We start from the raw sequence: 56,489 nt of genomic DNA, 5'->3' as shown, positions 1-56,489 counted from the left end.
CGACATGGACGCCGGCACCGCCATAGACCTCGGGCGGATACTCCTTGGTGAGCAGATCGACACGCATGTCAGGCTCCTTCTCATGGGCTCGAACGGTTTCTCATGGGCAGAGTCAGATCATCGGACAGCGCCTGGGCCGCGCTGCGGTCCGAGGGACGAAGTCCGGCGTGATGGGTGCCACTTCTGGACTATCCTCGCACCATGTCGTCCAAAAAGGTTCTCGCCATCGTTCTCGCCGGCGGCGAGGGGAAGCGGCTGATGCCGCTGACCCTTGATCGGGCCAAGCCCGCGGTGCCGTTCGGCGGCATCTACCGCCTCATCGATTTCGCCCTGTCGAATATTGCCAACTCCGGCTATCTGCGCGTCGTGGTGCTCACGCAGTACAAGTCGCACTCCCTCGACAAGCACATCGCCCAGACCTGGCGGATGAGCTCGCTGCTGGGCAATTACGTCGCACCGGTCCCGGCGCAGCAGCGCATGGGCAAGCACTGGTTCCGCGGCAGCGCCGACGCGATCGCCCAGTCCCTGAACCTGATCTACGACGAGAAGCCCGACTACGTGGTGGTGGTCGGCGCCGACAACATCTACCGCATGGACTTCTCGCAGATGCTGGACGCCCACATCGAATCCGGGAAGTCCTGCACCGTCGCAGCGATCCGGCAGCCGATCGAGATGTCCGACCAGTTCGGGGTGATCGAGACCGATTCGTCGGATCCCACCACCATCAAGGCGTTCGTCGAGAAGCCGACCGAGACCGAGGGGCTGGCCGACGATCCCAGCTCGATCCTCGCCTCGATGGGCAACTACATCTTCAATGCCGACGCGCTGGTCGAGTCGGTGACCCGGGATGCCGAGGACGAGACCTCCAAGCACGACATGGGCGGGGACATCGTGCCCTCCTTCGTGGCTAAGAATGACGCGGCCGTCTACGACTTCATCCGCAACGACGTGCCCGGTTCCACCGACCGGGACCGTGACTACTGGCGGGACGTCGGCACGCTCGATGCGTTCTACGACGCGCACATGGATCTGATCTCGATCCATCCCGTCTTCAACCTCTACAACTCCGAATGGCCCACTTTCACCGGCCACCGCAACGAGCCGCCGGCGAAGTTCGTCCATGCCGGGCCGGGCCGCGTCGGCTCCGCCGTGGACTCGGTGATTTCCCCCGGAGTGGTCGTCTCGGGTGCGCAGGTCTCCAGCTCGGTCCTGTCCCCCGGCGTACGGGTGAACTCGTGGTCCAACGTCTCCGACTCGGTGCTGATGGACGGTGTGATCGTGGGTCGCCACTGCCAGATCCATCGCGCGATCATCGACAAGGGAGTCGTGGTGCCCCCGCGCACCCAGATCGGTCTGGATGCCGCGAAGGATCGTGCGCGCGGCTGGGTGGTCACGGAGTCGGGCATCACGGTGCTCGGCAAGGGCACGGTCATCACCCCGTGACCACTGCGGCGACCGAACCCACCGCCCGCACGGCGACCGGGCTGCTGGTCTCCGACGTCGACTCGACCTTCCTCACCCAAGAGGTGATCGAGCTCGTCGCGGAGCATGCCGGGGTGCGGGACCGGGTTGAGGAGATCACCACGGCTGCGATGCGCGGCGAGCTCGATTTCGCGCAGTCCCTGCGCGCCCGGGTGGCGCTGCTCGAGGGGCTCGATGAATCGGTGCTCGCAGCGGTCCGGGGCGTGCTGGTCCCCACCCCGGGCGCGCTCGAGCTGGTGCGGCGCGCGAAGGCGGCCGGCTGGGTGACAGCACTGGTCTCCGGCGGATTCCACGAGGTCATCGATGAGCTCGCCGCGGAGATCGGCATCGATCATGTACGCGCCAACCGTTTCGAGATCACGGATGGCCGTTTCACCGGAAGGGTGTCCGGACCGATCATCGACGGCGCCGCCAAGCGCCGTGCCCTCGAGGAGTTCGCCGCGCAGCATCGGGTGCCCACCTCGCGGATCATCGCCCTGGGCGACGGGGCCAATGACCGGGAGATGCTGGCCGCGGCCGGCACCGGAATCGCCTTCCGGGCCAAGCCCGCGCTGCGCGAGATCGCCGACGTGGAGATCGACGGGGAGTCGCTGCTGGACGCCTGGCCCCACCTCGAGAGCGCTGCGAGCACCGTCACCGATCGGTGACCCCAGGCAGCTGACCCACAACAACTGACGGACCATCGTCACCCGGCCGCAGGGCCTGGGTGACGAGGGTCCGTCATGCTGATCTGCTCCGTCGGGTCGACGGAGAGCCGTGCGTCAGGGCTCTTCCGGTCAGGGACGGACGATCGTGTGCAGGGTCAACGACTCCTCCTGCAGCTCGTCCCAGCTGCTCGCCACGCCGGAGAGCACGGCCAGCCCGCCGGTCGGCATGCCGATGCGGGCCTGGGCGACTGCGCCGGGATCGGAATCATCGTCGGCCAGCAGCGCGCTGAGGGTAGAGATCGTCGGCTCATGGCCGATGACCAGCGTGACCGGGTGCTGGTCTCCGATGCCGTGCACCAGTGCGAGGAGCTCGGCAGCCCCACCGGTGTAGATCTCCTCGTGGAAGGAGACCTTGCCGTCGAAGCCGGGCATCATCGAGGCCGCCGCCTCCCAGGTCTGGGTGGTCCGCAGCGAATCGGAGACCAGCACCCGGGAGACCTGCACGCTCTGCGCGGCAAGGTACTCCCCGACGAGGCGGGCCTGAGCCTCCCCCTTCTCGGCCAGGGCGCGAGCGTGATCCGGCTGGCCGGATCCGCTCTCCGCCTTGCCATGACGCATCAGGAGCAGCAGACGACTGTCGGGGTCGGAAGATGACATGGAGATGCGTTCACGCCTTACGGGATCGGTGGTGCAGGTTCGGGCTCAGTGTCCCATGCCGAGGCCGCCGTCGACGGGGATCACGGCCCCCGAGATGTACGCCGCATCGTCACTCGCTAGGAACGTGACCGCCTTCGCCACTTCCGACGGATCCGCGAAACGGCCCGCCGGGATCGCCTTGCGGTAGGAGGCCTGGAGATCCTCGGAGAGCGCCTGCGTCATCTCGGTGTCGATGTAGCCGGGCGCGACCACGTTCGCGGTGATCCCGCGGGAGCCGAGCTCACGGGTGAGCGCGCGAGCGATCCCGATCAGCCCCGACTTCGACGCGGCGTAGTTCACCTGGCCCGGCGAGCCGTAGAGGCCCACCACCGAGCTGATCAGCACGATGCGCCCCTTCTTCTTCCGCATCATCGACTTGATGACCCGCTTGACGGTGCGGAAGGCACCGGTGAGGTTGGTGTCGATGACGGATTCGAACGACTCGTCGCCCATCCGCAGCAGCAGCTGATCGTCGGTGATCCCTGCGTTGGCCACCAGCACCTCGATCGGGCCATGGGCCTGCTCGACCGTCTGGATGGCCGCATCCAGGCTCTCCCCGTCGGTGACGTCAGCGGCGACGGTCAGCGCGCCGTCCGGCCCGCCCTGCCCAGATCTGCTGGTCACAGCAACCTTGTCCCCGCGACGGAGGAACTCCTCGGCGATCGCGCGACCGATCCCCCGGTTCCCTCCGGTGATCAGGACACTGCGCGGCTCGGTGGTGGCGTCGGACATTCAGACTCCTGGGTGAGAGGTGGGCGGGGCGGATGCCCTCATAAAGGACGATGTCATGCGGTGAGGGAAACGCCTCGGCATGTGCTCGTGCTCTACGATACGGGGCGAGAGAGTGTCGGGATCCATGGGGGGTACCCGTCCACGAACATCGCCCCGGAAGGTGCTGCCCGATGGCATATCGATTCAATCCTCCGCCGAACTGGCCGATCGACGATGCCAACTGGAGCCCGCCTCCCGGCTGGCAGCCGGATCCCTCGTGGGGCCCCGCTCCCGACGGCTGGAACTTCTGGACCGCGTCCGAGCAGGCCCCGGCCCCGCAGGCGACCTCCGAACAGGCTGGTGCGGCCGACGACGACGATGCCACTCGCGTCGCATCAACCAGTGAGCAGGGACCGACCGCTCCCGCACCTGACGCCGACGACGCCACCCGGGTGGCCTCCACCGGCGAGCAGACGCCTGCCGCCGAGCAGGCTCCCGTCGTTGAGCAGGCTCCCGACGTTGAACAGGCAGCCGGCGATCAGCAGGCATCCGCCGGGCAGTACGGGTCGCTGAACCCCTACGGGCAGGCTCCCGCCGCCCAGGATGCGCCCGTGCAGGGTGCGCCCGAGCAGGATGTCGACCAGTCCGCTGGCGGCGGCTCCATGCCGCTGGCCGACGACCAGAGCAGCTCAGCCCCGGCGGAGTCCGTCGGTCGCCACGCTGCGGAGCCCGCCGCCGCCGCGGAGCCCGTTGCCGCTCCGGAGCCCGCCGTCGCAGCCGAGCCGGCTGGGACCGCTGAGGAGTCCGGCCTTGCCGCCGCGCCGCAAGATGCGTCCGCAACGGCCGTCCATGATGACGCCACCCATGTCGCGGACTCCGGGCAGCGCGACAGCGCCGCTCCCGATGCCGCCGGTTCCCACGCAACGCAGGCGGAAGGCGCCGCTGAGACTGCCGAATATGGGGGCCCCGATCTCGAGGCCGACCTCGCACAGCAGGCACCCTACGAGTCCGCGCCGTACGAGTCCGCAGAGCCCGTCGCCGCCGATGACAGCAACCACTCCGGTGAGGGCTCTCAGGGCGCCGGCTACGGCATGGCGGCCGGTGCCGCAGCCGCCGGCGGGGCTGCTGGCGCGGCAGCCGCGTCCGGCCAGCAGGATCCCTCCGGTCAGGGCTACGGGCAGGCATCCCCCAGCCAGGGCTACGGCCAGCAGCCCGCGGACCAGGGCTATGGCCAGGGTTCGCCCGCTCAGGGCTACGGCGACGGCTCCTCCGCTCCCGCCTATGGCCAGGCATCACCTGCCCAGGGCTATGGCCAGCCCTCGCCGGCCCAGGGCTACGGTCAGGCCTCGCCCGCCGCGGGCTACGGCCAGGGTTCCGCACCGGACTACCCGGGACAGGGCTCCGCCTCGGACTATCCCGCACCGGGCTACGGCCAGAACTCCCCCGGAATCGACACCGGGTCCGGCTGGACCGCGTCGACCGGCGCCGGTGAACCGCCGAAGAAGGGCATCATCCAGCGCTTCTGGTGGATCGGCTGCCTGATCGCGATCGTGCTCGTGCTCGCGCTGATCGCCATCGGCGGCATCTTCCTGTTCAGCCGCTCGGGCGGCACGGAGGCCGGTGGTGGCGGTTCTACCACCACTCAGGAGGAGGATCCGACGACGGACGAACCCACCGACGAGGAGACCACCGAGGAAGAGCCGACCGAGGAGGAGACCACCGAGGACGAGATCCCGATCCCGACCGATCTCAACACGATCGACCCGGCCGCCGAGGCTGAGGCGATCAACATCGTGGGACCCGATGGCACGGGCACCATGGCGGTCCACATGGTCTACACCCCCGGCGCGGAGCTGGAGCGAAGCTACGGAGGTGCCGTCGAAGACGCGCAGCAGGGCGACTACGTCGTGCTCACCGCCAAGATGACGGTGACCGAGGGCGAGCTGTCCATGAACCCGTTCCGGTTCGATATCCAGACCCCCTACGGCGGCGCCGTGGAGCCGGCCACCGCGAGCTTCGGCCTCAAGGGCTCCGGGACCGACGGCCCGAACGAACACCAGGCAGGAGAGGAATACACGCTCACGCTCCTCTTCGACGTGAAGCGTGCCGGTGGCAACAAGCTGGTCTTCGACTCCCGTGCCGACCAGTACTCCTGGGACGTCCCTGCGTGACCCAGCGCCAGCGCTTCAACCCGCCGCCCCACTGGCCGGAGCCTCCGCATGACGGATGGATCCCGCCGGCGGACTTCCGACCCCAGTACTCCTGGGGTCCGGTGCCGGCGGGTTGGAGGCTCTGGCTGAAGGACCAGCCCTCAGGGCAGGGCGAGGCACCGTTGCAGGACTCCGAGGATGTCCCTGCCAGCGGTGCCCGCCCGCGGTCTCGGGTGGACCAGTACCCGGTCGCCGTGCTGAACCCCGGGATGTGGACGGAGAACCACCTGCAGTCCGAGGACTATGGGTTCCCTCCGGCGAAGCCCCGCAAGCAGCGGCCGCGGCTGCGGCTCGGGGTGACGATCTCGGTCACCGCTCTGGGATTCGTGGTCGCTGCGCTCACCGCAGTCATGTTCGTGCTGCTGGTCGACTTCGCGATCGAAGACCTGCCCGGGATGATGGCGGAGGCCGCGGGGCACCTGCAGGCCGTCGCCCCGGTGACCGAGGCGGGTGCCGCGGCACCGGTCGCCGAATGACCGACAGCACCGCCCGTCGACGCATCCTCTTCAGCCGAGAGACCCTGCTGGGGCTGGTGGCTGTGCTGCTCCTGGCGGCGCTCTGCGTGCTGCTGGGCATGTGGCAGTACGGACGCTACGAGAACCGCCGTGACGAGGCGGCCGTGGTCCGCACCAACTACGAATCCGCACCGGTCTCCCTGGACCAGGTGCTCCCTGATCCGCAGTCGCCGCTGAGCACCGCAGACGTCTGGACCCCGGTGACCCTGCACGGCAGCTACTGCACCGAAGGCGACTGCGTGCTCTATGTGCGCAATCGCCAGCTCTCGGGCCAGGTCGGGTATTGGCAGCTGGTTCCGTTCCAGGCCGACGACGGCACGAGTCTGCTGGTCGTTCGGGGCTGGGTGCCGCAGCAGGCGGATTCCTCCGACCCGGCGCAGCTCGCTCCTGCACCCGAAGGAGAGCTCACCGTCACGGTGCGCCTGCGGCCCGCCGAGCCCGTACTGGACCGGGAGCCGCCCCCGGGCCAGACCCATTCGGTCAACCCCGAGCAGTCCGCCGGGCTGATGGGACTGGAGGATGGGGGCCTCGTCTCCCAGGCGTATGGAGAGCTGGCCGCAGAAGATCCGGCAGCAGAACGGCCGACGGCGCTCCCCTACCCCGACACCTCCCTGGGCCCGCACCTGTCCTACGCCGTCCAGTGGTGGGTCTTCGCGCTGTTCTTCCCGGCCGCTCTGATCTACCGCACGCGCCGGCTCTTCCAGGATCTCGCAGCGGACGAGGAGGAGCGGGACGCCGTCGGCTCCGAGCACTCCGACGCCGCGCCCGCAGCTTCCCGGACCACCCTGGACCATGACGACGAGACGGGGCGAGGCGAAGCGGCATCTGCGGCCACGCCGCGCCCCTCCCGACAGCCCACCGATCACCGTCCCCGCCGTGCGGTCCGCGCTCGGCGCCGGGGCCAGGACGAGGAGGAAGAAGATGCCCTCATCGATCAGCAGACGCCCTGAGCGTAGCAGCGACCCGAGGTCCAGGTTCCTGCCGGGCCCGAGGCCGCGACGCATCGCCCACCGCGGCCTCGCCCTCGACGGGGCCGAGAACACGATGCGTGCCTTCGAGGACGCCCTGGCGGCCGGTGCCGGCATGCTCGAGACAGACACCCGCGCCACCCGCGACGGGCTGGCGCTGGCCTTCCATGATGAGGACCTGCTCCGCGTCGCCGGTGACGAGCGCCGGATCGATCAGCTCAGCGCCCATGAGGCCGGTACGGTGCGGCTCGCCGGAGACGAGCCGCTGGCGATGCTCGAGGATGTGCTGGGCACCTTCCGCGACGTCCCGCTCAACGTGGACATCAAGGACGCCGCGGCGATCGGGCCCGCGGTCGCCGCAATTGCGCGCACCCGCAGCGCCGACCGGGTCTGCGTGGCGGGCTTCGACGGCGACGTGGTCCGCAAGGCCGTCGCCACGATCCACGCAGCCACCGGGACAACCCCGGTGCGCAGCCCCGCCCGCGGCGTGATCGGGAGCTTCCTCGCAGCCCGTGCGGTGGAGGCCCCCGCCCCCGTCATCCGCCGGATCCTCGCTCCCTACGGCGCGCTGCAGGTCCCTCCCACCTATCAGGGGATCCCGGTGGTCACCACGGCGAATGTCGCTGCTGCCCACCGCGCCGGGTGCGAGGTGCACGTGTGGACGATCGATGACCCCAGGACCATGCGGGAAATGCTGGTCATGGGCGTGGATGGTATTATCACCAATCGGGTCGATCTGCTCTCCGAGCTGCTCTCGAATAGTCCCAGCAGCATCTGAGACGCGAGGACCCCACCCGGGTCTGGGAACAGATCCGGCTCCGTGCGCGTTGGCACCTTCGAGTGCCACCACACCACCTTCGAGTGCCACCACACCACAGACCTCTCCGGACGGCACACCGTCCGGCCGCCATCCCCGGCAGGAAGCGAGAACCGCATGAACAGCCGCAGCCTCCGAGGCACCCGACTGGGCTCCCTCTCCATGGAGACCGACGAGGGCGTCCTCGCCGCACCGCGCCAGGAGTCCGTCTACGACTGCCCCAACGGCCACACCATCGTCCTCCCCTTCTCGGTCGAGGCCGACGTGCCCGCCGTGTGGGAGTGCCGCTGCGGCGCCTCCGCGCTGCTCCGTGACCATGAGCGTCCCGAGGTGAAGCCGGGCAAGCCCGTGCGCACCCACTGGGACATGCTGCTCGAGCGTCGCAGCGAAGAGGACCTCCAGGTCCTCCTCGACCAGCGCCTCGCGCTGCTGCGCGCCGGGAAGCTTCACCAGCGCCGCAACCTCTGAGACATCCGCACTGCTCACCTGAGCAGAGCGACGAGGGGGCATCCACCATGCGGTGGGTGCCCCCTCGTCATGTCCCCCGCGCTCGTCGTGTCCCCCGAGCGCGTCGTGGTCCCCGAGCTCGTCATGGTCTCCGAGAGCCAGCGCACGATGGGTGGTGTGTGGCTCCACCCCTCTGAAGTTGTAGCTCCATCCCCTCTGAAGGTGCGGCTCCATCCCCTCTGAACTGTCGCCCACGAAGCCCCCAGGCGACAGTTCAGAGGGGATGGGCGACGCGAGAGCGACAGCTCAGAGAGGACGGGCGATGCGAGAGCGACCACCCAGACCGGATGGGCGGCCCGAGAGCGACAGTTCAGAGGGGATGGGTGACGCGAGCGGGCTCGCGCACGAGACATCGAGCGCTCTGGCCCTGGATGTCCTGGCCCTGGAGTGGCACGGAGCGGTGGGGAGGCTCAGTCTTGGGTGATGATGGGCGGCGTGCTGCCGTCACCGCGTGACGGGCCCGACGAGCGGCTGTCGAGGATGATCTCGCCGTCGATGACGCCGGTGCCGGAGCGGCGGTAGAGCACCTTGCGCGCCCCCTCGGAGCCGCTGCTCAGCCCCATCGCCTTGACCGAGCGGCGCTGCACCGGGGTGAGCAGCAGGACCAACCCGATCAGATCGGTGAGGATTCCTGGGAAGAAGAAGAACAGCGCGGAGAGCAGCGTGAACGCCGGGCGGGAAAGATGCTCCTGCACGTCTCCGCGACCGCGCACAGCGCGAACTAGAGAGCGCAGGCGCACGAAGGACTGCTGACCGGCGGCGACCAGCAACGCGATGCCGACGACCCAGCCCACGGCGATCGCGAGCACGGACCACCAGAGGCTGGTGTTGATCCCGATCAGGACCAGGATGGTGAGCTCCACGAGCCCCAGCAGGACGACCCCCAGCGGGATCAGGACCCCCCAGCGCGAAGTCGAGCCGGAGCGTGAGGTCGAGCCGGAGCGCGGGTTCTGCGCGCCGTCGGCGGCTGAAGCGCGTGCGGACGCCCCCGAAGTGCTGCGCTGCTGTGCGGCCATGAAGGCTCCCTTCCTGCGGTGGCGAACCAGTTCAGCCTAACTCAGGGCCTTGCGAACCGCCTGGGCACGACGTGACAGTCCCCAGACAGTGACCTTCACGAGCGCTTCCCGCACGATTCCCGAGGACATCTTGCTGGCCCCCTCGGTGCGCTCGTCGAAGTCGATCGGCACCTCGGCGATCACCGCCCCCAGGTCGCGGGCACGTCGGGTCATGTCCACCTGGAAGCAGTAGCCCTGGGAGGCGACGTCCTCGGCGATCACTCGCTCGAGCAGTTCAGCGCGGAACACCCGGAAGCCGGCGGTCGCGTCCGAGACACCGAGTCCCATCAGGGCCCGCACGTAGACGTTCGCGCCCCGGGAGAGCACCTGGCGGCGCAGCGGCCAGTCATGCACCGCCCCGCCGGGGATCCAGCGGGAGCCGATCGCGAGGTCGGCGCCGCGTCGCACCGCCTCAAGCAGCCCGGGCAGCTGCTCGGGTCGGTGCGAGGCATCGGCGTCCATCTCCCCCAGCTGCTGGTAGCCGCGTTTGATCCCCCAGGCGAAGCCGGCGAGATAGGCGGGTCCCAGACCCTGCTTGCCGGCCCGGTGCAGCACGTGCACCGCCGGATCCTGGGCTGCCATCTGCTCAGCCCACGCACCGGTGCCATCCGGGGAGGAGTCGTCGACCACGAGGACATCCGCCTCGGGCACAGCGGCGCGCAGACGGGCCAGAGTGCCCGGCAGCGCCTCTCGCTCATCGTAGGTGGGGATGACGATGAGGGTCGGCGGCAGCGGGGCATTGGAGGGATGCATGGTCACTGTCCTCGGCGGGTGCGGGATGGTGCGGTACCGGCAGAACCGCTGCGGGCAGAGCCGCCGCGGGCAGAGGCACTGCGGGTAGAGCCGGTGCTGGCGGTCGCGGAGCGGGCGAGGGCGCGACGGTCGGTGGTCAGCGCGGACAACAGCCCCACCAGTCCCAGGGCGGAGATCACGACTGCGATCCACGGACCTGCCGCGACCGCCGGGGTGATGCCGGTGCGGAGGGGAACGTCGGCCAGCAGCGAGCCTCGGTCCCAATGACCGACCAGGTCGATCTGGCGACCTTCCGGGCTGAAGATCGCAGAATCTCCCACGGTGGAGATGTGGACGACGCTGCGGCCGGACATCACCGCCATCACCTTCGCCTGGGCGAGCTGCTGGATCGCCTCATGGGAGTCTCCGAACAGCGCGTTGTTGGACTGCACGACGATGACCTCGGCGCCTCCATCGACCACATCATGGACGAGGGAGTCGTAGGCGATCTCGAAGCAGATCAGGATCCCCACTTTCCCCTCTCCCTGATCGAGGGCGCCCAGATCCATCACTCCGACGTCCTGCCCCGGGATCATGTCCAGGGAGACCAGGTCGACCTTGTCGGTGAGCTGGCGGAACAGCCCGCGCATCGGGATGAACTCGCCGAACGGCACCGGATGACGCTTGGAGTACTGGTAGGGCGTGGTCGCCTCGGGGGTGAACAGCACCGACTGGTTCAGCCTCTCGGTCTCGCCCACCCGCGTCTGGGTGCCGATCAGGATCGGGGCACCGGCGTCCTCGGCCGCGGAGGTCAGCTGGTCCGCGAGCACCGGATCCTGCCGCGGATCCCAGCCGGTGGAATCCTCGGGCCAGACGATCAGGCCCAGCTGGGTGCCGTCGGCCGCCGTCTGCTCGATGATCTCCCGGGTCACGGCGAGGTGGTTCTCGAAGACGTCATCGGGCATGGTGAAGGAGATCGGATCGATCTCGCCCATCGAGCCCTGGATGGCGGCGATCGTCATGGACGGCCGGTCCACCGGTGCGCGGTTGTGCGGATAGGGGACCACCACGGTCACCAGCACGAGGGACACCGCGATCGCGCAGGGCCATACGCCGGAGAAGCCGATCAGCCCGCGGCGGCGCCTGCCCAGCAGCGCGAGCACGCCGAACAGCAGCAGCTGTCCCAGCAGGGCGGTCACCAGCGAGAGCCCGGCCATCCCGATCCAGGGACCGAGGTTCAGCAGCGGGGACTCGGCCAGTGCGAAGGCACTGGCACCCCAGGACAGGCCACCCCAGGGGGCGGTGCTGCGCAGCGTCTCGACTCCCACCCAGAGCGCCGCGACGATCAGTGCGCTGGAGATGCACAGGCCTCGACGCACCATCACGGTCCGAGCGACCAGGCCGAAGAGCACGATGTAGAGGGCCTCGAACACGCCCAGTGCGATCCAGGGCATCGTACCGGCGTAGGTACTCGCCCAATGCGTCAGCGGGACGAAGAACGCGAGCCCCCAGACCAGTGAGACGAACATCGCGAGCCGTGAGGAGCGGACGAGCAGGCCCGCCCCGAGCAGGGCGATCGCCACCGGCAGCAGCATCCACATGCCGTAGGGAGGAAAGGCCAGCAGTGCGCAGAAGCCGCCGAAGCCGCCGCACAGCACAGCAACCGGCCAGGGTGTGGGTGTGAACTCGTCACGAGACTTACGGCTGCGCTCGCGCGACGGTCTCGACCGTGTGGTCGCCGTCATCCGCCGTCCTGACCGAGCCGGTCGTGGAGGATGTGTCCGTCCACCACCGTGCGCAGGGCGCGCGGGGTCCCCTGGTCCAGGTCGGGCAGGAGCGGGGTGCGGGAGCGCGGGTCGGTGGACCAGCTGTCCACCCGCTGGGCATGGGAGCGGACAGTGAGGTCCCACGGCTCCCACACCACGAAGGTCGCCGGGATCCCCGTCTGCAGGGACCCGGGGTGGCGGTTCCCGGCCACCCGCTGCCCGCCACGGGAGGCGGCGAGGAAGGCCGCGCGGTCGCTGATGCGCTGCTCGGCGGGGCTGGTACGGGCGGCGCCGCGCACCCAGTCCCAGGGATCGGCCGCCGCCGGCTCGCCCGCGGAGGCGAAGGCGAGCGGGGTGCCCTCAGCGAGCAGGTCGAGATAGTCGGCGCTCTCGCTGACCGGGGCGACGATGCGCACTCCCTCTCGGATCCCGGTGGGGCCGGGCAGCCGCAGCACGATGCCGAGCGCGGCCGCTGCGGCATCATCCGCAGGATCAGGGGCAGAGCCGTCGGCGGTCGCGGCGGCGTCCACGAAGCCCGGAGTGATCAGGCAGCCGGTCGCATCGACCTGCTGAACATCGCCGTGGAGCACGCGCGCGGTGTCCTCCGGGCCGGTCCACGCGATGAGCCCGTCCGCGACCAGCATCGCGGAGGCCTCCGGATCGCCGGCGCTGTACAGCACGATCCCGGTGTAGAGCATCGGGGCGGCGGCCTGCCCGGTCGCGGGGGTCTGATGACGGTCGTTCTCGCTCACGGGGCCAAGCTTCTCCCGTCCGCCTGGGAAAAAGCTCATCGGTCGATCTCCTGGGCCACCAGACCTCGTCGCACGGCCCTGATCGACTCGCGTGCGATGTGTCCGAGCTCGGGGTCCGCAGTGAGCTGATCGAGCAGGTCGATCACCTGGCGGCAGTGCCGCACGAAGTCCCCGGGCGGCAGATCGTTGCCCTCGAGCGCTGCGGCCAGGTGCAGACCCTGCGCCCAGCGGTGCACGATCGCAGAGATCGCGGGATCGGGGGCACTGGTGGGCGTGATGCCATATCGGCTCTCAGCGGCCTGCAGGCGCGCGGCGACCCGGGCGGAGGCCTCGAGCGCGGCACCCACGGCGGGCTCGGGGATCAGCTCCGGGGCACGATCGTCGCGGCGAGACTCATGCACCGCGGCGGAGACCACCGCGGCCAGCCCGGCGGCGGAGAGTCCCGACCAGGCGCCGTGCTCCAGGCACTCGGCGATCAACAGGTCCCGGTCGCTGAACAGCCGTCGCAGCCGCAGGCCGCTCGCCGTCGGTCGCAGTTCCGGGGTGGGGGTCGGTCGCAGCTCCGCGGAGCCAGCATCCGTCACCGCGTCGGGGATGCCGACGGCGGACGAGGTGCTGACCCGTTCGAGATAGCCGAGCTCGATGAGCAGGCCGGTGAGCAGGTCGAACTGACGGGCCAGGGAACTGGTGCGCCCCCGGATCCTGCGCTGCACTCCCTCGAGCTCCGCGCGGCTCTTCCGCCAGCGGCCCACCCAGCGCAGATGCGACTCCAGGTCCGGACACTCGCCGCACGGATGCGCGCTCAGCTGTTCGCGCAGGCCGAGCAGCTGCTCATCGGTGGCGACGGTCGAGGGGGTGCGGCCGGTGCGGCGCCGCACCTCGCGGCGATCGGCGTCGTCCTGTCCGGCCAGTCGCTGGCGCAGCGCGGCCGCGGTGTCCTTGCGCACCTTCCCACTGCCCAGGGCATCCTGCCGCGGGAGGCGGAGGCTGTCGATCACGGCGGGCGGGGAGGGGACATCGCCCGGGCGCAGGCTGCGACGTCGGCCCTCGGTGTCCAGCAGGTCCACCTGTGGGCCGCCGAGTACCGCGCGGTCCACGTCCAGCACCACCGCGTACCCCCGGCGCTTCCCGCCGGGAAGCGCGATCACCTCACCACGGCGGAGGTCACCGAGGACCGAGCGGGTCCGGTCCCGGTCCGCAGCAGCGCGAGCCTGGGCGAGGGTCTTCTCGCGCTCGGAGACGGCTTCCTGGAGCTGCGCGTACTCGAGGAGATCGCCGCGGTCGCAGGTCACCGCCTCCTGGTAGGACGTCACCGTGTCCTCGAGCTCCCGGGCGCGGCGGGCGAGCCCCACCACGGAACGGTCTGCCTGGAACTGCGCGAAGCTGGTCTCGAGGGTCTCCCGGGCACGTGCCAGATCGAAACGGTCCAGGAGGTTCACGGCCATGTTCGGGGTGGGTCGGAACGCCGAGCGCAGCGGGTAGGTGCGCTTCGAGGCGAGGGAGGCCACGGCGGGGGCATCGAACCGGGGCCCCGCGACGACCACAGCATGGCCCTCGGTGTCGATACCGCGGCGGCCTGCGCGTCCCGTGAGCTGAGTGAACTCTCCCGGTGTGAGGTCCGCGTGCTCGACACCGTTGAACTTCACGAGCTTCTCGAGCACCACCGACCGGGCTGGCATGTTGATGCCCAGCGCGAGGGTCTCGGTGGCGAAGACGACCTTGATCAGCCCCCGGGCGAAGAGCTGCTCGACCACCGTCTTCAGCAGCGGCAGCATCCCGGCGTGGTGGGCGGCAAAGCCGTCGAGCACCGCGCGGCGGAAGGAGGCGATGCCGAGGACCTCCTCGTCCTCGGCGCCGATCCCGGCAAGCTGCTCGTCGAGCACTGCGCGGATCTCACGTCGCTCCCGGTCATCGGTGAGGTGCAGGCGCGCCCGTGCACACTGCTGCACGGCGCCCTCGCACCCGGCGCGGGAGAAGATGAACACGATCGCGGGCAGCAATTCTGCCTGGTCCAGCAGGGCTACGACCTCGGGACGCCGCATCGTGCGCTGCGGCAGTCCGGGGGCCTGACCGCCGTGGCTCCTACTGTCGCTGCTCCTGCTGTCACCGCTCCGGTTGCCGCCGTAGCCGCTGCCGTCGTAGGCGCCGGGGCCACGCCCCCTGCGCTTGTGGGGAGGGCGGTGCTGTCCGGAGCCGCGGGGCCGGTGGCGCCCGCCGGTGCCCTTCCTCCCCCGGTAGTCCTTGCCGCGCGCGCCGCCGGTCCGCTCGTCGACGGGAAGGGAGAACGAGGTGATGCGTTCGATCTCGGGGTTCACCTGACGGTCGCTGCGGGCGCCCGGACCCTGTGACACCACAGCTTCCCCGTCGGCATCGACGAAGAGGTCCAGGAGTTCATCGCCCACGATCACGTGCTGCCACAGCGGCACCGGGCGAGTCTCGGAGACGATGATCTCGGTGCTCCCGCGGACCTCCTGCAGCCAGGCACCGAACTCTTCCGCATTGGAGACCGTCGCCGAGAGCGAGACCAGCTGCACCGAGCGGTCGAGGTGGATGATGACCTCTTCCCACACCGGCCCGCGCAGGCGATCGGCGAGATAGTGCACCTCGTCCATCACCACGAACCCCAGTCCCTGCAGGAGGTCGGAGTCCGCGTACAGCATGTTGCGCAGCACCTCGGTGGTCATCACGACCACCTCGGCATCGGGGCGGATCGAGGTGTCGCCGGTCAGCAGACCCACACGTTCGGCGCCCAGCCAGTCCACCAGCTCGCCGAACTTCTGATTGGACAGCGCCTTGATCGGCGCGGTGTAGAAGACCTTGTGGCCCCGGGCCAGTGCGAGATGCACCGCGAACTCCCCCACCACGGTCTTGCCGGCGCCGGTGGGGGCGGCGACCAGGACCGAGCTGCCGCCCTCGAGCGCCCGCCCGCCCGCCAGCTGGAACTCGTCGAGATCGAAGGGGTAGCGGGCGGTGAAGGCGGTGAGCTCGCGGGAGGACTGCTCCTGCTGCTGCTCCTGCTTCCACTGGGCGTAGCGCTCGGAGGGAGAGGTCACTGGGCTCCCTCGCTGCCGTCGGCGGTCTCCGCCGCGGCGGGCAGCTCGGCGAGCAGCCGCACCGCTCCGGGCAGCACCCGTGCTGTCAGCGGCAGCAGCGAGCGGGGCTCGCCATCCGCGTAGGCGCGCAGTGCCCGGCCGTGGCGCAGGCCGACGGTCACCTCGCGCACGGGCTGGATCTTCACCGCGTCCAGGGTGGTGTGCGTGCCCCGGTAGACGCGCGGGAAGAAGCGCAGCAGCTGGCTGCGGCCCAGCCCGGCGACGGTGACCAGCTCGAGCATGCCGTCATCGATCCGCGACTCGGGGACGATCTTCATCCCGCCGCCGAAGATCCCGGAGCTGCACAGGGTCAGGATCGTGGCGTCCAGCTCGATCCGCTCGCCCCCGTCGATCTCGAGCCAGTAGGGCAGGGGGGTGAAGGCGGGCAGCTCGCGCATCAGGGCCGTCGTATAGCGGACCGTGTGGCGGGCCCGAGAGCTGTTGGCACGTGCGTTGACCAGGGCATCGAAGCCCAGGTTCACGTTGCCCAGGGCGAGCGAGCGATGCGGCAGCGCATGCTCGCCGGCGGCGATGATCTCGATCGCGTCGATCGTCACCACCGGGCGCGACAGGGCGTGGAGGAGGGCCCGGGTGGACTCCTCCGGATCGTTGATCGTCAGCCCGAGGGCGCGCGCGAAGTCATTGCCGCTGCCGGCAGGGACGATCCCGAGCCGCACCGGGGAGCCGGCCACGATCTCGGCGCCGAGCGAGACGGTGCCGTCACCGCCGACGACCACCAATGCGGTCAGGGAGTCGCGGATCTCCTCGGCGCGGGCCCGGGCGAGGTGGGCGGAGGTGGCGGAGAGGTCCACCACGGAGATCCCGGCCAGCCGCAGCAGATGGCCGACCTGGCGGCCGACCCGGTGAGCGGCTCCCTGTGCAGCGGTGGGATTCGCGAGCAGACCCACACGGAGCCTGCTCACCGCCCGTCCCCGTCGGCGTCGTCCAGGCGGGACGGGCCGTCGATCTTCTCCACCTCGTCGTCGATGCTGCTGGCCTGGTCATCGTCGAGGTCCTCGTCACCGGACCTGCGCGCCTTGCGCCGATCGTGGATCAGCGAGATGACGATCGCACCGAAGAAGAGGCTGGCGATCGCTGCGGACATCGCGATCAGCGTGATCGGCTCCGGGGTGGGGACCATGACGGCGGTGAAGGCGAAGCTCAGGAAGATGATCCAGCGCCACGCCTTGAGCATCGCCTTGCCGCTGACCAGCCCCATGAAGTTCAGCAGGACCATCACCACCGGCATCACGAAGGCGATGCCGAAGGCGAGCATGGTCTTGATCAGCAGCGCGAGGTACTGGTCGTAGGGGATGATCTGCGAGACCGAGCCCTCGGTGGGCGTGAAGCTCATCAGCACCGGCACCAGCTGGCTGACGGCCCAGTAACCGGCCACGCAGCCGACGAAGAACAGCGGGATCGCGCTGCCGAAGAAGCCGATGGCGTACTTGCGCTCGTTCTTGTGCAGGCCCGGCATCACGAACAGCCAGATCTGGGCGATGATCATCGGTGAGGACAGGATCAGGCCGATGTACGCGGCCATCTGCAGCTTGACGTTCAGGCCCTGGCCCACGCCCTGGAAGTTGATCAGCGACTGGAGCTCGGAGTCCTCGCTGGCTGCCTCGATCGGCGCCTTGACGGCGTCGAAGACCCACGGGAACAGGAACCAGCCCACGATGGAGAGCAGCAGGACGGTGATCGCGCTGATCATCAGCCTGTTGCGCAGCTCGACGAGATGCTCGCCGAGCGACATCCGTCCTTCGGGGTCCCTGCGTGACTTATTCGCGGGCTCCGATTCGGTCTGCTCGCGTCCCTGCGTATCACTCGCCACGGATCTGCTTCCTCCCAGCGCTCCGGGTCCGGACGGTCTCCCACCCGGGCCCGCTGTCGACGGCGCGCTCTGCGCCGAGATGCTCAGTCGCGACGGTAGGAATCGTCGTCGTCGTGGGCGCGGATCGGCTCGCGGCCGCGGTCCGCGTCATCGCGAGGGTTGTACTCGCGGTCGTCGTGGGAACGGCTGTCGCGGTCCTCACGCGGGCGCGTGGAGCGGGCCGGACGATCGTCCTCCTCGTCCTCGTCGGCGGGCTTCTCCTCGCCGCGGAGCTCCTCGACCTCACTCTTGAAGATGCGCATCGACTTGCCCATGTTGCGGGCGAGACCCGGGAGCTTGTTGGCCCCGAACAGAAGGATCACCAGCACGATCAGCAGGACGATCGCCCAGGGGTTGCGGAAGAAGTTCATGGAAGTCCCTTTCAACAGCGCCACGAGACGGCGCGGGCGCACCTATCATCCCACAGCGGACTGGGCGCCGGACGGGTCGCCACGGTGGCGACTCGGCCCACCGCACGGCGGGTCGTCCCAGCGTAACGGCTCCTACGAGGTGTGACGTACCGCGCCATCTCTTGCAACGGTCACGATCGTGTCTCTGAGATCACACGGCGAGAGCACCTCGGCCGCACCGGCGGATTCCAGCACCGCATCCACCAGCGGCGCCAGCAGCGGCGAGTCCAGCCGGGCGAAGGCCTCGCCGTCCCCGCCGTCCCGCATCTCGGCGGCCCCGAACGACTCGGCGATCCAATGCCCGGCAGGTTCGAGCCGGAGCCAGACCTCCCCCTCGACGCGCCCGGCCAGGGCCTGCTGCTCCCCCGCGTCGGCGCGGCTAATGGCGGTGCCGGCGGGCAGGATCTCGACCACGCGGTCCAGGCGGAACCGGCGCTGGGCCCCGGCGAGCTCGCAGTCGGCGAGCAGGTAGGAGCGCACGCCATCGCTCTCGATGCGCAGCGGCCGGATCCTGCGCACGCTGGTGCCGGGCCGGTCGGAGGAGGAATAGCGGATCACGAGCTGTCCGTCCTCCGCGCCGGGCTGCGCGCGCAGCGCGCCATGCACAGCGGCGAGGACCGTCTCCGCGCGGTCCGCGGTGCGGGCGGCCATCTCGTCGGCGGTGATCGCGTCGGCCAGGTCGGATCGAGTGGGCACCTGCGCGGAGTCGTCGGGGCTGCCGGTCACACCGGCCAGCAGCTTCGCTCGTGCCGCGGCCACTGTCTGCTCGGCCTGGCCTGCGACGGGCTCGAGAGCTGCCAGCCCTGCTAGCAGCGCGGTGATCTCCACTGCGCTGAGGCTCAGGGCACGACGGAGCGGCTCGGCGTTGCGCACCCGCACCGTTCCGTGCTCCCACTCCGCCTCGATCAGGTCCTCCCAGCCGTCACCCATATCGCCGCAGACGAACAGCACCTGCAGATCTGTCACCAGCTGCTTCTCAGTGATGTCGAGGGCTTCGGCCAGCTCCGCCAGATCAGCCTCGCCACGGCTGAGCACATAGGACGCGGCGGAGATCAGCCGTGAGAGGTGGTCGCCGCTCTGCGGGGTGAGCCGGATCCTGGGCGTCGGGCGGCCGGTCGCCTCCTGGAGCTCCGAGAGCTGCGGCTCCTGCGCATGCAGGTCCGCGATCGAGCTCAGCACCTGGGCGAGCTCCTCCCGCCAGGGCTGCGGCTCGAGCAGCTCGACCCAGCGGATATCGCCCAGCAGCAGGCGACGAGCGGCGGGACGCGGGAGGCTCGGCAGCGTGAGGCGCTCAGCCTCGAGCGGCGCCCCCGCCCGGTCGCGCAGCGACAGTGCCTTGTACGGTGCTGCGCGCAGCACCGCGGAATCCCGGTCGTCACTGTCGAGCATGCGCCCGAGGACTCCGGAGAGATCCGTGTCCTCGGGCCGGGGCTGCTGAGCCGCAGCGAGGTCAGCCGGGAAGGATTCGATGCGCGAGGCACGGAAGAGGCGTGGCGCAGAACGATCCAGGTCCCAGCCGTAGATGTACCAGTGGCCCTCGTGCACCCCGACGACCCAGGGCTCGACCCGGCGCTCCGCCGGGGCTCCGTGGGTGGCGCGATAGGTGAAGCGGACGGACCTGCCGCCCACGACCGAGTCCAGCAGCGGCGAGAGCACGGGCAGCGACTCGACCGCACCGCGCGGGGTGCGTCGCAGCAGATCGGGGTCGGCGTCATGCCCGAGGCTCAGCAGCTTGGAGCGGACCCGGCGGGCCGCTCCGCCGGCTGCTGCCGCATCCCAGGCACGGCTCGCCGCGAGCAGCACCGTGTACTCCTCCGTGGTGAGATCCAGCACCGCTCCGGAGCGTGCCGTCTCGATCCGGTAGTACACCGTGTTCTCGTCGAGCACATCGCGCTCGGTCGCCAGGGGCAGGCCGAGCTCGAGGATGGCGGCCTTGTCGCGCTCGAACATCCGCTCCGCGGCCTGGTCGGAGACCGCATTCGCGTAATCGGGGATGACGGAGAAGAGCTTGGCGCGATCGATCCGTCGCCGTGAGCCGATCGTCATGATGACGTTGAGGAGTCTCTCCACATTCTTCGAAGCCACCCGGTCAGACTATCCGTCCGGACCGGCCGAATGGGCCGCTTCCGCGCCGCGGCTCTAGGCTGTGCTCATGCTGCGATGGGAACGGGGAACCGTGAAGGACGCACTGAGCTCCTGGCACGGTGTGGATCGGTTCGAGATCGAGCTCGATGACGATGCGGGGACGATCACCGCGATCGCCTTCCGAGAGCTGACCGGTCAGCCCCAGCTGGGCGAACGGGTGCTGCTGAACACCAATGCCCTGCGCCGCGAGCTGGGCACCGGCGGGGACGCCATGGTGGTGGCCCGCCTCGATGTGCTTCCCGAGGCGACGGAGACCAGCGGCCACATGGTCAAGGCCAGGTACACCCCGATGCAGACCATGGTCGACGCGCTCGACGATCCCGACGGGGAGCACTACGAGACGGTCCGCGCCGCGAAGAGCATCGACGGGATGCCGGTGGTGGTCGCGGATCTCCACTCCTCGCTGCCCGCCATCATTGCGGGCATCCGGGCCGAGCGGCGCACCGCGAAGATCGCCTACGTGCACACCGACGCCGCCGCGCTGCCGGCGGCCTACTCCCGCATCGCGGCCCGGCTGCGGGAAGCGGATCTGTTGGCCTCGGTGATCAGCGCCGGGCAGTCCTTCGGCGGCGACCTCGAAGCAGTGACCGTGCACTCGGCGCTGCTCGGGGCGAAGCACGTGGTCGGCGCCGACGTCGCGATCGTGATCCAGGGGCCCGGCAATCTGGGCACCGGAACCGGCTGGGGATTCTCCGGAGTGCAGGCGGCCGAGGCGGTCCATGCCGCCTCGGTGCTCGGCGGCCGCCCCGTCGCGACGCTGCGGGTCTCCGGTGCCGATGAGCGCAAGCGACATCGGGGCCTGTCCCATCATTCTTCGACCACCTATGGCCGTGCGCTGCTCGCCCCTGTCCACCTGCCCGTGCTCCCCCGCAACGACAGCCGGTACAACGCATTTCATGAGTCTGTACGGAAACAGGTGAAAACCACGATCCTCAAGCCGGCGGAGAAGCGCGGAGTGCGGCACCAGCTCACCGAGGTCGATGCCAAGGGCCTGCGGGATGCGCTGGAGGACATGCCGGTGCGGATGACCACGATGGGTCGCACTCTGGCGGAGGATCCCTGGGCGTTCCAGTACGCGGCGCTCGCGGGACGCTGCGCCGCGTCCCTCGCGCCGCGGGCCTGACGCCGGTCCCTGAGCCCCCAGCCCGACGACCGAGCTCAGGCCCTGAGAGCCTCGTTGCGAGGACCGATCTCAGGCCCCGAGAGCCTCGTGACGACGATCGAGCTCAGTCGCCGACCGCTTCGCCCCGTTCCTGCACCAGCCCCAGCAGCAGATGCGCAGCGGCGATCGCCCGATCGCCGTCGTAGCGCTGTATCGCGTGCAGGGCGAGGGTCGAGCCGTCGGCCAGGTCCAGGTGCGCCCAGGGGTCGCCCATCGGGAAGCTGATCCCGATCACCTCGGCCCACTCCAGGGTGCGGGTGCTCATCAGGTTGCGCACGACCAGCACCTCGGGGCGGGCGGTGACCGTCACCGAGGCCTCGAGATGGCAGAAGATGAAGACCAGCACGCCGACGGCGACCAGTCCGAGCCGTCCACCCCATTGGAAGCTGGTGATCATCACCGCGCCGCCGATCATCCCCGCCATCACGATGGTGGCGCTGAGGTAGGCGGCCACCCGTACCGCCCGGGGACGCAGCACGATCGAGGCACGGCTCTCCCCCGGCTGCTGATCCGCTGCGGGGGTGCTCATCGGCGTCTCAGATGCGGCAGGCCTGGATCGCGGTGACCAGGATCGCGCGGGCCCCGGCGTCGTAGAGGTCATCCATCATGCGGTGGGCGGAGCGGGTGTCCACCATCGCGCGCACCGCGGACCACTCCCCGCCGTGCAGCGGGGAGACCGTCGGAGACTGCAGGCCGGGGGTGATCTCGACGGCGCGCTCGAGCAGGGCCGTGGGGATGTCGTAGTCGAGCATCACGTACTCGCGCGCCACCAGCACCCCGCGGATGCGTCGCGCGAGGACCTCGAGGGAGTGGGTGCCGTCCTCGTCGAGCTCGAGCCCGGGGCGGGAGAAGAGGACCGCTTCGCTGGTCATGATCGCCTCGCCGAAGGGCTCGAGGCCCGCCTGGCGGAGCGTGCTGCCGGTCTCGACGACATCGGCGATCACATCCGCGACCCCGAGCCGGATCGAGGATTCGACGGCCCCGTCGAGGTGCACCACCTCGGCGGTGACGCCGCGCTCGGCGAGGTAGTCCTCGACGAGGTTCTCGTAGCTGGTGGCGATGCGGGCGCCCTGCAGCTCCGAGGCGTCGCGGCGGGTTCCCGCTGGCGCGGCGAAGCGGAAGGTCGACCGCGCGAAGCCCAGCGGCAGGATCTCATCGGCCGGGGTGCGGGAGTCCAGCAGCATGTCCTGGCCGGTGATGCCGACGTCCACCGTGCCGGAGCCCACGTACACCGCGATGTCCCGCGGGCGCAGGTGGAACAGCTCGACGCCGTTCTCCTCGTCGACCACGACGAGCTCCTTGGCCGTGCCGCGGCGCCGGTAGCCGGCCTCCTGGAGCAGATCGGCGGCGGGATCGGACAGGGCGCCCTTGTTGGGGACGGCGATGCGGAGCACGGATCCTCCTCGGCCGCCGCGGCGGCCACGAGTGGGGGTGGGACGGAGAGGAACAGGATGGAGGCGGCGAGACGCTGCAAGCCCGGAGGATGCGGAGGCAACGGCGGAAGAGCCGGAGACCGCGGGACCGGGTGCGAACCTTCGACCGCAGACCGGCGCGGGTCGGAGCTGGTGGGTCAGAGCTGTCGGTAGACGTCTTCGAGCGAGATGCCCTTGGCGATCATCATCACCTGCACGTGATAGAGCAGCTGGCTGATCTCCATGGCGGCGTCCTCATCGGTCTCGTGCTCGCAGGCCATCCACACCTCGGCGGCCTCTTCGACGATCTTCTTGCCGATCTGATGGACCCCGCCATCGAGTTCGCGGACGGTGCCCGACCCCTCAGGTCGGGTACGGGCCTTCTCAGTCAGCTCGGCGAACAGTGCCTCGAAATCCTTCACGCCGACAGGATACGCGTTCCGGCAGGTGGCCCGTTCAGAGGACCACCTGCTGGAAGGCGAGTCACTCCTTGCGCACCGTGGGATCGAGATGGGCGGTCTCCACCGTCACCCGCGTCTCCTCCACCTGGCGGCGGCTGCGCACACCCCACCAGACGAAGAACCCCGTCAGGGTGAAGGCTCCGTAGAAGAGATACATGAATGCGCTCGCGTAGTACCCGGCATCGAGCAGCAGCGGGACGCCGACGATGTCGACCGCGACCCAGATCAGCCAGAACTCGACCCAGCCCTTGGCCATCCCGAAGGTCGCCAGCAGGCTGCCCATGAAGATCCAGGCGTCAGCCCAGACCGGCTCATAGGAGCCGAGCATCCGGAACAGGGGGGTCAGCGCTGCGGTGCCGCCCACTAGCGCGACCAGCAGCAGGACGCGAGTCCCCCAGGAGGCCCACTCGGGCTCCACTGCGGTGCCGCCGTCGTGCTTCGCCTGCCGCCACCGCTGCCAGCCGTAGATGCTGGTGGCGATGAACATCACCTGGCGTCCGGCCTGCCCCAGCAGGTCCACGGAGTTCGGGTTGCCGAACACCGAGCCCATGAACACCGTCAGCAGCAGCACATTGCCGACGATGCCGATGGGCCAGGCCCATACCTTCCGTCGCATGCCGCCGAGGGCGCTGAGCAGTCCGAAGACGTTGCCGAGCACCTCTCGCAGGAGTAGGAACTGTCCGCCCGCGAAATCGATTCGCGCGTCGAAGAGCCACTGCAGAAAATCCATGTCGGTCCTTTCGCCGTCGGATGCAGTGGCTCCGGGGGAAAAGGGTTCCGGCATGGCGCCAGCGCGCGCCGAGGGCGCCCTGGGACATGCAGGACGTGCGCCTCTCATCCAGGCTGTACTGTCGGCGCCGGAATTTCACCGGCTCCACCGCCGAAGCGGGTCGCGGACTATCACCGCCGGCTCGGAATTTCACCGACCCCGGAGCACGTCACTGGTCGTGACCAGATCATCCTAGACCGTCGGCCCCGCCACCGGAGAGCGCATGAACGCAGGTGACGGGGCGGGGGACACGGTGGAGGCGACCGCGCTGATCAGCAGGAGGCGCAGCCGCAGGTCAGTGGGCGGCGTGGCGCAGGTCAGGGGGCGGCGCAGCCGCAGGTCAGTGGGCGGCGTGGCCCCGGGCAAGTTCGCGCAGGGCAGAGATCTCAGCGGCCGCATCCTGGGCCCGATAGATCGCAGACCCCGCCACGAAGACGTTCGCCCCGGCCTCCGCGCAGCGCTCGATGGTCTCCCGGCTGACCCCGCCGTCGACCTGGATCGACACCTCGAGGTTGGCCCCGCTGATCGCCGCGCGCGCCCGACGGATCTTGGGGAGCATGGTGTCCAGGAAGCTCTGGCCGCCGAAGCCGGGCTCGACGGTCATGATCAGCAGCATGTCGAACTCGCCGATGATGTCGAGGATCGGCTCGACCGCGGAAGCAGGTCGAAGGCCGACGCCGACCTGCACGTTCTTCCTGCGCAGGTCACGGGCGAGCTTGACCGGGGCCCGGGCGGCCTCCAGGTGGAAGGTGACGGACGCGGCACCGGCCTCCGCATAGGCGGGAGCCTCGGTGTCGGCGTCGGCGATCATCAGGTGCGCATCGACCGGGATCGTGCTGCGCTCGACGATCTGCTCGACCATCGAGGGACCGAAGGTCAGGTTCGGCACGAAATGGTTGTCCATCACATCGACGTGGACGCTGTCGGCGCTGGAGATCTTGTCGAGCTCGCTGCCGATGCTCATGAAGTCGGCGTTGAGGATGCTGGGGTGGATGTAGTGGCCGTCGGTCGAGTACGGGGTGATCATGCCGTCGGGAGTCCTTCCTCGGTGGGGGCGGGCTGCTTGCGCAGCAGGTGGATGTACATCGCATCGGTGCCGTGGACGTGGGGCCACAGCTGGACCGCGGGGCCCTCGCCCAGCTCGACGTCCTGCCGGACTGCGGGGAGCATCCCGGCGCGCACCGCGTCGCGCGCGTCGAGCTGCTCGATGTCGTCGCGCCGCTTGAGCACGTCGGCGACGATCAGGCGGGTCTCGGCCAGGTGCGGGGAGCAGGTCACATAGGCCACCACTCCCCCGGGCGCGGCGGCGTCCAGGGCCGAGGTGAGCAGCCCGCGCTGGATCCCGCCCAGCTGGCCGATGTCGGCGGGGGTGCGGCGCCAGCGGGCTTCGGGGCGGCGCCGCAGGGCACCGAGCCCGGAGCAGGGGACGTCGGCGAGGACGCGGGAGAAGCGGCCGGGCAGCTCGCTGCCGATGGTGGTGCCGTCGGCGGTGCGGGTGGTGATCTCGCAGCCGGCCTCCTGCAAGGTGGCCACGGCCCGGTTGACGAGCTCGGTGCGATGCTCCTGGAGCTCGACCGCCAGCAGGTCCGCGTCGTGGCCGACGGTCAGTCCGCCCAGCAGCGCGGCCTTGCCGCCGGGGCCTGCGCAGAGGTCCAGCCAGTGGTGGTCCTCGGCGAGGACCAGGTCGTCGGCGCCGAGTGCGAGGGCGAGGGCCGCGAGCTGGCTGCCCTCGTCCTGCACGGCGACGCGGCCCTCCTTGACCGGGTCCATGCCGCCGGGGTCGCCGGAGGGCCAGGAGGCCGCGAAGATGCTCAGCCGGCCCTGGCTCGCGCCGTGGTCGATCAGCTCGTCGAGGTCGGTGAGGCCCGGTCGCATCACCAGCGAGACCGACGGTGCCGCGTTCTGGGCGGCCAGCAGTTCATCGATCTCGTCGCGGGAACGGCCGTGGCCGGCCAGGGCGTCGCTCAGGGCGCGGACCACCCAGCGCGGGTGGGAGTGCACCACGGCGAGGTGCCCGGTGGGATCCTGCTCGCGGTCGGGGGCGACCTCGAGCAGCCACTGCGGGAGGTCCTTCTCCCCGACGCGGCGCAGCACGGCGTTGGCGAAGCTCGCCGCACCGGCGCCGACCACGGAACGGGCCAGGGCCACGGTCTCGGAGGTCGCCGCGTGTGGGGCGACGCTCATGTCCAGCAGCTGGTAGGCGCCGAGCCGGATGACGTCCAGCAGCGGCGGGTCGATCTTGGCCAGTGGGCGATCCACGCAGGCGGTGATGACCGCGTCGAGCCGTCCCTGTGCGCGCAGGGAGCCGTAGAACAGCTCGGTGGTGAAGGCGGCGTCGCGGCCGGAGACGTGGTGGCTGCGCAGCAGCCGGGGCAGCACCAGGTTCGCGTAGGAGTCCTCCTCGCGCACCATCCGCAGCCCTTCGAAGGCGACCTGGCGGGAGGGGGTGGAGCGGCGTGCCCGCTCGGCCGGCCGTGACTCGGAATAGCCGCGGCGGGGGCCTCCCTGCCCGCGCGAGCCGGAGCGGGAACGGCCGTGCTGGTCGCGCTGGTCTCGCTGCGGGTTCTCGTCGCGTCGGCCGCGGTCCTGATTGCTGCGTCGGTCCTGGTTCATGCGGTGACTCCGTCCTGCGACTGGCTGGTGAATCGGGCATCGGGGGCGAGGCCCGCACCGCGGGCCCAGTCCGCGGCCCGCATCGGCCGCTTGCCGGCCGGGGCGAGGGTCGCCAGGGCGATCACCCCGGTGCCGGTGCCCACAAGCATCTGGCGCTTGGTGGCCGCGATCTGTCCGGGTGGCAGCGGAGGGTGCTCCGGGGCGCGTTCGACGCCCAGGATCTTCGTGCGGGCGCCGTCCAGCAACGTCCATGCGCCGGGCTGCGGGCTCATCCCCCGGATGTGGGCCTCGACTCGTTCGGCGGGGACCGTCCAGTCGATCTCGGCTTCGGCGGTGGTGAGCTTCGCGGCGTGGGTGGCCAGTGCATGGTCCTGGGGTGTGAGCACCGCGGTGCCGGCCTCGAGCGCGTCCAGTGCGCTCAGCAGCACGGGGGCGCCGTCGATCGCCATCCGCTCCAGCAGCTCGCCGGAGGTCTCGAACTCACCGATCAGGGTGGGTGCCGTGGCGATCAGATCCCCCGTGTCCAGTCCCTTCTCGAGGCGGAACACGCTCATGCCGGTCTCCTGCCGGCCGGAGAGCACCGCGCGCTGGGCGGGCGCCGCGCCGCGCCAGGACGGCAACAATGAGAAGTGGAGGTTCACCCACCCGTGGCGGGGGATGTCGAGAGCGGCCTGCGGGACCAGGTTCCCGTAGGCGACCACGGGCGCGGCGTCAGGGGCGAGCTCGCGGATCTGCTGCTGGACCGTCTCGTCGCGCAGCGTGGTCGGCTCGAGCACTGGGACGCCCGCCTCGAGGGCGAGGGTCTTCACCGGTGAGGGGGTGAGCCTGCGGCCGCGACCGGAGGGTGCGTCGGGTCGGGTGAGCACCCCGACGACCTCATGGTGCGAGTCGAGCAGGGTGCGCAGGGAAGGAAGTGCGGCCTCTGGGGTGCCGGCGAAGAGCAGTCGCATGATGGGTCGAGTCTACGGTGGCACCGCTGATGGCTGTCGCGAGAGCTCTCCGGGGGCGTCAGTAGACGAGCCCGAACACCCATACCGCCAGGCCCATCGTGGTGGCGGTCACCAGCACGATCCCGATCAGGTTCAGCCACAGCCCGGCCTTGGCCATCTGCGGGATCGTGACATAACCGGAGCCGTAGGCGATCGCGTTCGGGGGCGTCGCGACAGGGAGCATGAAGGCGCAGGTCGCGGCGATCGCGACGGGGATCGCGAGCAGCATCGGGTCGATCCCGGTGCCGACGGCCACGGCCGTGGCGAGCGGCAGGAAGGTCGCGGCGGTGGCAGTGTTCGAGGTCAGCTCGGTCAGGAAGAGGACGCCGGCGGCGACGACCGCCACGATCAGCACCACGGGCAGTCCGCCGACGCCCTCGGTGACCTCGCCGATCCATTCGGTCAGGCCTGAGGAGCTGAACTGTGCGGACAGGGCGAGGCCGCCGCCGAACAGCAGCAGCACGCCCCAGGGCAGCTTCGCGGCGGATTCCCAGTCGAGCAGCCTCACGCCCCGTGCCGCACCGGCTGGCAGGAGGAACAGCACCAGTCCCACCACCATCGCGATGCCGGCGTCCGAGATCCACGGATCCTCCCGGCCGAGCGCATCGGAGAGCAGCGGGATGAACACCCACGAGAGTGCGGCCAGCACGAAGACTGCCAGCACCCTGGTCTCCCCCGCGGAGATGCGGCCGAGCTTGCTGCGTTCCTGACGGATCAGCTCGGTGCCGCCGGGGATCTCGGTGATCTCGGGCTTGTACAGGACTTTCGTCAGCAGCAGCCAGGCGATGACCATGAAGACGATCGCGAGCGGCCCGCCCACCATCATCCAGCGTCCGAAGCCGATCGTGACCCCGAATTCCTGGCTCATGTGCGCCGCGAGCAGGGCGTTGGGAGGGGTGCCGATGATCGTGGCCAGGGAGCCGATGGAGGCGGCGTAGGCGATGCCGAGCATCATCGCGGTGCCGAACTTCGAGGTGACGGGGGCGACCTCGCCGTCACGTGAGCCGCCCTCGGGATCGGGATCCACTCCTTCGCCGGGTTCCTCCCCCTTCGCGACGGCGTCCTCGAGCCGCAGCTTGTTCACGAGCATCAGCACCGACAGGCCGATGGGCAGCATCATCACCGCGGTCGCGGTGTTGGAGACCCACATGGAGATGAATCCGGTGGCGACCATGAAGCCGAGGATCAGCAGCGAGGGGCTGGTGCCGATCGTCCCGACGATCGCGAGGGCGATGCGCTTGTGCAGGTTCCAGCGCTGCATGCCGAGCGCCAGCATGAACCCGCCCATGAACAGGAAGATGACGTTGTTGCCGTAGGACGCGCCGACGTCGTCGACGCCGACCTCGCTGTTGAGCACCGGGAAGACGACCAGCGGGACCAGAGCGGTGGCGGGGATCGGCAGCGCCTCGGTCATCCACCACGCGGCCATCAGCACCGCGGTCGCGGCGGTGAGCTTCGCACCGTGGGGAACGTCGGCGGGCATCAGGAAGTAGATGAGCACTGCGACGAGGAGGCCGAGGACCAGGCCGAGGCGACGCACCCGCAGGCTGCGGGCGCTGGCGGCGGGGGCCCGTTCCCCCTCGGAGAGGTCGGGCCGGTCCTCCTCCGCGGTGGCGGTCGAGTCCTGATCAGGGGCGGAGGTCATCGTCGTCCTTCCGTCTCGGCAATCCAGTGACGCCGATCACCCTACGGCGAGCGTGTTCTCCGCCGGGGAGGAACACTCAGAACACGTCAGGCGGATCCAGTCGCACGCGCAGGGAGCCCCGGGCCTTGCGGGCACTCCGGGCGGCGATGCCGGCACGCAGGGCGAGGGCGAGCTCACGGGAGCGGCCCGGCTCGATGCGCACCACCGCGCGGGCCCGGCCGGCGGCGTCGGGTCCCTCGAGATCGACCGGGCCGAAGACATCGGTGCCGTCCGGGAGCTCGACGGTCTCGAGGAATCCACGGCACGCCTCCCGGTCGCCCACGATCTCGGCGACCCGACGGAAGGGAGGCAGGTCCAGCTCGTGACGGTCCTCGAGCACCCGGTCCAGGAAGAACGAGGAGCGGTGGGCGACCAGGTCGCGGATCGCGGGGAGGGTGGAGGTGCCGACGATCAGCACCTCTCCCCCGTCGTCGGCGCAGCGCACCAGTGCGATGGCGCCCCGCCAGCGCCGCACCGCCTCGACGTCCGCATCGAAGGCGGCGCGGCCCAGCAGTGCGTCCGCATCCAGCAGCAGGCAGGCGGCGTACCGGGACCGGGGGGCCGGCTCCGCCCCGGGGGTGGCGACGATGATCGCGTGGTCCGGGACGGCATCGTCCGCGAGCGCTCCGTGCGCGCCGCCCGCCACCTTCAACGTCGCCTCGGGGAAGGCACGGTGCAGCTCCTCTGCGGTGCGGGTCGAGCCGATGACCATGGCCCGCACTTGGGTGCGGTCGCATTCGGGACAGCGGTAGCCGTCCTCCCGACGGCCGCAGACGCGGCAGTGCAGGGGTCCGCCGCGACCGCTCTGGGACAGCGGCGCCGAGCAGTGCGGGCACTGGGCGCGGGTGCGGCAGAAGGTGCACGCGATCGCCGGGGCATAGCCGGAACGCGGCACCTGCACCAGCACCGAGCCCCGCTCCAGCCCGCGCCGGATCACGCGCATCGCTTCCTGCGGCAGGCGAGAACGGCCGGAGGGGCCTTCACGTTCCCGCAAGTACTCATCCATCGCCACGATCCGCGGGCGGACGGCCGTGACCGGGCCGGGCAGCGGCTCCAGGCGCGCGAGATAGCTGAGATCCGCGAGCGCCCGCAGGGTCACGGACTCGCTCGGGCTGAGGAACAGCAGCGCGCAGCGCTCCTCGGCGGAGCGGCACTGGAGCACGGTGCGGGTGTGGGGATACGGGGCCCGCGGCTCCTCGAGCAGATCGTCCGCCTCATCCCAGCAGATCACCAGAGCGAGATCCTGCACCGGGGCGAACGCCGCGGAGCGGTTCCCGAGCACCACCCTGGTGGCGCCCCGCAGGATGCGCCGGAAGGTGCGGTAGCGCTTCTCCGGTCCTTCGGTGCCGGCGAGGATCTCGTGCTCGATGCCGCGCTCGGTGAGCACCCGGGAGAGCCGTGCGACATCTCGCTGATCGGGGGCGATCACAAGCGCCCCCTTGGCCGGATCGAGGTCCCCGATCGCGTCGGCGGCGACGTCGGTCCAGCTGTCGACGGCATCGAGGGTGAGGCTCGCACGGGGCACCGGACCCTCGGGACTGCCTGACCGGGCGAGCAGCGCGGCCAGTCCCGGATAGCGATCACCGGGTCGGGGGCGGGACGGGTGCTCGAGCTCTGCGGGGTGCGCAGTGAGGGGCTCGGTGGGGACGGGCTCCGTCGCGACAGGCTCTGCCGCCGCGAGCGCTTCGCGCTCCTTGTCCTCGGCGGCGCGATCGGCCTTCTCGGCGCGGGCATGGCGCGGCGGCAGGGCCAGGCGCAGCACGTCGCCGACGGTTCCGGCGCTGCGCTCGGCGACCTCTTCGCAGACGCGCATCAGCGCGGGCGGGACCACCACGTCCTCGGAGACCAGGCGGTGCAGCGGGGCCAGTGCCCGATCGGTGGTCGGCGCGGGGTGGCGGCCGAGCACGATCCCCTCGGTGTCCTTGCCGGAGAACCGCACCCGCACTCGCATGCCCGGCCCGGCGGCGGCTGTCGCCGGGGTGACGGCGTACTCGAAGGGCCGGTCCAGGTGGGGAAGCACTCCGACCAGGCGCACGCTGGCCACCGGGAGGTCGTCGACCACATCGAAACCTGCGGCGGTGCGCAACCCGGAAGCCCGGGCCGCGACGGGGCGGCCCGGGTCGCTCGGCACCGCGGCCGGCGGGGAGGGATCGGGAACAGGAAAGGCGGGGGCCGCGAAGAGGAACTCCTGGCCGTCGGCCGGATCTCCCGCGCGCTCCCCCGCCGCTCCCTCGGCGGTGCTGCTCAGCGCTTGTGCACCGCCACCAGGTCGCAGACGAAGATGAGCGACTCGCCGGGAGCGATCACCGGCGGGGCGCCGTGGTCGCCGTATCCGAGAGCTGCGGGGATGTCGAGGCGGCGGCGGCCGCCGACCTTCATGCCCTGGACGCCCTGGTCCCAGCCGGAGATGACCTGACCCACGCCGAGCTGGAAGCGTAGCGGCTCGCCGCGGTCCCAGGAGGCGTCGAACTGCTCGCCGGTGGAGTGGGAGACGCCCACGTAGTGCACGTCGACGACGTCGCCGCGGCCGGCTTCCTCGCCGTCACCGACGATCTCGTCGACGCTGAGCAGCTCGGTGGGCGCGGGGCCCTCGGGGAACTCGACCTCGGGCTTGGTGCGATCGGTCATGCGGATTCCTCCTGTGGTGATGGATGGTCAGGAATGGTCAGAATGGTCGGGACGAGCGCGCAGGTCAAGCGTTGGTGTGGGCGGCGTCGAGGATGTCGACCACGAAGATCAGGGTCTGGCCGGCGACCGGTGACTGAGAGCCCTCCGGGTATGCCTGGTCCGGCGGGATCACCAGCATCACCTGCGAGCCGACCTTCAGGTCCAGGAGGTTCTCGTCCCAGCCCTGGATCACCTGACCCTGGCCCTGTGCGAAGGCGAAGGGAGCCCTGCGGTCCCAGGAGGAGTCGAACTGCTCACCGGTGTCCCAGGACCAGCCGGTGTAGTGCATGGTGAGGTAGTCGCCGGCGCGGGTGGTGTCCCCGGTGCCTTGGATGAGCAGCTCTCGCACTGTCTCCGCGGGAGCTTCGCCCTCCGGCGGTGCATCAATCGAAGGCGCACCGTTGCCGTCGAGTCTCACCGAAGGGTATGTGCCTGAGGGAGTTCCAGCAGTGCCCTCGGCGCGCAGCGGGGAGACGACGCGGTCGACGTCGGCGACCTGGAGCAGCGAGTACGCCTGGCCGTCCCTCCCCTGCTGCCAGCCGGCCATCACGAAGCGCGAGCCGACGGGGACGGTGGTGAGGAAGGAGAAGGCGACCTCGCCCGCCCCTTCGGGGGTGACCTGCATTCCCCCGGCGGGCGCGCCCTGCCACCAGGACGAGAGCGTCTCACCGGTGCTGGCGTCGACGAAGTGGCTGCGCCAGATGACCGTGTCCCCCTCGGCGATCATCGCGCCGTCCCCGGCGGTGACGATCTTCGCATCGGCGGCAGTGATCTCGAGCGGGGCATCGAACTCGACGGTGGGCTCGGCGCCCAGGTCGTCGCTGACGGTGACTCCGGCCAGGACGTCGCCGCCGCCGTCGGAGCCACCACCGTCGGACCCACCGGTGGAGCCCTCGTCGGTGCAGGCGGCGAGCCCGATGGCGGCGGTCGCGGCGAGGGCGGTGGTGAGCAGCGTGCGGCGGCGGATCAAGTCAGGACCTTTCGGATCGGCGGCCCCGCGGGCGGGGGCAGGCACCAGGGTACGGGCAGGCGGATGACAGCGAGCTGGGGTGTGGTCCAGCGCTCAGGCGAAGGGAGCCGGATCGGGGCCTCTGCCCGTGCCCAGCTCGCGGATCTGGGCGAGCAGATCGTCGACCGCGGGCAGCGTGGTGGCGAAGGGGTCCAGGACCTGCACCGGCATCGAGCCGGGGCGGGTGAGCCGCATCGTGGTCCAGTCCACCACGTGGTCCACGCCGTGCTGCTGGGCGGTGGTGACCACCTGCCCGCGCAGGTGTGCGCGGGTGGTGGTGGGGGCGGTGGTCCTGGCCGCTTCGATCCGCTCCTCGGGCAGCGTCGACGGGGCCAGGCCTCGGCGCTGCATGGTGTGGAAGATCCCGTGGGCCGGGTCGATGTCGTGATAGGCGAGGTCGAGCCGTTCGATCGCGGGGTCCCCGAGATCGATCCCGCGACGCTCCGTGACCTGCTGGAACAGTCGCTCCTTGATCGCCCAGTCCAGGTGCGTGGCGGCCCAGCTCCGGTCTCCCGTGCGGACCGCGTCGATCCCCTTCTGCCAGGTCTCGAGCACCTGCTGCTCGCTCTCGTCGGCGAACTGCGTGACGTGGTCGAGCCAGCGCTGCTGCACCTCGATCGCGGTCGTGGTCCCGCCGTGCGCGAGCGGGATCGGCGCCGCGCCGCTGAGGTCCCGGGCGACAGCGCGGATCGCGGTGATGTCGTCGTGGAGGCTGAGCTCGGGCAGGGCGCGCCCGGATTCGATCGCCCGCAGCACCAGATCGGTGGTGGCGAAGCGGAGGTGGGTGGAGACCTCGCTCATCGTGGAGTCGCCGACGATGACATGCAGGCGCCGGAACCGCGTGGGATCGCCGTGGGGCTCATCGCGGGTGTTGATGATGGGGCGGGTGCGGGTGGTGGCCGAGGAGACGGCCTCCCACATGTGATCGCTGCGGCGCGAGAAGACGAACTGCGCTGGCTCCGGTGCCGTGTCGGCGGCGGCAGGCGCGGCGCCCCCGGGCTGCGGGCGCACCACTCCCCCGGCCCCGGTGATGATCTGGCGGGTGACCAGGAACGGGAGCAGGTAGCGGGGCAGGCGGGTGAACTCGCCGCGGCGGTCCACCAGGAAGTTCTCGTGCGAGCCGAAGGCGTTGCCGGCGGAATCGACGTTGTTCTTCAGCAGGTGGATGCGGGCGTCCTGGCCGTCAGCGGCGAGGCGCTCATTGGCCTGGGCGGTGAGGTCCGCGAAGATCCGCTCACCGGCGCGGTCCTGGGCGACCAGCTCCCACCAGTCGTCGCATTCGGCGGTGGCGTACTCCGGGTGCGAGCCGACGTCCAGGTACAGGCGTGCGGCGTTGCTGAGGAACACGTTCGAGGAGCGGCCCATGGCCACCACCGGGCGGAACAGCTCACGCGCGGCGGCCTCGGGCTCGAGCGCCCGAGAGCCGTCGGCTCGCACGCACACCAGCCCGAATTCGGTCTCCAGACCTCCGACTCGACGCTTCATCGGGTCACTGGCCGCCCTTCTGGACGAAGGCGCGCACGAAGGTCTCGGCGTTGGACTCGAGCACCGAGTCGATCTCGTCGAGCAGATCATCGGCCGCCTGCGTCGAGGCGAAGGTCTGGCCGCCGGTCACGATCTCGGAGCCGTCGCCGGGCTCCTCGGGGCCGTTGCCGGGCGCATTCAGGGACTGCTGGGACATGGGTGCTCCTTCTCAGTCGGTGACGGCTCGGCGCAGGGCGTCGAGGATCGTCGCGGTGTCATCGGTGGGGTTCACGCCGTGCAGCGCGCACCAGGCGGCGGAGCCCAGGCGCGGATCGGCCAGGCGCAGCCGGTGGCCGCCCTCGGGATCGGCCAGGGTGATCGCATCCCAGCCGGCGGAGGGTACGTTCCCGCGGTGCGCGGTGATCAGCCCGCCACGCAGGTGGGCGCGGGTGCTGGTGGGGGCGATGCGCATCGCGGCGTCGACCTCGTCCTGGCTCACCAGCGCGGGCACTGCGCCGGCGGCACGGAGCTTGCCGAACAACCCCCGGCCCGGGCGCAGATCGGAGTACTGCAGGTCGATCATGACCAGCCGTGCATCGTCCCACTCCAGGCCGTGCCGTGCGCGGTAGCGCTCCAGCAGCTGGAGCTTGGCGACCCACTCCACCCGTTCGGCGGCGAGCATCGGACCCTGCTCGAGCAGCGTGAGGATCTCGCTCCAGGAGCGCAGCAGCGTGGTCGTCTCCTCGTCCGAGGGGTCGGCGACCGCGGCCAGGGCGTCGAGGTGGGCGCGCTGGATCTGCAGCGCGGTGAGCTCACGGCCGTCAGCCAGCGGCACCGTGGTGCGCAGCGACGGGTCATGGCTGATGGCGCGCACCGCTGCCACCGGATCCGCGAGGCGGAGGTCCGGCAGGATCGCGGTCCCGGTGCGATGCTCGGCCTCGAGCGCGGCGAGCACCAGAGAGGTGGAGCCGAGCTTGAGGAAGGTGGACTCCTCGAGCAGGTTTGCGTCCCCGATGATCACGTGCAGGCGCCGGAAGCGGGTGGGGTCGGAGTGCGGTTCGTCGCGGGTGTTGACGATGGGCCGGTTCAGGGTGGTCTCGAGACCCACCTCGGCCTCCATGAAGTCGGCCCGGGAGGAGAGCTGGTAGCCGGGTTCCTGGCCGCGGGTGCCCCGCCCCACGCGTCCGGCGCCGACGATCACCTGGCGGGTCGCCAGGAAGGGGAGCATCGCGGCGACCACGCGCTCGAAGGGGACGGCACGGTCCACCAGGTAGTTCTCGTGGGTGCCATAGGAGGCGCCCTTGCCGTCGGTGTTGTTCTTGTAGAGCGCGACCTCGGGGATGCCGTCGGCCGCGGCCAGGAGCGCCATGGCGCGGCGGGCGATCTCCTCGCCGGCCCGATCGGCGACCACGGCTTCGCGGGCGCGCAGCACCTCGGGGGCGGCGTACTCGGGATGGGCGTGGTCCACGTACCAGCGGGCGCCGTTGCTGAGCACCGCGTTCCCGATCGAGCGCTGGGTCGCCCAGGTCAGCACCTCGGCGTCATCCCCCTCGGGGGCGATCTCGGGGCCGCTGAGCGGGATGTCCATCTCGACGCTCGGCACGTGGGCGTCGCGCACCTCGTCGGTGAGCTGGGAGGGGTGGGCGGCGGCGCGCTGCAGCTCGAAGCCGCGGGCATCCCGCAGCGGGGTCTCGTCCCCGTAGTCCCAGCGCACCCGGCGCCCGCGCTCGCCCTCTTGCGGGTCGAGCAGGGCGTAGGCGCCGACCACGAGGTGGGAGAGCAGGATCGAGCTGCCGGCGCCGGCGCGGGTGCGGTCCTCGAGATCGGCGTGGGTCACCCCGAACTCGGTCTCGATGCCCATCACCCGCTCGGTGGTCAGGCCGGTCTCGGGCTGCTGCCCGGTAGTCTCGTTCATGAGGGCACCTCCTCTGCGATCGCCTCTGCGGCGGGAACGCCGCGGGTGCGTCCCTGGAGCGGGACGATGGCATCGACTCGGCGCCGGCCGCTGCCGGGAAGGCCCGAGACCCGGGCCCAGTCCTCGGGGTGCGCGGCGGAGGGCATGTCCTCGTTCTCGACGAACTCTGCGGTGATCGCGTCCTGCAGGTGCTGCGCGCCGACGCCGATCTGCCCGGTGGCGAGCTGGTCCTTGACGGCGAGCTTCTTCGCGCGGTCCACGATGTTGCGCAGCGTCGCACCGGAGACGAAGTCACGGAAGTGGAGCGTGTCCTGGCCGCCGTCGGAGTACTCGACCCGGACGAAGGCCGAGGCCGGGCTCTCGTCGTAGATCTCGTGCATCGCGAGGTCCAGCAGCTGCTCACGGTCCTCGCGCAGCGGCACCGACTCGTCGAGATAGAGGCCGAGGATCTCCCGGCCGGCGCGCGCACCGGGACGGCGCACCCGGATCTTCACGTCCAGGCGGCCGGGTCGCAGGATCGCGGGGTCGATCATGTCCTCACGGTTCGAGGCACCGATGACGATCACGTTGTCGAGCCCTTCGACGCCGTCGATCTCGGCCAGCAGCTGCGGCACGATCGTGGTCTCCACGTCGCTGGAGAGCCCGGTCCCGCGGGTGCGGAACAGCGCCTCCATCTCGTCGAAGAAGATCACGACCGGGTGGTCCGCGGCCGCCTTCTCGCGAGCCCGCTCGAAGACCAGGCGGATGGAGCGCTCCGTCTCGCCGACGTACTTGTTCAGCAGCTCCGGGCCCTTGACGTTGAGGAAGGCGGAGTTCTCGAGCGCCTCGGCCACGCTCACCCCGCGCACCTCGGCGCTGCGCAGCACCAGTTCGTGAGCCACCGCTTTGGCGATCATCGTCTTGCCGCAGCCGGGAGGTCCGTAGAGCAGCACGCCCTGCGGGGGCCGCAGCCCGTAGGTGCGGTAGAGGTCCTGCTGGAGGAAGGGCAGCTCGACGGCGTCACGGATCGCCTCGATCTGCTCGCCCAGCCCGCCGATCTGCTCGAAGGACACCTCCGGCACCTGCTCGAGCACGAGGTCCGTGATCTCCGCTCGGTCGATGCGCTCGAGCACCAGCTGGCTCTTGAGGTCCACCAGCACGTGATCGCCGGGGTGCAGCTGCTCGTCGGTGAGGGTGCCGGCACGACGCAGCACCCGGGTGTCGTCGGGCGCGACGGCGACGAGGATGCGGGAATCGGCGAGGGATTCCACGACGGGCACCACGTTGCCGGCATCGCTCGCGGGGACCGCGTCGACGGCGGCCAGGGCTTCGTTCAGCCGCAGCTCGGTGCCCGGCAGCAGCGCGTCCAGGTCGAGGCTCGCAGCGGTCGCGACTCGCAGCCGACGGCCGTTGTGCAGCACGTCGATGGTGCTGCCCTCGCAGCGGCGCAGGAAGGTGGCGTAGGAGTTCGGCGGATCGCCCACCCGCTCCAGATCGCTTTTGAGCTGGACGATCTGTTCACGGGCGGCGCGGAGCCCGCCGACCAGTCGCTCGTTGTGGGTCGCGAGCTTCTCGAGCTCTGCGGTCATCTCGGCGTACGTCTTCATCGTCATCACACATCCCCTTCCCGGGCGCGATCAGCGATCGCGGCCCTGTCGGATATCGCGCAGGGCCCGCTTGAGCTTGCGCGGAGCCACGCCGCGCTCCCCGATGTCCTGCGGTCCCCATTCGCCGCCCGAGCCGCCGAAGCCCTCGTTGTCGGGGTGGTTCAGCTCCTCCTCGAGCCGGGATCCGGGCGCCGGGCGGGTGACGCGGGTGAGCGCCGGCTGGCCGTGCGCGGTGCGGCGGGCGGTGAGCAGGAACCCGGTGTGGGCGTTCATCCGGTGCTCGGGCCGCACGGCGAGGCCCTCGAGGTGCCAGGGCCGCACGAAGGACTCCCAGGCGTAGGGCTCGGTGAACTCGCCGTGGTCGCGCAGTGCTTCAGCAGTGCGGGAGAGCTGGGTGACCGTGGCGACGTAGCAGAGGAAGACGCCGCCGGAGACGAGCACCTCCGCGGCGGAGTCCACGCACTCCCAGGGGGCGAGCATGTCCAGCACCACGCGGTCCACGGCGGGCTCGTCGGGGGCGAGGGTCGGGGCGACATCCTGGAAGTCCCCGATCGACAGCTCCCAGGCGGGGTGCGGGCCGCCGAAGAACGTCTCGACGTTCTCGCGGGCCACCTCGGCGAAGTCCTCGCGGCGCTCGATGGAGTGCACGGAGCCCTCGGGTCCCACCGCGCGCAGCAGCGCGGTGGTCAGACCGCCGGAGCCCACACCGGCCTCGAGCACGCGTGCGCCGGGGAAGATGTCCCCCCACATCAGGATCTGGGCGGAGTCCTTGGGATAGATGATCGCGGCGCCGCGCGGCATCGCGAGCATGTAGTCCGCGTACAGCGGACGCAGCGCCTGGTACCGGATGCCGTGAGTGTTCTCCACGACCGTCCCATCCTCCGCGCCGATCAGCTGATCGTGGTGGAGCACGCCGCGATGGGAGTGGAACTCTCCGCCGGGCTTCAGGGTGATGGTGTGCAGGCGGTTCTTGGAGTCCGCGAGCTGCACCTTGTCGCCCAGGGCGAAGGGTCCGGTGCGGTCCAGACCGCGCTTGGGGGCCCGGGGGGCGGGCTCCTGCGCCCCGGGGTGGGCGGCGGGCTGCGGCTGATCAGTCATGGGTTCCAGCATATGGCTCGGGTGGGGGCCCTGGCCGTGATGTTCACCGCCGGCGCAGGAGTGCGTTGACCTCTGCGCTCATGAGCACCCCGTGGACGGTGCGGTCCTCGTCGAGGACCAAGTACGCGGGGGCGGGTTGGGACAGCATCGCCTCGATCAGCGCATCTCCCTGCAGGGAGAGAGGGAGCGTGCCGAGGGGCCCGACGGAGGAGGCCACGGCGCGGGCCGGGGTGGAGCCCCGGTGCTCGGCTGGCACCGACGCGGCGGCATCGGGGTCGATCCGGTATCCCCGACCGACACCGCCGGGGAGCGTGCTGTCACGCTCGAGGAGCAGCACCTGGTCGAGCTCCTCGGGAGTGCCGAGCGCGGCGAGCGCGGCGTGTGGGGCGACGATGCGCAGCGGGACGGCGAGGGTCCCGGCATCGAGGGTGCGGATGCGGTGCTGCAGGGCCGCGCCGTCCAGGGCGCGGGTGGCGCCCTGCCACAGCATCCCCGCGATCAGCATCGCCCACACCAGGGTGAGCAGGGAGAGGCTCCCGGCCCCGCCGGTGCGCATGATCTGGACCAGCGGGTAGGCCACCACCGCCACGGCGATGCCGCGGCCCAGCCAGGCGGTGATCCTGGTGGCGAGCACCGGGTTCTTCAGCACCGCGCCCAGCAGCGATTCGAGCGCCCTCCCGCCGTCCATCGGCAGTCCGGGCAGCAGGTTGAACAGGGCCAGCACCAGGTTCAACCAGGCGCTGACGGAGAAGAACACCGCGAGCGTGGTGCCCTCGCCCGCCACCTGCGCGGCGACCGACATGAGCGCGGCCAGCACCGCGTTCGCGGCCGGGCCGGAGAGGGAGACGAGCACTGAGCCGAATGCGGACATCTGCCGGGCGCGATATTGCGTGTGCCCGCCCCAGAGGGTCAGTGCGATGTGGTCGACGGTGGCCCCGAAAGCGCGGGCGATCACGGCGTGCGCCGCCTCGTGCGCGAGGACCGAGACGATCATGAACAGTCCGATCCCGATGGCCAGCAGCACCACCGCGCCCGGCTCCGCACCGCCCCGGCTCAGCGCCGGGTACATCAGCACCGCGAGCAGCAGCACGGTGACGAGCGTTCCGGGGCTCACCTTGATCGGAGGCAGCGCGCCGAGGCGCAGCGTGGGGCTTCTCATGATCCATCTCCTCCGCCACCGGGGCGGCGGCTCCCTCTGGGCAGGCTGAGGATAACCGTTCCCCCTGCGCCCCAGCTCGGAGTCCCCCGGTGCCTATGATGGAGGGATGAGTCGAATCGCCATCACGGCTTTCAGCGGATGGAACGATGCCGGCGATGCCGCCACCGGGGTGATCGAGCATCTGCTCGAGGTCTGGCCCTCTCGGCCCGTCGGTGCGGTGGATGCCGAGGAGTTCATCGACTTCCAGGTCAACCGTCCCGAGATCCGCACGGACGAGGACGGGCTGAGGGTCATCGACTGGCCGGACACCCAGCTGCGGCTGGTGACGCCTCCGAGCGGTCCCGAGCTGGTCACCGTCATGGGCCCCGAACCGTCCCTGCACTGGAAGCGGTTCTGCGACGAGGTGCTCGAGCAGCTCCAGATCCTGGACGTCAGCGAAGTGGTGTCGCTGGGCGCTCTGCTCGCGGATTCACCGCACAGCCGCCCGCTGCCGGTCAGCGCCGAGGTCGAGGTGCTTCCCGCCCAGGCCGTCGACTCGGCCGAGCGCTACTCGGGACCGGTCGGGGTGCCCACGATCCTGGCCCGCCGCACCGCCGCCGCCGGGCTGCGGACCACCAGCGCATGGGTGCAGGTCCCTCACTACGTCTCCCAGAACTCGTCCCCGAAGGCCGTGCTGGGGCTGATGCGGGAGGTGCAGAAGGTGGTCAGCGCCACGATCCCGCTCGATGAGCTGGTCGAGGACGCGGAAGCCTGGGAGCGCGGTGTGGACGAGCTCGCCCGCACCGATGAGGACGTCGCGGACTACGTGCGCCGACTGGAGCGTGCCCAGGACGCCGCCAGCCTGCCGGAGGCCAGCGGCGAGGCGATCGCCGAGGAGTTCGAGCAGTTCCTGCGCCGCCGGCGCGAGCAGGGCTGAGCTCAGCTCCGCTCACCCAAGGCCAGCCAGCCAGTCAGCCCGGCTCAGCCCGGCTCAGCTCAGCTCGGCTCTCAACTCAGCTCAGCTCAGGAGCGCGATCCCGAAGAGGGCATCGACCGCGGCCGCGACGTCTCCGGGGCCCTCGGTCAGGTCGTCGGAGCGCGCTGAGGTCCCACCGTCGGCCCAGCTGTCCAGGGCCTCGAGGGCGGAGGCGGTGTCGAGGTCGTCGCGCAGCGCGGCGCGCAGGGCCTGGACAGTCGCCGGATAATGCCCGCCGCGCTGGGCTGCAGTGCGATAGCGCCCAAGGCGCGTATCGGCCAGCTCGAGCTCCTGCGCGGACCACTCCCAGTCCGAACGGTAGTGGTGGGCCATCAGCACCAACCGGATGGCCATGGGGTCCACGCCATCTCGCACCAGGCGGTGCACGAAGACGAGGTTCCCTAGCGACTTGCTCATCTTCTCGCCGTCATAGGCGACCATCCCGCTGTGCGCGTAGGTCGTCGCGAACGGTCGGCCGAGGGCCACCGAGTGGGCGGCGCTGAGGTCATGGTGGGGGAAGATCAGATCGCTCCCGCCCGCCTGGATGTCGAAGGGGAGATCCAACGCCTCCTGCGCGATACAGACGCATTCGACGTGCCACCCGGGACGGCCACGGCCGAGCACCCCGGCATCCCAGGCAGGCTCGCCCGGTCGCTCGGCACGCCAGAGCAGCGGATCGAAGGGACCGCGCTTGCCCTCCCGCTCGGGGTCTCCCCCGCGTTCGGCGAACACCTCGAGCATCTGCGACTCGGACCAGCCCGAGACGTCGCCCAGGGCGCCGTCCACGGCGAGATCCAGATACCAGTCCGGCCCCTCGGCATCGTTCGCCGCGACCGGATAGGCCCGGCCCCGTGCGTGCAGAGCGAGGACCACGGCGATGATCTCGTCCATCGCCTCGCTCACCGAGCGATAGGTCTCCGGGGCGATGATCCGCAGCGCGGCCATGTCCTCGGAGAACAGCTCGACCTGGGACGCGGCGAGCTCCTGCCAGTCCACCCCGTCGCGGTCCGCGCGTTCGAGCAGCGGGTCGTCGACGTCGGTGATGTTCTGCGCCGTCTCGACCTCGAGCCCCGAATCGTGCAGGGCCCGGCGCATCAGATCCGCGGCGTGGTAGGTCGACGCGTGACCGAGGTGGGTGGAGTCATAGGGGGTGATCCCGCAGACGTACAGCCGTGCCCGTCCCGAGACCAGCGGAGTGATCGGTGCGACCCTGCCGGTGCGCGAGTCGTACAGGCGCAGCGGCCTGCCGGAAGCGGGAAGCGGGCTGAGAGAGGGGGAAGTCCAGGATTGCACTACGTGATCATACGATCCGTCGGCCTCCCGCGGTTCAGGCCCCGCCCAGGGGGTCGACCAGCCCCGTGCCGAGCAGCGCCAGCAGCACCAGACCGGCGACGATCCGGTAGATGACGAAGATCAGATACGAACGATTCTCGACCAGGCGCATGAACCAGACGATCACCGCGTAGCCCACGGCGAAGGCCACGACGGTGGCGACCACCATCGCCAGCAGTGACGGCTCACCGGCGGCTGCGGCGGCGGCGCGACCGTCGGCCGTCAGCAGCACCGGGACCTCTTTGGCCGCCTTGTACAGCCCCGAGGCGAACACGGCCGGGATCGCGAGCAGGAAGGCGTAGCGGGCGGCGGCCTGGCGGGTGTAGCCCATCAGCAGCCCGGCGGTGATGGTGCCACCGGAACGGGAGACGCCGGGGATCAGCGCGAGAGCCTGTGCCAGGCCGAAGATGATGCCGTCGCGCACGGTGAGCTCCTTGAGCTCCTTCCGCTGCGGGGCGATGCGGTCCGCGAGCCCCAGCAGCAGACCGAAGACGATCAGCATCGTCGCAGTGATGTAGAGGTTCCGCAGGCTGTGGTCGATCTGGTTCTCGAAGAGCAGGCCCAGCACCCCGATCGGGATCGAGCCGAGGATCACCAGCCAGCCCATGCGCACGTCGGGATCGGAGTGCGGGATCTTCCCCGCCAGTGCCTTGAACCACTTTCCGATGATGCGAGTGATGTCTTTCCAGAAGTAGATCAGCACCGCAGCCTCGGTGCCCAGCTGGATGATCGCCGTGAACGCGGCGCCCGGATCCTGACCGGGGTCCATCAGCTCCCCGACCACGCGCACGTGGGCGCTCGAGGAGACGGGGAGGAACTCGGTCAATGCCTGGACCAGGCCCAGGATCACCGCCTCGATGAACGACATGGACACTCCTCGATGGGTTCTGCGGGCCTGCGGTGCCGGCGAGCATCGGTGCCGGACCCGGACAGAGTACGCGGCGCCGAGCGGTGAGCCCGGCGCCGCGCAGCGGAGCAGTGGTGAAGACTACGTAGAGGTCCTGGGACGTGTGACCGGAGGCGCTCAGCGCTCAGCGCGGCGCGTCGTCCTCGTCATCTTCGTCCTCGTAGTCGTCATCGTCGTCGTCGTCCTCGTCATCGTCGTCCTCGTCATCGTCCTCGAAGTCGTCGAGATCGTCGAAGTCGTCATCGTCGTCCTCATCGTCGTCGTCCTCGTCGAACACGATCAGGGGGGTGGCGACGTCATAGGCGTCGAAGAGTGCATCGTCGTAGGTGTCGAAGGCGTTGGCGAGCCGCTCGGTGGCGGACTCCAGCGCGGGATCGTCTTCCCCCCGCGAGCCGGCGGCGGCTTCGTAGTGGCGTTCGAGGGCAGCGATCAGCGCAGCAAGAGCGGAGCGAGGATCCGTGTTCATGGTTGGACCGTACATCCTCGAGCGGCAGAATGAACAGTGGAAGCGTGCACGCATTGGTCACGAATCCGCCGCAGTCCCAGCAGCGCAATCGACCACTGCTGTCGCAGGTCATCGACCACAGGAGGAAAACCGTTGATCCGACCCCGCACCCCTCTCGTCGCCGGCGTTCAGCACGTGAGCGATCCGCGCGGATGGCGCGACCTGCCCGTCGAGCGCGGACGGCGCGCAGCGGACTACGAGTTCCAGATCATCACGGTGCCGCGGGGCACCTCCTTCGGCCAGGTGCGCGCTGAGCTGACCGAGCAGGCGGAGTACGGCCGGTGGGAGCACGCCCGCACCCGCCTCTACCTCGGGGGCGGGAAGAAGGTCTGGATGCGCCGACGGATCATCCGGGTGGAGTCGACGCTCTAGCCCGGGTCTGTCCACAGCCGGCAGGAGCAGGCGGCAGAGCTCCTCAGCATCTGGTGCAATGGCCTGGTGTCCATGAGCTTCCTGCTGCTGTGCGCCGTGCTGCTGGTGATCTACCTGCCGCCCGCACTCGCGCTGGCCTGGGTCGACGGGCGAGAGCGCCGACTGCCTAACCGCTGGGTCGGGCTGCTGACCGGCGCGGTGACCCTTGCGCTGGCGGTCCTCGCCCTCTTGGTGCCGACGATGCGCCCGGACCTGGCCACGGCCGCGGTGCTCGCTCTGGTGCTGGGGCTCGGAGCGATCCTGGTGGCGCTGCTGGCTCCCCCGCTGCTGGGCATGGGCGATGCCAAGACGCTGCCGGTGGTAGTGCTGATGTCAGCGGCCCTCGGCGGCGAAGTCCTGATCGGGGCGCTCCTCGGGATCGCTCTGGTGGGAGGCGTGATCGGAATGGTGGTGCTCGGCGTGACCCGCCGCGCCGGGGTGCGGTTCGCGCTGGGACCGGTGCTGCTGGCCGGGCCGTTCCTGGGCCTGCTGGGGGCTCCGCTGGTGCGCGCCGCCCTCGGCACCGGCTGACCACCTCGGACCGGCTGACCCCGCGGACCGGCTGCTCCCTCGGACCGATTGATCGCTCGGACCGGCTGACCCCTTGAACTGAGCGGCCGGTGAGCCGGTCAGGCACCTCCATATCTCAGACGGAGGGCGCGGCCCGCCGCTGGCGCCGGACCTCGTAGAGCGCGATGGATCCGGCGACCGACGCGTTCAAGGAGGAGGCGCTGCCGGTCATCGGGATCTCCGCGACCACATCGCAGGCCTCCCGCCAGCCGGCGCTCATCCCGATGGTCTCGTTCCCGACGACCAGGAGCGTGGGGCCGGAGAGGTCCGTGTCCGCCAGCTGGTGGCCGCCGGCCTCGTCGAGCCCGATCACGGTCCACGGCTCCCCCAGGGCCCGACGCTCATCGATCCACGCCATCACCTCGCGATGGGAGGGCAGGCGCAGCACCGGCATCGCGAACAGGCTTCCAGTGCTGGCACGTATCGCGGCCGGGTCCCACGCATCGGCGGAGTGCCCGGTGATCAGCAGGCCGGTCCCGCCGAGGGCGTCGACGGAGCGGGCCAGTGAGCCGATGTTGCCGGGGCCGGCGGGGCGGTCGAAGACGACCAGCACGTCCGAGCGCCCAGGGTGCAGCCGTTCCAGGTCATCTGCGGGCAGCGCCGCGATCGCCAGCAGCTCCGGGGTGCCGTCCTCGCGCTCCCCCAGCTCTGCCATCAGCTCCGGGGCGAGCACCACCACCGGCGCCGGGCTGCTCTGCAGCAGCTCCTGCGCCCACTGGGAGGGTTGCTCCCTGCCGTCGGTCAGCAGCGTCCGGATCTCGATGCCATGGGCGATGGCCTGCGAGATCGGACGCACGCCCTGGATGATCATCTCGCCGGCGCGATAACGTTTGGTGCGGTTGCCCAGCAGCGCCTGCCATTGCTGGAACAGTGCGTTGCGCCGGTCCAGTCGGGAGGGCAGGCGCGGTGCTCCCCTGCGGGCTCCGGGCGCGGAGGCGGAGGCAGAGGCGGAGTGCCGGTTCATGCTCCGGCTCCGTCGTAGCCGAGCTGTCGCCAGGCCTCGTAGACCGCGATCGAGACCGCATTGGCCAGGTTCAGCGAGCGCCGGGCAGGGAGCATCGGGATCCGGACGCGGGAGGTGATGCGCGGATGATCCATGACGTCCTGGGGCAGGCCGGTCGGCTCGGTCCCGAAGAGGAGCACATCCTCCCGGGTGTACTCGATGCTCTCGAAGCTCACGTCCGTGCCCGAGGTGAAGGCGAACACCCGCGCGCCGGGGACCGCGGCGAAGGCCTGCTCGATGCCGGGATGGATGCTGACATCGGCGAGGTCGTGATAGTCGAGACCTGCGCGGCGCAGCTTCGCGTCCTCGAGATCGAAGCCGAGCGGCTCGATCAGGTGCAGGTGCGCGCCAGTGACGGCGGACAGCCGGATCGCATTGCCGGTGTTCCCGGCGATCGCGGGTTCGTGGAGGAAGACGTGGACCATGCCGCAGATTCTTCCACGCCACCGTTGACGGCGATGGATCCGGGAATGCGAAGAGCCCCTCTCCACAGTGTGGAGCGGGGCTCTATTCGCGTGTCCGGAGGGGGACTTGAACCCCCACGCCCGATAAAGGGCACTAGCACCTCAAGCTAGCGCGTCTACCAATTCCGCCACCCGGACGGGTGATCGCCGTAGCGACTAGAGCAGATTAGCACGCACCTGCGGATGGTTCGCACCCGAAAGCGGCACTGCCAGGGCGAACGTGAAGACAATCACGCCGGGGCTCCGACGCGGCCTTCCGCCATCATGGAGTGGAGCAGCACCAGGACCGCCTCGACGCGGGCTGCCAGCAGCCCATCGGGGTTCGGTAGCCGTGCGGCGAGGTCTTGGAGGGCGGCCGCACAGAGCACGGTCATCGTTGCGTCGGGCGTCTCCATGAGGTGCGCAGACCACTCCCCCATGGAGCTCAGCAGTGCGGAGAGCTCATCGGTCGCGGTGCGCCGACTCTCGGTGAGCAGCTCCACCCGGGCTCGGGCCGCGAGCGCCGTGCAGCGCCGCAGCACCGCGACCGACTCGTCGGCATCGATGGGGACCCTGTCGGGTTCCGCCGCAGCCCCTCGCCGATCTCCCCTCGAGGAAGGCTGGCCGAGGCCGACCTGGGCCACCGCATCGATCTGTTCGCCCGCTTCGCGCTCCAGCTCCATGAGTCACTTCCCTCGTGCTCTCCCCGGGCCCGTCGGGCCTGTCCGTCGTCCATGACTTTACCCATGCTTTACCTGTGGAGACAAGGGTCTTTACCAGCTGGAAGACGAGGCCTGATGAGAGCTGGAGCCTGCCGGGTGACCAGGCCTGCTGGGGCGGAGCCGAGATGCTCGCTCAGACCTCGGTGACGGACCTGCGCCGGGCCAGTTCCGTGCGCGCTGCAGCGAGCATCTCCCGCACCGGCGCGGCCGGGATCGCGAGCATGGAACGGAGCTGCATATCGGCCTGGTGCGCCAGCATCTCGAGTCCGTCCGCCACCTCGCCCCCGCAGCTCTGGATCACCTCGGCGATCGGCGCGGGCCATGGGTCGTAGAGCACGTCGAGGACCACCCCGGGCACGGCGAGATCGGACTGAGCCCGCCATTGCTCGGCGACCGCACGGGCCCCCTCGATGGCCAAGGCGCTGACCACCACATCTGCGGCGAGCACCTCGTGATGCCGCTCCCAGGGGATCTGCTCCACGGCCACCCCACGGATGGCGGCATACTCCTCGAGCGATGCGAGCTTGTGCGCGCTGCGGGCCGAGAGCAGCACCCTCTGCACACCGAGCTCCGCCAGGGCGGCGAGGGCGCTCAGGGCGGTGGCACCCGAGCCGAGCACGGCACCGGTCTCCGGAGCGGCGGCACCGTGGTCCTGCAGTGCGGCGACGATGCCGTGGACGTCGTGGTTCTCGGCGCGCCATCCCTGGCCGGTGCGGATCAGGGTGTTGGAGATGCCGAGCTGGCGGGACGTCTCGTCGGCCTCGGAACCCAGCGAGAAAGCCTCGGGCTTGCCCGGCATGGTCACGCTGAGGCCCTGCAGCCCCCGCCCGGGACCCTGGCGGAGGAACTGCGCGAGCTCCCCGGCGCGCACCTGATGACGTTCGTAGACGGCGTCCGTGATGCCGAGCGCCTCATAGGCGGTGCGGTGGAGGATGGGCGAGAGGGAGTGCTCGACCGGCGAGCCGACCACCGCGAACCGACGCGGGCTCATCCCTTCGCGTCCGCCCATTCCTGCCACTCCTTGACGTTCTCCTCGTGCTCGGCCCAGGTGGCCGCGAACTTCGTCTCCCCGGTGTCGGTGTTCACGCTGACGAAGTACAGCCAGTCACCTTCAGGCGGCGCGTCGACGGCATCCAGCGCATTGGCCCCGGGCGCGGCGATCGGTCCAGGCGGCAGCCCCTGGTACTTGTACGTGTTGTAGGGGCTGTCCGTGGCGCGCTCCGCATCGGAGGTCCCCACGCTCGCGGACTTCCCGGTCACGTAGTGGACGGTGGAGTCGAACTGGAGCTTCATCGGCTTCCCCTTGGCCTCGCCGGCCCCCTCCAGACGGTTCTCGATGGTCCGCACGACCTTGCCGTAGTCCTCGGGTTTGCGCACCTCCATCTCCGCGAGGGAGGCGATGGTCAGCGACTCGTGCCACTGCTCCTGCGGGATGTCACGAGCGGTCAGCTCCTTCTCCATCCGATCCCACATCATCTGGATGACATCCTCGGCGGTGGCATCCTCGTAGATGTCATAGCGGCCGGGCCAGAGGTAGCCCTCGAGCGATCCGGCAGCGTTCTCGGGGATCCCGTAGCTGGTGTAGTCCTCGGCCGCAGCGGTGAAATCCTCGACCGGGATATCCGTCTCCGCAGCCAGCTGCTCCCAGATCTGGGTCAGCCGCTTCCCCTCGGGGATGATCACCCTCTGGCCGGCGAGGTTCGACGGATCCAGCAGTGCCTCCAGCGCATCCGCGGAGGTCATCTCCAGCTTCAGGCGGTAGATGCCGGGCTCGATGCGAGCGGCCTCGGGAGTGTTGGAGAAGAGGTTGACGAATGGGCCGGCGCTCTTGATCACTCCCATCTCCACGAGCGTGCCGGCGATGTCGGTACCGGTGTCGCCTTCGGCCACCTCGACCACCGCCTCGCCGCTGCCGGGCCCCGGATAGTCTGCGGCCTCCTGCTCGAGGCTGACGTTGGACGTGATCCAGCGGTACCCCTGGATCCCGCCGACGATGAGCCCGCCCACCACCAGCAGCACCAGCAGCACCGGCAGCACCCCCCGCAGGAATCCGTGGCGTCGACGCGACCGCTTGGGCCCTCTGCGACGTCCGCGTGCGCCATCCCGACCCGCCGCTGCGGGCTCGCCGCCCTGAGAATCCGCCAGGTCGACGAAGGAGAGCTCCTCGTCGTTCACAGGGTGTCCTCCTCGGTCGATGGCGGGATGGCGGTGGCGGGCACCCGCTCACCAGCGCGCGCCGCGGTGGACCGTTCGATGTCCAGCGCCTGCTGGAGGATCATCACTGCGGCCACCTGGTCGACGACCTGGCGGTGCTTGCGGCCCTTCCTGCCGGAGCTGTGGAGCGCCTTGTGCGCGGAGACGGTCGTCAGCCGTTCGTCGATGAGCCTGACCTCGAGCTCCGGAGAGCCTGCGGCGAGCTCCACGGCGAAGGTTCGCGCCTTCTGTGCCGCGACGCCTTCAGTGCCGTTCAACGACCGTGGGAGCCCCACCATGATGACATGCGCGTCGAGCTCCGCAGCCTCTGCCAGCACTCGCCCCACCGCCGTGTCACGGGCGAGGGTCTCGACCGGAGTGGCGATCATCCCGTCGAGGTCGCTGCGTGCCAGACCGACCCGCACATCACCGACGTCGACCCCGAGCCTGACCCCGCGGGGCAGCGACGGGGGCTGCTGTCGGGACTCCTCGCCGTTGCCCGGGCTCATGCGTCCTGAGCCGCCTCGATCGCCGCGTGCACAGCGGCCAGTGCCGCAGGCACCTGGGCGGGCTCGCCGCCGCCGCCCTGCGCCATGTCCGGCTTGCCACCGCCACGGCCACCCATCGCCTCGGCCGCGATGCGCAGCAGGGAGCCCGCGGCGAGGCCACGCTCGCGCGCGGCGGCGTTGGTGGCGATCACCAGGGCCGCCCGACCGCTCTCGTGGCCGGCGACCGCGACCGTCACCGGCGAGTCCTCGCCGAGCCGGGAGCGGAGGTCGAGGGCGAGGGTGCGCAGATCTCCTGCGGCGACACCTTCACCGGCATCGTGCGTCAGCACCCGGATGCCGGCGACCTCGGTGGTGGAGTCCACGAGTCGCCCGGCCTCAGCCTGCAGCTGCTGGCCGCGCAGCGCCGCGAGCTGCTTCTCCATGTCCTTCATCCGCTGGGTGAGGACGCGCACCCGCTCGGGCAGCTCCTCGGCGGCGCCGACCTTCAGCAGCTCGGACAGCTGGGAGACCAGTGCGTGCTCCTTGGCCTGGTGGCGGTAGGCGGAGAGCCCCACCAGCGCGTCGACGCGCCGCACCCCGCTGCCGATGGACGCCTCGCCCATCAGCTGCACGGTGCCGATCGCGCCGGTGCTGGAGACATGGGTGCCGCCGCACAGCTCACGGGACCAGTCACCGCCGATGGAGACCACGCGCACGACCTCCCCGTACTTCTCGCCGAACAGCGCCTGCGCGCCGAGGGACTTGGCCTCGTCCAAGGACATCTGCTGGTCGGTGACGGTCAGCTCGTCCTGCAGGAGCGTGTTCACGCGGCCCTCGATCTGCTCGAGCACCGACTTCGGCACGGCCTGGCCGTAGCGGAAGTCGAAGCGCATCCTGCCCGGGGAGTTCTCGGAGCCGGCCTGGGTGGCGCTGTGGCCGAGCTCCTCGCGCAGGGACTCGTGGACCATGTGGGTGGCGGTGTGGGCGCGGGCGATGGCGCCGCGTCGTTCGCCGTCGATGGTCGCGATCGCGGAGGCGCCCTGCGCGAGAGAGCCCTCGACGAGGCGCCCGCGATGGACGATCAGTCCGCGCACGGGCTTCTGCACGTCGTCGACCTCGATCAGGCCGCCGCCGGTGAGCGTGATGCGGCCCTGATCGGCGAGCTGGCCGCCGGACTCCGCGTAGAAGGGGGTGGAGGCGAGGACGACCTCGACCTGGGCCGGGGCCTCGACGGCGGTGACCAGCTTGCCGTCCACCAGCACCGACTCGACCGTGGTGGCGACGGTGTCCTCGGTGTATCCCAGGAAGGGCACCTCGCCGCCGCGCTCGGTGAGCAGCCGGTTGTAGATCGCGGTGTCGGTGTGTCCGGACTTCTTCGCGGCGGCGTCGGCACGCGCGCGCTCGCGCTGCTCCTGCATCGCTCCGCGGAAGGCGTCCGCGTCGACCTGCAGCCCGACCTCCTGCGCCATCTCCATGGTGAGGTCGATGGGGAAGCCGTAGGTGTCATGGAGGCGGAAGGCGTCGTCGCCGGCCAGGACCCGGCCGCCGCCGTTCTTCACCTCGCCCGCGAGCTGCTCGAAGATGGAGGTGCCCGTCTCCAGGGTGCGACGGAACGCCTCCTCCTCGGCGTAGACGATCTCGCTGATCCGCGGGAAGTCCGCCTCGAGCTCGGGATAGGACTCGACCATCAGGGATTTCGAGATCGGCAGCAGCGCGGGCATCGACGGCTGCGCGTAGCCGAGCAGCCGCATCGAGCGCACCGCCCGCCGGATCAGCCGGCGCAGCACGTAGCCGCGTCCCTCGTTGCCCGGGCGCACCCCGTCGGAGACCAGCATCAGCGCGCTGCGCACATGGTCGCCGATGATCCGCAGGTGGACGTCGTCCTCCTCGTCCCCGCCGTAGGCACGGCCCGAGAGCTCCTGCGCCTTCTCGATGACCGGGAAGATCTGGTCGATCTCGTACATGTTCTGCTTGCCCTGCAGCAGGTAGGCGACGCGCTCGACGCCGAGACCGGTGTCGATGGACTTCTGGTCCAGCTCGCCGAGGAGGGGGTAGTCCTTGCCCTTGCCCTCGCCGCGCAGGTACTGGTCGAAGACCAGATTCCAGATCTCGATGTAGCGGTCCTCGCCCTTCTCGTCTCCGGGCCATTCGGGGACGGTGCCGGTGACGGCGTCGGGTCCGTACTCGGGGCCGCGGTCGTAGTGCCACTCGCCGCACGGACCGGCGGGACCGGGCTGGCCGGTGTCCCAGAAGATCTCCTCGCGCGGCAGGCGCACCACGCGCTGCGGGTCCAGGCCCACGACCTCCGTGACGTGGCGGTAGGACTCCTCGTCCTGCTCCCAGACGGTGAACCAGAGGCGCTCGGGGTCGAACCCGAAGCCGCCATCGTCCTGGGAGGTGGTCAGCAGCTCCCAGGAGAAGTCGATCGCTCCGGTCTTGAAGTAGTCGCCGAAGGAGAAGTTCCCGGCCATCTGGAAGAAGGTGCCGTGGCGCGTGGTGCGGCCGACGTTCTCGATGTCATTGGTGCGGATGCACTTCTGGACGCTCGCCGCGCGGGGGTAGGGAGACTTCTCCGTCCCGACGATGTACGGGATGAAGGGGACCATCCCGGCGATCGTGAACAGGATCGACGGGTCGGAGGACACCAGCGAGCTGCTGGGCACGATCTCGTGGTTCTTCTTCGCGAAGAAATCGAGCCAGCGATGACGGATCTCGGAGGTGCGCATGGTCGGGAGGTGTCCTTCCTGGAACAGCCGGGGTGGGCCCGCTCTGCGGGCGAGGTGCTTCTGCGGACACGAAGGCCCCGGTCAGGGTACCGGAGTACACCCGCCGGGGCCTGTCGCGCCGCGGTGAAGAAAGGTCAGCGAGCGTAGTACTCGACGACCATCTGGACCTCACAGGTCACGGGGACCTCAGCGCGCTTGGGGCGCGCGACGAGCTGGGCCTTCAGCTCGGGAAGCTCGACCGAGAGGTACGAGGGGGTCTTGGCGAGGACGTCGGAGTTGCCGCCCTCAGCAGCGATCTGGAACGACTCCATCGCCTGTGACTTGGGCTTGACCTGGATGGTCTGGCCCGGGGAGACGCGGTACGAGGGACGGTCCACCAGCTTGCCGTCGACCAGGATGTGGCGGTGCACCACGGCCTGGCGGGCCTGGAGGGTGGTGCGGGCGAAGCCGGAGCGCAGGACGAGCGCGTCCAGGCGCATCTCCAGCAGCTCGACCATGCTCTCACCCGTCAGACCGGGCTCCTTCTTGGCGTCCAGGTAGGCGCGGTGCATCTGCTTCTCGCGGATTCCGTACTGCGCGCGCAGACGCTGCTTCTCCTTGAGTCGCACTGCGTAGTCCGACTCGGTACGACGGCGAGCACGGCCGTGCTCGCCCGGGGGGTACGGGCGCTTCTCGAAGTACTTGACGGACTTCGGGGTGAGCGGGAGCCCGAGGGCTCGGGACAGGCGCGCCTGACGGCGCGCGCGGGTGACGTTGGTCACGAGGTATACCTCTTGTTCGCGTGTGGTGAATCCAGTCGTGCAGCCGCGGATTCAGCGACCCACATTACCGCAGCAACTCCTCGAGGTCCACGATCGACGACACTGGTCACGCCTTACTTCCTGTGGAGTGCCTCACGCCGGCTCCCGGCCGGGGCGGCGTGCCTGGTGCGGCGCCTCAGCGCCCCCGCGCATCGCCCCGCGCAGCAGCTCATCGGCGTCCGTGCATTTCAGCATCGCAGCGCCACCTCCGCTATCGCAGCGCCACCTCAGCTCGAGGTCACGAGCGCAGGATCCGTCGCAGCGCCTCGACCCGGCTCCGGGTGCGCTCCTCGTTCCCGTGGCCCTTGGGGTGGTAGTAGTCCACGCCCACCAGGTCATCGGGTGCGTACTGCTGGGCCACCACCCCGTGCGGGGCGTCATGCGCGTACCGGTACTCGGTGCCGTGCCCGAGCTTCTTCGCGCCGGAGTAGTGCGCATCGCGCAGGTGCGCCGGGATGCCCTGGCCCTTCCCCGCCCGGACATCGGCGATGGCCGCATCGAGTGCCTGGTAGGAGGCGTTGGACTTGGGCGCGGTGGCGATATGGACCACGGCCTGTGCGAGCGGGATCCTCCCTTCGGGCATGCCGAGCATCTGCACCGCCTGCATCGCGGCGACGGCGACCTGGAGGGCGCTCGGATCGGCCATGCCGACCTCCTCCCCGGCGGCGATCACCACTCGGCGGGCGATGAAGCGGGGGTCTTCCCCCGCCTCGATCATCCGCGCCAGGTAGTGCAGGGCTGCGTCGACATCGCTGCCGCGCATCGACTTGATGAAGGCGCTGGTGACGTCATAATGCTGGTCCCCGGCCCGGTCGTAGCGCACGGCGGCTCGGTTGACGGCCTGGGAGAGCACCGCAGCATCGATCTCCGGGGTCTCCTTCATCAGCGCCGCCGCCGCGGCCGCCTCGAGGGATGTGAGGATCTTGCGGGCGTCCCCGCCGCCGAGCCGCAGCAGCGCCTCGCGAGCGTCGTCGGTCAGGGTCACGGAGCCCGCCAGGCCGCGCTCGTCCTCGAGCGCACGATCGACGAGCGCGTCGAGGTCCTCCTGCTCCAGCGACTCGAGGGTGAGCACGATCGAACGGGAGAGCAGCGGCGAGATGACCGAGAAGTAAGGGTTCTCCGTGGTCGCGGCGATCAGCGTGACCCAGCGGTTCTCGACGCTCGGCAGCAGGGCGTCCTGCTGGGATTTCGAGAAGCGGTGCACCTCGTCGACGAACAGCACCGTCTCGCGACCGATCGTCCGCAGCCGGGAGCGGGCCTGGTCCACGACCTCACGGATGTCCTTGACGCCGGCGAGGACGGCGGAGACCTCGACGAACTCGCGATCGCCGGACTGTGCGACGACGTAGGCCAGGGTGGTCTTGCCGGTGCCGGGCGGGCCCCACAGGATCAGGGAGCTGGGCGCGGTGCGGGAGTCGTCGGCTCCGACCAGGCGCCGCAGGGGGCTGCCCGGCTTGAGCGCGTCGCGCTGCCCCACCACCTCCTCGAGGGAGCGCGGGCGCATTCGCACCGCGAGCGGTGCGCGGTGGTCGCGGTTGCGATCCGAGAGCGTGCGCGGTGCGGGTTCATCGCCGCTCAGCGAGAAGAGGTCCTCGTCCATCCCCCCAGCCTAGGCCGAGGTGGCGACGCGGGCGCGCCGGGGCTCAGCGGCGGGGATCGAGCTCACGGGAGAGCCGTCCGGGCCACGCGGGGCCCTCGTAGATCATCGCGGTGTAGCCCTGGACCAGATCTGCGCCGGCATCGAGGCGGTCGCGCACGTCCTGGGCGCTGGTCACGCCGCCGCAGCTGATGATCACCGCGTCCTGCGGAAGGGTGGTGCGCAGCAGCTGCAGCACCTGCATCGAGCGGTCGGCGAGAATCGGCCCGGAGAGCCCGCCGGCACCGATCTGCTCGACCCGAGAGCGCGCGGTCGCCAGTGAGTCCGGGCGGGCGATGGTGGTGTTGGTCGCGATCACGCCCGCCAGCCCCACCTCGGCGGCGAGCCGGGCGACCGCCTGCACATCGCCGTCATGCAGATCAGGGGCGATCTTGACCAGCACCGGCACCTCCCGACGCAGCCGGGTCCGTACCGCAACAGCTTCCTGGACCACCGCCTCGAGGATCGGTCGGAGCATCTCGACGCTCTGGAGATCCCGCAGTCCGGGGGTGTTCGGGCTGGAGACGTTGATGGCGAGATAGCTGGCGTAGGGGGCGAGCAGCCGGGCGGAGAAGCGGTAGTCCTCAGCGGCGTCCTCGAGGGCGGTCACCTTGGACTTGCCGATGTTCACGCCGATCACGGCGCGCTGGCCACGTTCGGTGCGGCGCGCTCTGGCCAGCCGACGCGCCAGCGCCTGAGCTCCGTGGTTGTTGAAGCCCATACGGTTGATCAGGGCCCGGTCCTCGATCAGCCGGAAGGATCGCGGCCGGGGGTTCCCGGGCTGTGCCTTGGCGGTCACGGTGCCCACCTCGACATGGCCGAAGCCGAGATCGAGCAGTGCCAGCGGCACCTCGCCGTCCTTGTCGAAGCCTGCGGCCAAGCCCAGCGGGCTGCGGTGCTCGGCGCCGAGCACCCGGCGGGTGGGCCCGGTGTCCCGCAGCGGGTCCGTACCGCCGAACAGGGCCCGCAGCAGCTGCGGGCCTCCCGGCAGGCGATGAGCGTTTGCGAGCGCCCGCACCGTGAGCCGATGAGCCTGTTCCGGGTCGAGCCGGCTCAGCACGCGGCGGAAGAGCACGTCATAGGGCCCACGTCGAGGGGCGTCGTCAGGGGTCACGAGGGATACCGTACGCGTTCCTGGTCGCGGATCTCAGTCCACAGGTCCCGAACGGCGTACTCGCGGTGCTCGCGACAGGTAGAACAGGGCGAGCACGGGCAACAGCAGGGGGACGAAGCCGTAGTCCTTGCCGTAGACGCCCCAGACCGTCCCATCCGGGAACAGCGCCGGATCGAGCAGGGTGAGGGTGCCGACGATGAGCACCCCAGCGAGTTCCGCGATGCACAGCGCCCTCGCCACCGGGGAGCCGCGGCCGCGACGCACCAGAGCGATGGTGACGGCGATGTAGGTCACGGCGGCGAGCAGGGAGAGGCTGTACGC

The 56,489-nt window shown here is 70.3% G+C and carries 54 protein-coding genes, 1 tRNA gene and 1 riboswitch (2 of these 56 running past the window's edge); of the genes, 11 read left to right on the top strand and 44 right to left on the bottom strand.

The annotated features are described in order from the left end of the window. Positions 1-67 carry the 5' end (the start) of a glycogen synthase gene (gene glgA, locus ACT3UF_RS18855; RefSeq protein ID WP_441443041.1) on the bottom strand. It extends 1,127 nt beyond the left edge of the window, so 67 of the gene's 1,194 nt are visible here — the first part of the coding sequence; it begins with the start codon at positions 65-67; the stop codon falls past the left edge of the window. Between the two features lie 134 nt (positions 68-201). Here glgA and glgC point away from each other — a divergent pair, with 134 nt between their 5' ends. Continuing rightward, positions 202-1,443: a glucose-1-phosphate adenylyltransferase gene (gene glgC, locus ACT3UF_RS18850; protein WP_442331658.1), complete on the top strand. Its 1,242-nt coding sequence runs from the start codon at positions 202-204 to the stop codon at positions 1,441-1,443. Next, complete coding sequence (serB, locus tag ACT3UF_RS18845) at positions 1,440-2,129, top strand: phosphoserine phosphatase SerB (RefSeq protein ID WP_442331659.1); 690 nt, start codon at positions 1,440-1,442, stop codon at positions 2,127-2,129. Before glgC ends, serB begins: the two co-directional genes overlap by 4 nt. Positions 2,130-2,258: 129 nt before the next feature. Here serB and ACT3UF_RS18840 read toward each other — a convergent pair whose 3' ends face one another. Further along, positions 2,259-2,786 (bottom strand): SixA phosphatase family protein, encoded by a 528-nt coding sequence (locus ACT3UF_RS18840; RefSeq protein ID WP_441443038.1) that lies wholly within the window; start codon positions 2,784-2,786, stop codon positions 2,259-2,261. 45 nt (positions 2,787-2,831) lie between these two features. Further along, positions 2,832-3,557, bottom strand: a complete 726-nt coding sequence (locus tag ACT3UF_RS18835; protein WP_441443037.1) for a beta-ketoacyl-ACP reductase — start codon at positions 3,555-3,557, stop codon at positions 2,832-2,834. Positions 3,558-3,727: 170 nt separating this feature from the next. On the opposite strand from ACT3UF_RS18835, the gene ACT3UF_RS18830 reads away from it, so the two are divergent. The 5 genes from ACT3UF_RS18830 (at position 3,728) to ACT3UF_RS18810 (ending at position 8,514) form a co-directional block, all read left to right on the top strand. After that, the gene (locus tag ACT3UF_RS18830; protein ID WP_441443036.1) at positions 3,728-5,707 is read left to right on the top strand and encodes a hypothetical protein; all 1,980 of its coding nucleotides are present in this window, start codon (positions 3,728-3,730) and stop codon (positions 5,705-5,707) included. Further along, positions 5,704-6,222 carry a hypothetical protein gene (locus ACT3UF_RS18825; protein WP_441443035.1) on the top strand — a complete coding sequence of 173 codons (519 nt, stop codon included), beginning with the start codon at positions 5,704-5,706 and terminating at the stop codon, positions 6,220-6,222. The genes ACT3UF_RS18830 and ACT3UF_RS18825 overlap by 4 nt, the downstream gene beginning before the upstream one ends. Beyond that, positions 6,219-7,211: an SURF1 family cytochrome oxidase biogenesis protein gene (locus ACT3UF_RS18820; protein ID WP_441443034.1), complete on the top strand. Its 993-nt coding sequence runs from the start codon at positions 6,219-6,221 to the stop codon at positions 7,209-7,211. Before ACT3UF_RS18825 ends, ACT3UF_RS18820 begins: the two co-directional genes overlap by 4 nt. Continuing rightward, positions 7,183-8,007: a glycerophosphodiester phosphodiesterase family protein gene (locus ACT3UF_RS18815; protein ID WP_441443033.1), complete on the top strand. Its 825-nt coding sequence runs from the start codon at positions 7,183-7,185 to the stop codon at positions 8,005-8,007. The genes ACT3UF_RS18820 and ACT3UF_RS18815 overlap by 29 nt, the downstream gene beginning before the upstream one ends. A gap of 156 nt (positions 8,008-8,163) precedes the next feature. Next, positions 8,164-8,514, top strand: coding sequence for an RNA polymerase-binding protein RbpA (locus ACT3UF_RS18810; protein ID WP_299305221.1), 351 nt, complete (start codon positions 8,164-8,166; stop codon positions 8,512-8,514). 449 nt (positions 8,515-8,963) lie between these two features. Here ACT3UF_RS18810 and ACT3UF_RS18805 read toward each other — a convergent pair whose 3' ends face one another. From ACT3UF_RS18805 to ACT3UF_RS18765, 9 genes are all read right to left on the bottom strand, one after another. Continuing rightward, positions 8,964-9,569: an FxsA family protein gene (locus tag ACT3UF_RS18805; protein ID WP_441443032.1), complete on the bottom strand. Its 606-nt coding sequence runs from the start codon at positions 9,567-9,569 to the stop codon at positions 8,964-8,966. 36 nt (positions 9,570-9,605) lie between these two features. After that, on the bottom strand, positions 9,606-10,361 hold the full coding sequence (locus ACT3UF_RS18800; protein ID WP_441443031.1) for a polyprenol monophosphomannose synthase: 756 nt from the start codon (positions 10,359-10,361) through the stop codon (positions 9,606-9,608). A gap of 2 nt (positions 10,362-10,363) precedes the next feature. Beyond that, positions 10,364-12,085 (bottom strand): apolipoprotein N-acyltransferase, encoded by a 1,722-nt coding sequence (gene lnt / locus ACT3UF_RS18795; RefSeq protein WP_441443030.1) that lies wholly within the window; start codon positions 12,083-12,085, stop codon positions 10,364-10,366. Continuing rightward, positions 12,082-12,858 carry a hypothetical protein gene (locus tag ACT3UF_RS18790; RefSeq protein ID WP_441443029.1) on the bottom strand — a complete coding sequence of 259 codons (777 nt, stop codon included), beginning with the start codon at positions 12,856-12,858 and terminating at the stop codon, positions 12,082-12,084. Before ACT3UF_RS18790 ends, lnt begins: the two co-directional genes overlap by 4 nt. Positions 12,859-12,893: 35 nt before the next feature. Then, positions 12,894-15,911 (bottom strand): DEAD/DEAH box helicase, encoded by a 3,018-nt coding sequence (locus ACT3UF_RS18785; RefSeq protein ID WP_441443028.1) that lies wholly within the window; start codon positions 15,909-15,911, stop codon positions 12,894-12,896. Beyond that, positions 15,908-16,873, bottom strand: a complete 966-nt coding sequence (locus ACT3UF_RS18780) for a diacylglycerol/lipid kinase family protein (protein WP_441443027.1) — start codon at positions 16,871-16,873, stop codon at positions 15,908-15,910. The genes ACT3UF_RS18785 and ACT3UF_RS18780 overlap by 4 nt, the downstream gene beginning before the upstream one ends. Further along, a complete protein-coding gene (tatC, locus tag ACT3UF_RS18775; RefSeq protein ID WP_441443026.1) occupies positions 16,870-17,703 on the bottom strand; it encodes a twin-arginine translocase subunit TatC in 834 nt (277 codons plus the stop codon). The genes ACT3UF_RS18780 and tatC overlap by 4 nt, the downstream gene beginning before the upstream one ends. 161 nt (positions 17,704-17,864) lie before the next feature. Beyond that, on the bottom strand, positions 17,865-18,191 hold the full coding sequence (gene tatA / locus ACT3UF_RS18770; protein WP_441443025.1) for a Sec-independent protein translocase subunit TatA: 327 nt from the start codon (positions 18,189-18,191) through the stop codon (positions 17,865-17,867). A gap of 132 nt (positions 18,192-18,323) precedes the next feature. Beyond that, positions 18,324-20,315, bottom strand: a complete 1,992-nt coding sequence (locus tag ACT3UF_RS18765) for a WYL domain-containing protein (protein ID WP_441443024.1) — start codon at positions 20,313-20,315, stop codon at positions 18,324-18,326. Between the two features lie 67 nt (positions 20,316-20,382). Here ACT3UF_RS18765 and ACT3UF_RS18760 point away from each other — a divergent pair, with 67 nt between their 5' ends. Continuing rightward, the gene (locus tag ACT3UF_RS18760) at positions 20,383-21,498 is read left to right on the top strand and encodes a DUF3866 family protein (RefSeq protein WP_441443023.1); all 1,116 of its coding nucleotides are present in this window, start codon (positions 20,383-20,385) and stop codon (positions 21,496-21,498) included. A gap of 103 nt (positions 21,499-21,601) precedes the next feature. On the opposite strand, the gene ACT3UF_RS18755 is transcribed toward ACT3UF_RS18760, so the two are convergent. The 17 genes from ACT3UF_RS18755 to ACT3UF_RS18675 all read right to left on the bottom strand — a co-directional run bounded on the left by ACT3UF_RS18755 (position 21,602) and on the right by ACT3UF_RS18675 (position 40,363). After that, positions 21,602-22,066, bottom strand: a complete 465-nt coding sequence (locus ACT3UF_RS18755; RefSeq protein ID WP_441443022.1) for a PH domain-containing protein — start codon at positions 22,064-22,066, stop codon at positions 21,602-21,604. A 7-nt stretch (positions 22,067-22,073) separates the two neighbouring features. Next, on the bottom strand, positions 22,074-22,931 hold the full coding sequence (gene hisG, locus ACT3UF_RS18750) for an ATP phosphoribosyltransferase (RefSeq protein WP_441443021.1): 858 nt from the start codon (positions 22,929-22,931) through the stop codon (positions 22,074-22,076). Positions 22,932-23,107: 176 nt separating this feature from the next. Further along, positions 23,108-23,371 (bottom strand): phosphoribosyl-ATP diphosphatase, encoded by a 264-nt coding sequence (locus ACT3UF_RS18745; RefSeq protein ID WP_442331664.1) that lies wholly within the window; start codon positions 23,369-23,371, stop codon positions 23,108-23,110. Between the two features lie 61 nt (positions 23,372-23,432). Continuing rightward, on the bottom strand, positions 23,433-24,140 hold the full coding sequence (pnuC, locus tag ACT3UF_RS18740) for a nicotinamide riboside transporter PnuC (RefSeq protein ID WP_441443019.1): 708 nt from the start codon (positions 24,138-24,140) through the stop codon (positions 23,433-23,435). Positions 24,141-24,232: 92 nt separating this feature from the next. Continuing rightward, positions 24,233-24,350: riboswitch (FMN riboswitch) on the bottom strand. A 169-nt stretch (positions 24,351-24,519) separates the two neighbouring features. Beyond that, positions 24,520-25,206, bottom strand: a complete 687-nt coding sequence (rpe, locus tag ACT3UF_RS18735) for a ribulose-phosphate 3-epimerase (RefSeq protein WP_441443018.1) — start codon at positions 25,204-25,206, stop codon at positions 24,520-24,522. After that, positions 25,203-26,792, bottom strand: a complete 1,590-nt coding sequence (locus ACT3UF_RS18730) for a transcription antitermination factor NusB (RefSeq protein WP_442331665.1) — start codon at positions 26,790-26,792, stop codon at positions 25,203-25,205. Before ACT3UF_RS18730 ends, rpe begins: the two co-directional genes overlap by 4 nt. Further along, positions 26,789-27,742, bottom strand: a complete 954-nt coding sequence (fmt, locus tag ACT3UF_RS18725) for a methionyl-tRNA formyltransferase (protein WP_441443016.1) — start codon at positions 27,740-27,742, stop codon at positions 26,789-26,791. Before fmt ends, ACT3UF_RS18730 begins: the two co-directional genes overlap by 4 nt. 58 nt (positions 27,743-27,800) lie before the next feature. After that, positions 27,801-29,426: an SLC13 family permease gene (locus tag ACT3UF_RS18720; protein ID WP_441443015.1), complete on the bottom strand. Its 1,626-nt coding sequence runs from the start codon at positions 29,424-29,426 to the stop codon at positions 27,801-27,803. 76 nt (positions 29,427-29,502) lie between these two features. Beyond that, complete coding sequence (locus ACT3UF_RS18715; protein ID WP_442331666.1) at positions 29,503-31,551, bottom strand: primosomal protein N'; 2,049 nt, start codon at positions 31,549-31,551, stop codon at positions 29,503-29,505. Between the two features lie 158 nt (positions 31,552-31,709). Next, positions 31,710-32,093, bottom strand: a complete 384-nt coding sequence (locus ACT3UF_RS18710; RefSeq protein WP_442331667.1) for an FKBP-type peptidyl-prolyl cis-trans isomerase — start codon at positions 32,091-32,093, stop codon at positions 31,710-31,712. 64 nt (positions 32,094-32,157) lie between these two features. After that, entirely contained in the window at positions 32,158-33,102 is a 945-nt protein-coding gene (locus ACT3UF_RS18705; RefSeq protein WP_442331668.1) for an FKBP-type peptidyl-prolyl cis-trans isomerase, read from the bottom strand. Between the two features lie 93 nt (positions 33,103-33,195). Beyond that, complete coding sequence (gene pafA, locus ACT3UF_RS18700; protein WP_442331669.1) at positions 33,196-34,626, bottom strand: Pup--protein ligase; 1,431 nt, start codon at positions 34,624-34,626, stop codon at positions 33,196-33,198. 4 nt (positions 34,627-34,630) lie between these two features. Beyond that, positions 34,631-34,822 carry a ubiquitin-like protein Pup gene (locus ACT3UF_RS18695; protein WP_441443011.1) on the bottom strand — a complete coding sequence of 64 codons (192 nt, stop codon included), beginning with the start codon at positions 34,820-34,822 and terminating at the stop codon, positions 34,631-34,633. 12 nt (positions 34,823-34,834) lie between these two features. After that, entirely contained in the window at positions 34,835-36,520 is a 1,686-nt protein-coding gene (dop, locus tag ACT3UF_RS18690; protein WP_442331670.1) for a depupylase/deamidase Dop, read from the bottom strand. Continuing rightward, a complete protein-coding gene (gene arc / locus ACT3UF_RS18685; protein WP_444501910.1) occupies positions 36,517-38,106 on the bottom strand; it encodes a proteasome ATPase in 1,590 nt (529 codons plus the stop codon). Before arc ends, dop begins: the two co-directional genes overlap by 4 nt. A 30-nt stretch (positions 38,107-38,136) precedes the next feature. After that, the gene (locus tag ACT3UF_RS18680; RefSeq protein ID WP_442331672.1) at positions 38,137-39,204 is read right to left on the bottom strand and encodes a tRNA (adenine-N1)-methyltransferase; all 1,068 of its coding nucleotides are present in this window, start codon (positions 39,202-39,204) and stop codon (positions 38,137-38,139) included. Between the two features lie 43 nt (positions 39,205-39,247). After that, on the bottom strand, positions 39,248-40,363 hold the full coding sequence (locus ACT3UF_RS18675) for a site-2 protease family protein (RefSeq protein WP_442331673.1): 1,116 nt from the start codon (positions 40,361-40,363) through the stop codon (positions 39,248-39,250). Between the two features lie 106 nt (positions 40,364-40,469). On the opposite strand from ACT3UF_RS18675, the gene ACT3UF_RS18670 reads away from it, so the two are divergent. Continuing rightward, positions 40,470-41,279, top strand: a complete 810-nt coding sequence (locus tag ACT3UF_RS18670; RefSeq protein ID WP_441443007.1) for a PAC2 family protein — start codon at positions 40,470-40,472, stop codon at positions 41,277-41,279. An 81-nt stretch (positions 41,280-41,360) separates the two neighbouring features. Here ACT3UF_RS18670 and mshC read toward each other — a convergent pair whose 3' ends face one another. The 3 genes from mshC to ACT3UF_RS18655 all read right to left on the bottom strand — a co-directional run bounded on the left by mshC (position 41,361) and on the right by ACT3UF_RS18655 (position 44,023). Continuing rightward, the gene (mshC, locus tag ACT3UF_RS18665; protein ID WP_444501870.1) at positions 41,361-42,611 is read right to left on the bottom strand and encodes a cysteine--1-D-myo-inosityl 2-amino-2-deoxy-alpha-D-glucopyranoside ligase; all 1,251 of its coding nucleotides are present in this window, start codon (positions 42,609-42,611) and stop codon (positions 41,361-41,363) included. 34 nt (positions 42,612-42,645) lie between these two features. After that, positions 42,646-43,518 (bottom strand): undecaprenyl-diphosphate phosphatase, encoded by an 873-nt coding sequence (locus ACT3UF_RS18660; RefSeq protein WP_444501871.1) that lies wholly within the window; start codon positions 43,516-43,518, stop codon positions 42,646-42,648. A gap of 163 nt (positions 43,519-43,681) precedes the next feature. Continuing rightward, the gene (locus tag ACT3UF_RS18655) at positions 43,682-44,023 is read right to left on the bottom strand and encodes a DNA primase (protein WP_441443004.1); all 342 of its coding nucleotides are present in this window, start codon (positions 44,021-44,023) and stop codon (positions 43,682-43,684) included. Between the two features lie 132 nt (positions 44,024-44,155). Between ACT3UF_RS18655 and ACT3UF_RS18650 the strand changes: the two genes are divergently transcribed. Then, complete coding sequence (locus ACT3UF_RS18650; RefSeq protein WP_441443003.1) at positions 44,156-44,434, top strand: DUF5703 family protein; 279 nt, start codon at positions 44,156-44,158, stop codon at positions 44,432-44,434. 72 nt (positions 44,435-44,506) lie between these two features. Beyond that, positions 44,507-45,004, top strand: coding sequence for a hypothetical protein (locus tag ACT3UF_RS18645; protein WP_442331698.1), 498 nt, complete (start codon positions 44,507-44,509; stop codon positions 45,002-45,004). 115 nt (positions 45,005-45,119) lie between these two features. On the opposite strand, the gene ACT3UF_RS18640 is transcribed toward ACT3UF_RS18645, so the two are convergent. The 12 genes from ACT3UF_RS18640 to ACT3UF_RS18585 all read right to left on the bottom strand — a co-directional run. After that, positions 45,120-46,007: an RNA methyltransferase gene (locus ACT3UF_RS18640; RefSeq protein WP_444501872.1), complete on the bottom strand. Its 888-nt coding sequence runs from the start codon at positions 46,005-46,007 to the stop codon at positions 45,120-45,122. Further along, positions 46,004-46,471, bottom strand: coding sequence for a tRNA (cytidine(34)-2'-O)-methyltransferase (locus tag ACT3UF_RS18635; RefSeq protein ID WP_441443001.1), 468 nt, complete (start codon positions 46,469-46,471; stop codon positions 46,004-46,006). The genes ACT3UF_RS18640 and ACT3UF_RS18635 overlap by 4 nt, the downstream gene beginning before the upstream one ends. A 91-nt stretch (positions 46,472-46,562) precedes the next feature. Continuing rightward, positions 46,563-46,648: transfer RNA gene (locus ACT3UF_RS18630), tRNA-Leu, on the bottom strand. A 92-nt stretch (positions 46,649-46,740) separates the two neighbouring features. Continuing rightward, on the bottom strand, positions 46,741-47,172 hold the full coding sequence (locus ACT3UF_RS18625; protein ID WP_441443000.1) for a hypothetical protein: 432 nt from the start codon (positions 47,170-47,172) through the stop codon (positions 46,741-46,743). A 172-nt stretch (positions 47,173-47,344) separates the two neighbouring features. Next, positions 47,345-48,220, bottom strand: a complete 876-nt coding sequence (locus ACT3UF_RS18620) for a shikimate dehydrogenase (RefSeq protein WP_441442999.1) — start codon at positions 48,218-48,220, stop codon at positions 47,345-47,347. Continuing rightward, complete coding sequence (gene mltG, locus ACT3UF_RS18615) at positions 48,199-49,386, bottom strand: endolytic transglycosylase MltG (protein WP_441442998.1); 1,188 nt, start codon at positions 49,384-49,386, stop codon at positions 48,199-48,201. Before mltG ends, ACT3UF_RS18620 begins: the two co-directional genes overlap by 22 nt. After that, positions 49,383-49,913 (bottom strand): Holliday junction resolvase RuvX, encoded by a 531-nt coding sequence (gene ruvX, locus ACT3UF_RS18610; RefSeq protein ID WP_441442997.1) that lies wholly within the window; start codon positions 49,911-49,913, stop codon positions 49,383-49,385. Before ruvX ends, mltG begins: the two co-directional genes overlap by 4 nt. Then, a complete protein-coding gene (gene alaS, locus ACT3UF_RS18605; RefSeq protein ID WP_444501873.1) occupies positions 49,910-52,618 on the bottom strand; it encodes an alanine--tRNA ligase in 2,709 nt (902 codons plus the stop codon). The genes ruvX and alaS overlap by 4 nt, the downstream gene beginning before the upstream one ends. Before the next feature lie 134 nt (positions 52,619-52,752). Further along, positions 52,753-53,379 (bottom strand): 30S ribosomal protein S4, encoded by a 627-nt coding sequence (gene rpsD, locus ACT3UF_RS18600; RefSeq protein ID WP_299305334.1) that lies wholly within the window; start codon positions 53,377-53,379, stop codon positions 52,753-52,755. 277 nt (positions 53,380-53,656) lie between these two features. Then, complete coding sequence (locus ACT3UF_RS18595; protein WP_442331675.1) at positions 53,657-55,018, bottom strand: replication-associated recombination protein A; 1,362 nt, start codon at positions 55,016-55,018, stop codon at positions 53,657-53,659. Positions 55,019-55,061: 43 nt separating this feature from the next. Beyond that, a complete protein-coding gene (locus ACT3UF_RS18590) occupies positions 55,062-56,168 on the bottom strand; it encodes a quinone-dependent dihydroorotate dehydrogenase (RefSeq protein ID WP_444501874.1) in 1,107 nt (368 codons plus the stop codon). A 33-nt stretch (positions 56,169-56,201) separates the two neighbouring features. Then, positions 56,202-56,489 carry the 3' portion of a hypothetical protein gene (locus ACT3UF_RS18585; RefSeq protein ID WP_442331677.1) on the bottom strand. The gene runs 204 nt beyond the window's last position, so the window shows 288 of its 492 coding nt (coding positions 205-492); the start codon falls outside the window, past its right edge; the stop codon is at positions 56,202-56,204.

The sequence above is a fragment of the Brachybacterium sp. AOP24-D1-21 genome (genome assembly GCF_052378665.1).
GTDB lineage: Bacteria > Actinomycetota > Actinomycetes > Actinomycetales > Dermabacteraceae > Brachybacterium.
Note: the sequence above shows the minus strand (reverse complement) of the source record. Positions and strands in the feature narration are given on the sequence as shown.

Coding starts and splice junctions, on each gene's coding strand:
- glgC (WP_442331658.1), top strand. CDS start 202: ATGTCGTCCAAAAAGGTTCTCGCCATCGTTCTCGCCGGCGGCGAGGGG.
- ACT3UF_RS18840 (WP_441443038.1), bottom strand. CDS start 2,786: ATGTCATCTTCCGACCCCGACAGTCGTCTGCTGCTCCTGATGCGTCAT.
- ACT3UF_RS18835 (WP_441443037.1), bottom strand. CDS start 3,557: ATGTCCGACGCCACCACCGAGCCGCGCAGTGTCCTGATCACCGGAGGG.
- ACT3UF_RS18830 (WP_441443036.1), top strand. CDS start 3,728: ATGGCATATCGATTCAATCCTCCGCCGAACTGGCCGATCGACGATGCC.
- ACT3UF_RS18820 (WP_441443034.1), top strand. CDS start 6,219: ATGACCGACAGCACCGCCCGTCGACGCATCCTCTTCAGCCGAGAGACC.
- ACT3UF_RS18815 (WP_441443033.1), top strand. CDS start 7,183: ATGCCCTCATCGATCAGCAGACGCCCTGAGCGTAGCAGCGACCCGAGG.
- ACT3UF_RS18810 (WP_299305221.1), top strand. CDS start 8,164: ATGAACAGCCGCAGCCTCCGAGGCACCCGACTGGGCTCCCTCTCCATG.
- ACT3UF_RS18805 (WP_441443032.1), bottom strand. CDS start 9,569: ATGGCCGCACAGCAGCGCAGCACTTCGGGGGCGTCCGCACGCGCTTCA.
- ACT3UF_RS18800 (WP_441443031.1), bottom strand. CDS start 10,361: ATGCATCCCTCCAATGCCCCGCTGCCGCCGACCCTCATCGTCATCCCC.
- lnt (WP_441443030.1), bottom strand. CDS start 12,085: ATGACGGCGACCACACGGTCGAGACCGTCGCGCGAGCGCAGCCGTAAG.
- tatC (WP_441443026.1), bottom strand. CDS start 17,703: ATGTCGCTCGGCGAGCATCTCGTCGAGCTGCGCAACAGGCTGATGATC.
- tatA (WP_441443025.1), bottom strand. CDS start 18,191: ATGAACTTCTTCCGCAACCCCTGGGCGATCGTCCTGCTGATCGTGCTG.
- ACT3UF_RS18760 (WP_441443023.1), top strand. CDS start 20,383: ATGCTGCGATGGGAACGGGGAACCGTGAAGGACGCACTGAGCTCCTGG.
- ACT3UF_RS18755 (WP_441443022.1), bottom strand. CDS start 22,066: ATGAGCACCCCCGCAGCGGATCAGCAGCCGGGGGAGAGCCGTGCCTCG.
- pnuC (WP_441443019.1), bottom strand. CDS start 24,140: ATGGATTTTCTGCAGTGGCTCTTCGACGCGCGAATCGATTTCGCGGGC.
- rpe (WP_441443018.1), bottom strand. CDS start 25,206: ATGATCACCCCGTACTCGACCGACGGCCACTACATCCACCCCAGCATC.
- ACT3UF_RS18730 (WP_442331665.1), bottom strand. CDS start 26,792: ATGAACCAGGACCGACGCAGCAATCAGGACCGCGGCCGACGCGACGAG.
- fmt (WP_441443016.1), bottom strand. CDS start 27,742: ATGCGACTGCTCTTCGCCGGCACCCCAGAGGCCGCACTTCCTTCCCTG.
- ACT3UF_RS18720 (WP_441443015.1), bottom strand. CDS start 29,426: ATGACCTCCGCCCCTGATCAGGACTCGACCGCCACCGCGGAGGAGGAC.
- ACT3UF_RS18710 (WP_442331667.1), bottom strand. CDS start 32,093: ATGACCGATCGCACCAAGCCCGAGGTCGAGTTCCCCGAGGGCCCCGCG.
- pafA (WP_442331669.1), bottom strand. CDS start 34,626: ATGAAGCGTCGAGTCGGAGGTCTGGAGACCGAATTCGGGCTGGTGTGC.
- ACT3UF_RS18695 (WP_441443011.1), bottom strand. CDS start 34,822: ATGTCCCAGCAGTCCCTGAATGCGCCCGGCAACGGCCCCGAGGAGCCC.
- dop (WP_442331670.1), bottom strand. CDS start 36,520: ATGAACGAGACTACCGGGCAGCAGCCCGAGACCGGCCTGACCACCGAG.
- arc (WP_444501910.1), bottom strand. CDS start 38,106: ATGAAGACGTACGCCGAGATGACCGCAGAGCTCGAGAAGCTCGCGACC.
- ACT3UF_RS18680 (WP_442331672.1), bottom strand. CDS start 39,204: ATGACTGATCAGCCGCAGCCCGCCGCCCACCCCGGGGCGCAGGAGCCC.
- ACT3UF_RS18675 (WP_442331673.1), bottom strand. CDS start 40,363: ATGAGAAGCCCCACGCTGCGCCTCGGCGCGCTGCCTCCGATCAAGGTG.
- ACT3UF_RS18670 (WP_441443007.1), top strand. CDS start 40,470: ATGAGTCGAATCGCCATCACGGCTTTCAGCGGATGGAACGATGCCGGC.
- ACT3UF_RS18660 (WP_444501871.1), bottom strand. CDS start 43,518: ATGTCGTTCATCGAGGCGGTGATCCTGGGCCTGGTCCAGGCATTGACC.
- ACT3UF_RS18655 (WP_441443004.1), bottom strand. CDS start 44,023: ATGAACACGGATCCTCGCTCCGCTCTTGCTGCGCTGATCGCTGCCCTC.
- ACT3UF_RS18645 (WP_442331698.1), top strand. CDS start 44,507: ATGAGCTTCCTGCTGCTGTGCGCCGTGCTGCTGGTGATCTACCTGCCG.
- ACT3UF_RS18640 (WP_444501872.1), bottom strand. CDS start 46,007: ATGAACCGGCACTCCGCCTCTGCCTCCGCCTCCGCGCCCGGAGCCCGC.
- ACT3UF_RS18635 (WP_441443001.1), bottom strand. CDS start 46,471: ATGGTCCACGTCTTCCTCCACGAACCCGCGATCGCCGGGAACACCGGC.
- ACT3UF_RS18625 (WP_441443000.1), bottom strand. CDS start 47,172: ATGGAGCTGGAGCGCGAAGCGGGCGAACAGATCGATGCGGTGGCCCAG.
- ACT3UF_RS18620 (WP_441442999.1), bottom strand. CDS start 48,220: ATGGGCGGACGCGAAGGGATGAGCCCGCGTCGGTTCGCGGTGGTCGGC.
- ruvX (WP_441442997.1), bottom strand. CDS start 49,913: ATGAGCCCGGGCAACGGCGAGGAGTCCCGACAGCAGCCCCCGTCGCTG.
- alaS (WP_444501873.1), bottom strand. CDS start 52,618: ATGCGCACCTCCGAGATCCGTCATCGCTGGCTCGATTTCTTCGCGAAG.
- ACT3UF_RS18595 (WP_442331675.1), bottom strand. CDS start 55,018: ATGGACGAGGACCTCTTCTCGCTGAGCGGCGATGAACCCGCACCGCGC.